This window comes from Methylosinus trichosporium OB3b, from assembly GCF_002752655.1.
Lineage (GTDB): Bacteria > Pseudomonadota > Alphaproteobacteria > Rhizobiales > Beijerinckiaceae > Methylosinus > Methylosinus trichosporium.
The window spans coordinates 3191175-3246910 of record NZ_CP023737.1 but is presented as its reverse complement, the minus strand read 5'-3'; the positions used below and the strand labels follow the sequence as shown (position 1 = coordinate 3246910).

Sequence of the window (55736 nt, the reverse complement as noted above, 5' to 3'; positions counted from 1 at the left end):
CAGCGCGCCTCCTGTCTGGATGCGCTCAAGATGCGCGCGAAAGACCACGCCGGCCAGTCTATCTCTCCCGTCGCGGCATGGGAAAAATTCCCGCGCTCAGAGCGGCGGCGCGTCGGCGGCGACGAGTCCGGCGCCGAGCGCGAGCCAGACGAGATGCGCGTCGGTGCGCGCGCCGACCTTGGATTTGATCTGATAATGGTAATTCTGCACCGTCTTGGGGCTGAGATGCAGAGCGTCGGCGATGTCCTCGGTGGTGTGGCCGGAAGCGACGAGGCGCAGAATCTCCGTCTCGCGCGGGCCGAGATCGGCGAGCGGCGAGCGCCCGTCGGCGAGACGCTCGGCGGCGATCTCGCGGGCGACATCGTCGCCGAGCGCGCGGCCGCCACGCGCGACCAAGCCCACAGCTCGCACCAATTCGCTCGCCTCGCCGCCCTTGGTGATGAAGCCGCTCGCGCCCGCCTCGAAGGCTTTGAGCGCATAGGCCGCGGCGCTGTGCATGGTGAACACGAGAATGCGCGCGCGCTTGTCCCATTGGCGGATGTGGCGCACGGCCTCGAGCCCGCCGGCGCCGCCGCGCAGCGACAGATCCATCACCACGACATCGGGCGAATGATCGCGATAGGCCTGATAGGCCGCGGCCGCGTCCTCTGCTTCCGCCACCACGGCGAAATTCTTCTGGCGCTCGAGCAGGCGGCGATAGCCCTCGCGCACCACCGGATGATCGTCGACGAGCAGGACCGAAACCGGCTTCATGCGGCCTTGCGCTCCAGCGCGCCGGCGTTGGCGGAAACGAGCGGAATGCGCGCGGCGACGCAGACGCCGCGCGCGGCGCGGCCGATCTCCAGGCTGCCGCCGAAAGCGGAGACGCGCTCGCGCATGCCGAGCAGGCCATGGCCCGCGGAAACATCGATGCGCGTCGGATCGCCGCCGCCGTCGTCCTCGACCGTCAGGGCGACAACGCCGTCATTGGAGGCGAGACGTTCGACACGCAGATAGACGTCATGCGGGCGCCCGTGGCGCATGGCGTTGGTGAGGCACTCCTGCGCGATGCGAAAGACGCTGGTGGAGACCGACGACGGCACGGCGGCGAGATCGCCCATCAGATCGAGATGCACGACCGCGCGCGGCGCCGTTTGCGCGTTCCACCCGGCGACGAGCTGCACGAGACAGGCCTCGAGCCCCAATTCCTCCAGATCTTGCGAGCGCAGCCGCGCCAGCGCTTCGCGCAGCGTCGCGGTCATGCGCCGCGCCGCCTTGCCGATCGAACGCGCATCGGCGGCGAGATCGGGACGATCCTGCGCGCCCGCCTCGATCGCCGCGGCGAAAGCCGTGGTCGCCGTGAGGCATTGGCCGAACTCGTCGTGCAGATCGCGCGCCAATGCGCGGCGCTCCTCCTCCTGCACCTCGAACAGGCGCTTCGTCAGCGCGACGCGCTCGGCGGTGGTCTGCGCGAGACGCTCGGCGAGATCATTGACGGCGCGGGCGATGAGGCCGAACTCGCCGCTGGTGAAGGCGCGAATCCTGTGGCGGTAATTGCCGCTCTCCAATCGGCGCAGCCCGTCGATGACGACGCGCGTCGGCGCCAGCGCGTGAATGATGACGAGCGCTGCGAGCAGCGACAGGCCGACGGCCATGAACACCGCGACGCTCGCGACCATGGAAATCTCGCGCCACGCCTGCCGCACCGCGGCTTCCGGATCGGCGCGCGCGACGACGGCTCCGGTCTCCGGCTGGCGCACGGTGAGCGGGCGCCGGATCGGCGCCGGCGGGCCGAACACAACATCGAACAGGCGCGCGAACCACGGCGGCGCCGGTGCGCCGACCCCCTCCGTCTGGCTGCATAACTCGCGCGGCGCCTCGGCGCCCGGCGCGAAGCCGATGCAGACGCCCGGCGACACGAGCTTCAACGTCGCCAGCGACTCCCAATTGGGGATCGGCAGGATTTTGTCGCGCCGCATGCTGCCGCGCCAGAGAATCTCGCGCCAGAACAAATTCTCCAATTCATGGGCGACGCGCTCGGCGGAGGCGGCGGTCTCGGCGTGGATGGTGCGATGCGCGTCGAGCATCACCCAGCCGATGGCCAGCGACAAACACAGCAGCACGACGCCGGCGAGGCGCAGAAGCAGGCGAACGATCAGCTGCATGTCACTCTAGCTCCCGAACGCTGGACCGGGGCGCTCCGTGCGCCGGCTCACGTCGGCAGCGTAATCGCAATCCCCATTTCCGCCAATGCGATCCGGCTCGCCGCCGGCGCCATCGGGAAATTTGCCCAGCGCGCCGGAGGCCGCGGACCCTGGCGGCGGCGCCCGCCGATGGGCAAGCTCCCGGCGAAATCGACAAGCGCTTGGCGAAACCGACAGGGAGGATGAAACATGAGCCTGCAGGCGATCAGGGCGCGCGCGCCGTCGCGCGTCACATTTCTGCTCGCATTCGCGACTTTCGAGCTCGCGGTCGCGCTCGTCATAGCCTGGGCGCTGGGCGTGACCTTGTTCTTCCCGCATAGCGCGCTCGCGAGCCTGATGGTGGAGCGCGCCGACATCATTCGCGGCCACATCGATTTTCTGATGATGTCGCAGTTCCTCTTTCTATTCGCGCTGCTGTTCCGCCAATATGCGATCGTTCCGCCTCTATGGGTCGTCGGCGCGAGCTGCTTCGGCGCCTTCGTCAATGCGTCCTCTTTCGTGAGGCGAGGCTTCAGCCCCAAGGTCGACCCCTCGACTGTCGTCGAGCATTTCCCGCCGCTCGCGGCCGTGAGCTTCACATTGACCACCGTCGGCTTTCTCGCCTCCGCCGTGCTCATTGTCGGCGCCGCCTGGCGCGCGCGCCGCGAAGCCGAGCGTCCGACGCTGCGAGCGCTCGAACCGCAGGACTGACGCGAGCGCCTCAGCCGTCGATCGTTGCGCCGAAGATCGTCTCGAAGGCGCGGCGCAGCTCCACGTCGACGCGCGCCATATCAGCGTCGACCCCAAGATCGGCGAGGCTCGTGACGCCAAGATGCGACTGGCGCACGCCGCAGGGCGCGATGCCGGAAAAATGCGTGAGGTCCGGCGCGACATTGAGCGCGACGCCGTGAAAGCTCACCCAGCGCCGGACGCGCACGCCAATGGCGGCGATCTTGTCCTCGGCCGGCTCGCCGCTAATCCCGGCGGGCTTGTCCGGGCGCGGCGTCCAGACGCCGACGCGCGCCTCGCGCCGCTCGCCGACGACGCCGAAAGCCGCGAGCGTCTCGATCAGCCACGCTTCGAGCGCGCACACGAAGGCGCGCACGTCGCGCCGGCGCCGCGAGAGGTCGAGCATCACATAAGCCACCCTCTGGCCCGGCCCGTGATAGGTGAATTGTCCGCCGCGTCCGGTGCGATGCACGGGAAAACGCGCGTCGAGCAGATCGGACTCCTTGGCCGAGGTTCCGGCCGTGTAGATCGGCGGATGCTCCACCAGCCAGCAGCGCTCGAGCGCGTCGCCTAGGGCGATGCGCTCGGCGAGCGTTTCCATCTCGGCGACAGCCTCCTCATAGCCGACGTGGCCAGGGGTGACGACCCATTGCGCCGGCGGCGAGCCGGGGCGCGGAAGAAAAGAGACGTCGCGAGCATCGCGGGACATGATGGCTCAGGCCGCCTTCGCCTCAGCGGCGTAGCGGCCATAGAAGCTCTCGCCCTTCTCCGCCATCTCGCGCAGCTGCAGCGGCGGCGTGAAGCGCTCGCCATATTTGCGCGTCAGCGCGTCGCAGATGGCGACGAAGGCCTTGGCGCCGACCCCGTCGATGTATGACAGCGTTCCGCCCGTGAAGGGCGCGAAGCCGAAGCCGAGGATGGAGCCGACATCGGCCTCGCGCGGATCGGTGACGACGCCCTCGAACAAAGTGCGCGCCGCCTCCGCCGCCTGCACGACGAGAAAACGCCGCTGCAGCTCCTCGACATCGATCGCATCGGGGTCGAGCGTCGTCTCGGCGAGCGCCGAGAGCCGCGGCCACAGGCTCTTCTTGCCCACAGCGGGATAGTCGTAAAACCCCTTGCCGTTCTTGCGGCCGAGGCGCCCTTCCTGCTCCACCATGAATTGCAGCACGCGCTCCTGCGTCGGATCGACGGCGGCCTCGCCGAGATCTTTCTTCGTCGCCTGATGAATCTTCCAGGCGAGATCGAGCGCGATCTCGTCATTGAGCGACAGCGGGCCGACCGGCATTCCGGCCATGCGCGCCGCCGTCTCGATCATCGCCGGCGGCACGCCTTCGCTCAGCATGATATGGCCTTCGCGCACATAGTTCAGCACGCAGCGATTGGCGTAGAAGCCGCGCGAATCATTGACGACGATCGGCGTCTTCTTGAGGATGCGCACGAAATCGAGCGCCGTCGCCACGGCGCGGTCGCTCGTCTTCTCGCCGCGAATCACTTCCACCAGCAGCATCTTCTCGACCGGCGAGAAGAAGTGGATGCCGACGAAATTCTCCGGCTTCAGCGAGGTCTCGGCGAGCGAGGTGATCGGCAGCGTCGAGGTATTCGACGCGAAGATCACCTCGGCGCCGACGACCGCTTGCGCCTTCTTTGTCGCCTCGGCCTTCACGCCGCGCTCCTCGAACACCGCCTCGACGACGAGATCGACGCCTTTCAGCGTCTCATAGTCCGGCGTCGCGGCGATGCGCGCGAGCAGCGCTTGCCTGTCCGCCGCCGTGGCGCGGCCGCGCGAGACTTGGCCGGAGACGAGCTTGTCGATGACCGCCTTGCCCTTGTCGGCGCTCTCCTGATCGCGGTCGATCAGCACCACCTCGAGCCCGGCGAGCGCGCTCACATAAGCGACGCCGGCGCCCATGAAGCCCGCGCCGAGCACGCCGATCTTCTTGAATTTCGCTTGCGGAATGTCCTTGGGCCGATGCGCGCCCTTCTCCAATTCGCTCTTTGACAGGAACAGCGTGCGGATCATCGCCGCCGCCTGTCGCGAGCGCAGAATATGCGCGAACCAGCGCGCCTCGACGCGCAGGCCGAGATCGAAGGGCAGCTGCAGCCCCTCGAACACGCTGTGCAGAATGGCCTTGGCTGCGGGGTAATTGTCGAAGGTCTCGCGACGATAGATGGCGTTGGCCGCCGGCCACACCATCATTCCGCCCGGCGAATAGACGCGGCCCGACGGCGGCTTGAAGCCCTCGACGTCCCAAGGCGCCTGCGCCTTGCCGCCATTCACGATCCAGTCTTTCGCGCGCGCGACGATCTCGTCCGCGGGAGCGAGCTCGTGCACGAGGCCGGCGGCTTTCGCTTTCGCAGGCTTCAGCTGCTCGCCCTTGAACAGCATCTGCAGAGCGTCGCCGGTCTGCATCAGCCGTGCGACGCGCTGCGTGCCGCCGGCGCCGGGGAAGAGTCCGACCTTGATCTCCGGCAGGCCGACGCGCGTCTTGTCGCTGTCGGCGAGCACGCGATAATGGCAGGCGAGCGCGAGCTCGAAGGCGCCGCCCAGACAGGTTCCGGCAATGGCGACGGCGAAAGGCTTTCCACAGGTCTCGAGCTTGCGATAGAGCAGCGACAGGCGCCGCGCGCCCTCGAAGAACTCCTTCATCGCCTCCTCTTCGCCGCGCTCGCGCACCGCCTTCGCATAATCGGCGGCGCTCTTCTGCAGCATGGAGAGATCGGCGCCGCCGGAGAAGGCAGGCTTGCCCGAAGTGATGACGCAGCCCTTGATCTCAAAATCGCCCGCCACCTTGTCGATCACCTGCTCGAGCTCGCTCATCACCTCGAAGGTGATGACGTTCATCGAGCGCTCGGGCATGTCCCAAATGAGCAGAGCGACGCCATCGGCGCCGGTCTCGAAACGGAAATTGACGAGGTTCATCGGATCACTCCCGGAAATCTAGAGGCGTCCCGTCATTGCGCGGAGCGAAGCGACGAAGCAATCCAGATCCGCGGGGCGGCCCCTGGATTGCTTCGCTTCGCTCGCAATGACGGCGCGGCTGCGCATGATCACACCCGCTCGATGATCGTCGCGGTTCCCATTCCGGCGCCGATGCACAAAGTCACCAGCGCCACGCCCTTGCCGCTGCGCTCCAATTCGTCGAGCGCCGTCCCCACCAGCATCGCGCCGGTGGCGCCGAGCGGATGGCCGAGCGCGATGGCGCCGCCATTCACATTCACTTTGGAATCGTCGAGCGAGAAGGCTTGCAGGAAGCGTAGCACCACCGCCGCGAAAGCCTCGTTCACCTCGACGAGATCGATGTCGCCAAAGGTCATGCCCGCTTTGGCGAGCAGTTTCTTCGTCACATCGACCGGGCCGGTCAGCATCAACGCCGGCTCCGAGCCGATGTTGGCGAAAGCGCGAATCCGCGCGCGCGGCGTCAGCCCCGCCTTCTCGCCCGCCTCCTTCGAGCCGAGCAGCACCGCCGCGGCGCCGTCGACGATGCCCGACGAATTGCCGGCGTGATGCACGTAATTGATCTTCTCGACATCCGGATGCGCCTGGATGGCGACCGCGTCGAATCCCGCCTGCTCGGCGAGAAAGGCGAAGGCGGGCTTCAGCGCGCCGAGCGACTGCATGTCGGTCGAGGGCCGCATATGCTCGTCGTGATCGAGGATGGTGAGGCCGTTGACATCCTTCACCGGCGTCACGGAGCGCGCGAAGCGCTGCTCCTCCCAGGCGCGGGCGGCGCGCTGCTGCGACTGCATCGCATAGGCGTCGACGTCATTGCGCGAGAAGCCGTATTTCGTCGCGATGAGATCCGCGGAGACGCCCTGCGGCATGAAATAAGAGGGGATGGCGATGGCCGGATCGGCCGGCCAGGCGCCGCCCGAGGCGCCGATGCCGACGCGGCTCATGCTCTCGACGCCGCCGCCGATCGTGAGCTCGTGCTGGCCAGACATGATCTGCGCCGCGGCGAAATTCACCGCGTCGAGACCCGAGGCGCAGAAGCGGTTGATCTGCACGCCGGGAACCTCATAGCCGAAGCCCGAAGCGATGGCTGCGGCGCGCGCGATGTCGCCGCCGGCCTCGCCCACAGGATCGACGCAGCCGAGAATGACGTCGTCGACCGGCGCGCCGTCGAGACGATTGCGTTGCTTCAGCGCCGAGAGCGCCGCGACGGCGAGGCCGAGGCTCGACACTTCATGCAGCGAGCCGTTGGGCTTGCCGCGCCCGCGCGGCGTGCGCACGGCGTCGTAGATATAGGCTTCGGGCATGAACGACTCCGCTCCGCTTGGCGACTAGTGAGTAACAAGTGCGAGCTCGGCGCGCAGCGCCCTGCTCACCACTCACTACTCGCCATTCGCTACTCACTTCTAAAACATCTCCGCCGGCAGGCTCATCATCGTCTCAGCGCCCGCCGTGACGCGCGCGAGACGATAGCCTGTCTCGGGCAGCATCTTCTCCATATAGAACTTCCCAGTCGTCAGCTTGGCGTCGAGCCATGCGGCGTCGCCCTTCGCCTTGGCGTCGAGCGCGGCGCGGGCGATGCGCGTCCACATATAGCCGAGCGCCACGCGGCCGAAGAGATGCATGTAGTCGTAGGAGACGCCGGCGCCATTATCGGGCTTGGCCAGCGCGTTCTGCACTAGCCAGGCCGTCGCCTTCTGCAGATCGCCGAGCGCTCCCTTCATCGGCTCGACATAGGGCTTCATCGCCGCATCGGCGCTCTCGCGCGTCAAGAATTCGTTCACCTCGGCGAAGAATGCCATTGCGGCGCGGCCATTGTCCTTGGGCAGCTTGCGGCCGACGAGATCGAGCGCCTGAATGCCGTTCGCGCCCTCATAGATCATGGCGATGCGGGCGTCGCGCACGAACTGCTCCATGCCGTTCTCGTTGATATAGCCATGCCCGCCCCAAATCTGCTGCGCCTTCACCGCATTGTCGAAGCCCATGTCGGTGAAGACGCCCTTCAGCACCGGCGTCAGCAGGCCGAGCCGATCCTCCGCCGCCTGCCGCGCCCTCGCGTCCTCGGCCCGATGAGCGACGTCGCTGTCGAGCGCGGCGAGGAGAGCGAGGCCGCGCGCCGCCTCATTGAAGGCGCGGATCTCGAGGAGATTGCGCCGCACATCCGGATGCACGATGATCGGATCGGCGCCGCCGCTCGGATTTTTCGCGCCGGAGAGCGAGCGGCCCTGCAGGCGCTCCTTGGCGTAGGAAAGCGCGTTCTGATAGGCGACCTCGGAGAGCGCGAGGCCCTGCACGGCGACGCCGAGCCGCGCCTCGTTCATCATCACGAACATCGCCGCCAGCCCGCGATTGGCCTCGCCGACGAGATGGCCGCGCGCGCCGTCATAGTTCATGACGCAGGTGGCGTTGCCATGAATGCCCATCTTATGCTCGATCGCGCCGCAGACCACCTTGTTGCGCACGCCGAGCGAGCCGTCGGCCGCGACCTCGAATTTCGGCACGATGAAGAGGGAGATGCCCTTCACGCCCGCCGGCGCGCCCTCGATGCGCGCGAGCACGAGATGAATGATGTTCTCGGAAAGGTCGTGCTCGCCGGCGGAAATGAAGATCTTCTGCCCGGTGATCGAATAGGAGCCGTCGCCCCGTGGCGTCGCCTTGGTGGTCAGCAGGCCGAGATCGGTGCCGCATTGCGGCTCGGTCAGATTCATCGTGCCGGTCCAGCGGCCGGCCGCCATGGGCGGAACGAAGAGGCGCTTCTGCTCCTCGTCGCCATGGCGCAGCAGAGCGGCGAGCGCCCCTTGCGTGAGGCCCATATACATGGCGAGCGCCATATTGGCGGAGGAGCCATATTCGCTCATCGCCAGAGCGAGAGCGTAAGGCAGGCCCTGTCCGTCATATTCCGGCGGGACCGCGAGCCCGACCCAGCCGCCGGCGACGAAAGCGTCGAAAGCCTCCTTGAACCCGCCCGGCGTCGCGACATCGCCCGCGGCGTCGCGCCGGCAGCCCTCCTCGTCGCCGCGGCGATTGAGCGGCGCCAGCGTCTCCTCGCAGATTTTCGCGCCCTCGCCGAGGATTTGCGCGACGAGATCGGGCGTCGCCTCGGAAAAACCCGGCACATTGCCGAAGCGCTCGATGTGGAGAACATCGGTCAGAAGGAACAGCGTATCGTCCACGGGGGCTTTATAGAGCGGCATGAACGGCCTCCATGCGGGGGGCGACGGCCTCCGGACCGGCCCGGAGGCTAAGGCTGAGCGCGCATGATCGAGGGACGCGCCGCAGCCCGCGGCGGCCCGCGCAAGCCTCTGGCGACTCTCGTCGAATCGCGGCCGCGAGCGGGCGGCCTGCGCAGCAATAGGTAGAGAGCGGGACAGGGCCGCGCAATAGGGGCCGATGCGGCGAGGATGGCCCCGCGCAAGCATTAACCTCTTATTTACCTCGATCGAAGGAAAGTCCCCCAGCGGCGCCGTGGCGCCGCGCGTTCCAGCGCGATTCGCGCTCCGCGTGTCTCTCTCAAGTCCTCTCCCACCTGACCGGGTCACGCCCGCCGGAACCGCCATGACCGAAGCATATGCCTGGAGCTTCAAGGGACTGGATCATGAGACGCGGGATGTCGCCCGCGCCGCCGCCCGCCGATCGGGAAAAAGCCTCACCGACTGGCTCGACGATGTGATCCTCGAAAAGGCCGACACGGATTTGCGCCCGGCTCCCCGCCGGGACGAGGAGGACGACGGCGCCGAGATTTCGGCGCGCCGACGGCCGCTGCGCTCGGCGCGCGTGCTCGGCCGGCCGGAGCGCGAGCGACGCTCGCGCAGCGACGCGCCGCTGCGCGCCGACCCCGTCGAGACGCCGCGGCCGCGCCCTGCGGAAGACCGCCTGCGCGAGAGCGAGCACGGCGTCCGCGCCCCGCGCCGCGACGACGAGCGCCGCGAGGCCAGGGCCATCGTCGACGACGCCGTCGCCCTGTTCGAGCGCCGCGCCGCCGAGAGCGAGCGCAAGACCGCCAAAGCGCTCGAGAATCTCGCCGATCTGATCGAGACCAATCACAAGACCAGAGCGCGGCTCGGCGACGATCTCGGCGCGGTGATCGACCGTCTCGGCCGCATCGAGCACAAGATCGCGCGTCGCGCCGAGGAGGACAATGCGCGGCCGATTCGCGAGGCTCTGTCGCGGCTCGAGACGCGCATGGAGGAGTTGGCGAAGGAGGAGCGGTCGGTCGAGCTCGAAACGGCGATCGAAACCTTCGACCGCCGCCTCGCCGATATTTCCGACCGGCTCGACGCCGAGACCGAGGCTCGCGCCCGCGCCGCCGAGGCCGCGCGTCAGGGAGCCGCTCGCCAAGACGCCACCCGCCAGGAGGCCGTCGAAGCGGCGCGCCGCGAATCCCGCGAGCGTCTGCGCCGGCCGGCGCCGGCCGCCGCCGCGCCGAAACGTCCGCTGGCCGACGCCGTCGCCGAGATCTCCGAGCGCCAGCGCGTGCTCGACGCCCGCGCCGAGGCGCCCGCGCCACGCGAGCCGCAGCAGGCGCCGCAGGACACGGCCGCGCGTTTCGCCGATCTCGCCGGTTCGATCGACACGCTGTCGCAGCAGATCGCCTCGACCCGCTTCGACCAGAATACGCAGGACGAGCGCCGCCAGGCCGCCGTCGCGGCGCAGATCGATCAGCTGCGCCGCGAGCTCGACGGAGTCGGCCGCGTGCTCGTCGATCTCGCGCCCCGCGCCTCGGTCACGGCGATCGAAGCGGCGCTGCGCGATCTCTCCGAGCGCGTCGAGGCGCAACGCCATTACGGCGTCGAGGACAATATTCTGGCGCCGGTCGAGAGGCTGACCGCCGATCTTCATGCGATGATCCGCGATCTCGATCCGAGCCGCATGGTCCGCAGCCTCTATGACGAGGTGCGGACGCTCGGCGCGCGCCTCGCCGAGCGCCGCTCCGAAGGCGGAGCGGATCGCGAGACGCTGGAGGAGGTCGCCTCCGAGACGCGCGAGATCCGCGATCTCTTGAAAACGGTGGCGCAGCGTCCGCTGCCCTTCGACCGGCTGGAGGCCGGGCTCGCCGCGCTCACGCGGCGCGTCGACGAGCTGAGCTCGGCCGGCGCCGACACGGCGGGGGCCTGCGATCTCGGCGAGCTGGTCTCGGCGATCCGCTCCACCGTCGCCACGGAGACCTACGGCTATTTCCAGACGCTCGAGCGCCGGCTCGAGGAGGTGGCGGCCAAGATCGACGCCGTCTCGACCAAATCGGGCGGCGGCAAGCGCTTCGACGAGATCAACGAGCGCATCGAGCGCGTTCACAAATCGCTGGCCGCGCGCATCGACCGCAGCGGCGGCGCCGGCGCCGGCCAGCTCGAGGGAATGGTCACAGAGCTCGCCAAGAAGATCGACGCGGCGATCGACGCGCGGACGACGCAGCCCGCCTTCGACGAGCTCGGCCGCAAGATCGAGCGGCTCGAGGAGCGGCTGCAGCCCAAGCCCGAGAAAGCCGCCGAGGACGAGCAGTTCCGCGAGCTCGCCAAGCGCATCGACCTGCTGCACGAGCAGCTCGCCGCGCGCCGCGACGACGATTCGCGCCGCCGCGTGGACGGCGCCGCGCAGCTGACCGACCTCGTCGGCCAGCTCGCCAAGAAGATGGACGCCGCGCTGGAGCGCCGCGCGGTCGCCGATAAGACCAATGGAATCGAGCAGTTCCGCGAGCTGACCGAGCGCATGGACCGGCTCCACGAGCAGGTCTCCACCCGCGTCGAGGAGGAGACGCGCCGCCGCGTCGACGGCGCGACGGCGCATATGACCGATCTCGTCGCCCAGCTCGCCCAGAAGATGGACGCCGCGCTCGATCCCACCGCAGACCGGGCCGCCTTCTCGGCGCTGGAACGGCAGATCGGCCGGCTCGCCGAGCGCATCGACCATACCGACCAGACCGTCTCCTCCTTCTCCACTCTGGAGACGGCGATCGGCCAGCTGATGGCCCGCGTCGAGGAGACCCGCGGCGCGGCCGCGCGCGGCGCCGAGACCGCCGCGCGCGAGGCGGCTCAGGTCGCCGTGCAGGAAGCGCTGCGCGCGGCCAATGCGCCGACCGCTCTGCAGAAGGCTCTGGAAAAAGAGCTCGTCGATCTGCGTCAGATGCAGGACGAGACCGGCCATCGCACCAATGAGACGCTGTCCGCTGTGCATGAGACGCTGCAGCGCGTCGTCGATCGGCTGGCGGTGTTCGAGGACGAATTGACCGACATTCGCAAGTCGCGCGTCGCGCCGCAGCCGGCTCCGACCCCGGCTCCGCGCGCCGAGCCGCGTGTGGAGCAGAAGCGCAAGCGCGAGCCGGCGGAGATAGAGGACGTGCTGGTCGAGCCGAGCGATCGCCGCCAGCGCCGCGCCGCGCGTCGCGAGGGCGAGCCGGCGAGCTCGGTGCAGGCGGATTTCATCGCCGCCGCGCGCCGCGCCGCCCAGCTGGCCGCCGCCGACGCCGAGACCGCCGCCGCCAAGGAGCGCGTCGGCCGCAAGAGCGCCGCGCCGCTGTCGGAGCGTGAGCCGGCGCGCGCGGCGACCGCCGGCGCCATGGGCGCGGTGGGCGCCGTCCTGCAGACGCGCCGGCGGCCGATCCTGCTCGGGCTCGGCGCGCTGGTGCTGCTCTATGGCGCCTATCAGATCGCCCGCGTCAGCCTCGACGCGCCGGCTTCGCATCAGTCCTCGGCGGTGCGCATGGAGCCGAGCGCCGCCACGACCTCCGAGCCGGCGGCGAAGGAAGAGGCGCCGCGGGACACCGCCGCCTCTGTGGCTCCGGCGCCCGTCGATGCCGAGCCCGCGCCGGCCCCGGCCGCCTCCTCCGCCGCGCCCGCCGCCAAATTTCCGCTGACGCCCGGGACGCCGGCGACCGGCGTCTTCGTCGCGCCGCCGGGCAAGCTCGGCGCCGGCGCGGTCGATCCGACGCCGACCGGGACCATCGGCGCGGCCTCGGCCGGAGCAGCTCTGCTGCCGATGCGCGACGCGCTGGCGACCATCCGCGATCTCGCCTCGAGCGGCGACGCCGCGGCGCAATTCGAGCTCGGCTCCCGCTATGCGGATGGCCGGGGCGTCGGCCGCGACGCCAAAGCGGCCTTCCAATGGATCCAGAAGTCCGCCGAGCAAGGCCTCGCGCCGGCGCAATATCGGCTCGGCTCCTTCTATGAGAAGGGTCTCGGCGTCGATCGCGATTATGTGCAGGCGCGCGGCTGGTATCAGCGCGCCGCGCAGGCCGGCAACGCGCGGGCGATGCATAATCTCGCCGTGCTCCACGCCGAGGGCGGCGACGGCAAGCCCGATTTCGCCCAGGCCGCCGAATGGTTCCAGAAAGCCGCCGAATATGGCGTGCGCGACAGCCAGTTCAATCTGGCCATTCTCTACGCGCGCGGTCTCGGCGTCGCGCAGAGCCTCGAGCAATCCTATGTCTGGTTCGCCGCCGCCGCCGCCCAGGGCGACGAGGACGCCGCCAAGAAGCGCGACGAGGTCAAGGCGAAGCTCGACGCCAAGAGCTTCGCCGCCGCCAAGGCGAAGGCGGAGAGCTTCACGCCGAAGCAGCCGGACAAGGCCGCCAATGACGTGCCGCCGCCGCCGGGCGGCTGGGAGAACGTCAAGCCCGCGAAACCCGACGTGAAGCCGGCCAAGGCGAAAGTCTCGGCCCGCTGACGCCGCCTGAACGCGCGGGGCCTCTCGGCCTCGACCACATTCGCCCGATCGTCCCCCGACGATCGGGCTTTGCTTCGTCATCCCCCCGTCAAGAGACTCTCACGATAGCCTCACATGCCTTCGCTAAAAGAGGCGGCGTGGTGCGGCGAGACGAGCTTCTCTCGAGGAGTGGCGCAAATGGCCGAGAATATCGCGGACGAGACCAAGGCGGCCGAGAAGAAGGCCGAGTCCAACAATGGAAAGTTCATCGCCGGCGGCGTCGCGGCGGTGATGGGCGGCGTCGTGGGCTATGGGCTGGTGGGCGGCCCGGCCATCATCGCCGGAGCCGTCGTCTTCGGGCTGATCGGAGCGGCGCTCGGCTCCGTCTTCGACCGGGCTTGAAAATTTTAGATCGCCGCGACGCGCCATCGCCGCGGCGGCATTGATTGACACTGATCATTCCCTTTTCTTCCCGCTTCGGCGGCTCCGTCTCGACGCGGGGCCGCCGTTTTTCTTTGGCGGCGCCGCGGCTTCTGGCGCGATCCGTCGACATCGGCTAAGGAACGGCGTCGAACGCCGTCTCCGCTCCTGCGGTCCGCGGCGGCGCCATTCTTGATTTGCGATAGTCTTGCGCGATACGGCGCGGCCGAACGATGGGGAGAGCGAGACGGCGTGGACGATCGACGACAAGGCTATGGCGCGGCGGCGCTGATCTTTCTCGCCGGCGCGGGACTCTTGGCCTCTCCTTGGCTCTGCGGCCGGGTGACCATCCCCTGGGACGCCAAGGCCCATTTCTATCCGCAATTCGTCTTTCTCGCCCATGCGCTGCACAATGGGCAGTCGCCGTTCTGGACGCCCAATGTCTTCGCCGGCTCGCCGCAGCTCGCCGATCCGCAATCGCTGATCTTCGCGCCCTTCTTCCTCGCCGCCGCCGCGCTGGTCGCCGAGCCCTCCTTCATCCTCGAGGACGCCATCACTTTCGCCATGCTGGCGATGGGCGGCCTCGCGCTGATGGCCTATTTCCGCGACCGCGGCTATGCCGCGAGCGGCGCGCTCATCGCGGCCCTGGCCTTCGCCTTCGGCGGCTCGGCGGCCTGGCGCATCCAGCACACGGGCCAGGTGATGAGCCTCGCCTTCTTCCCGGTGACGCTGTTCCTGCTCGCCCGCGCGCTCGACCGCCGCTCGGCCGCCTATGGCGCGGCGGCGGGGATCGTCGCCGCCTTTCTGGTGCTCGGGCGCGATCAGGTCGCCTTTCTCGAGGTGCTGATCCTCTCCGCCTATGCGCTCTTCCGCGTCGTCTCGGACGAGCGCGACGCCGCGAGCGCCCTCGCGCCGCTGGTCGCCGGCGCGCTCTGCGGGATCGCCATCATCGCCGTTCCGCTGGCGCTGACCCTCGAGCTCGCCGCCGCCTCCAACCGGCCGGCCATCGATCTCGACGGGGCGCTGAAGGGCTCGCTGCATCCGGGCGCGCTGCTCACCCTCGTCTCCGCCAATCTCTTTGGAACCGACGGCCCGCTGAAGGATTATTGGGGCCCGCCGTCGGCCGCCTTCGGCGTGAAGGACCTCTTCCTCGCCCGCAACATGTGCGACATCTACATGGGCGCGCTGCCGCTGCTCGCGCTCGTCGCCGCCCTCGCCGGCCGCGCGCGGACGGATCGGGAAATGCGCTTCTTCGCCGGCGCGGCGGTGGCGCTCACACTCTATGCGATCGGGCGTTTTTCCCCGGCCTTCGCGGTGATGTTCCACTTCCCCGGCGTCGATCTGTTCCGCCGCCCGGCCGACGCCACTTTCCCGCTCGGCGCTGTTCTGGCGATCCTCGGCGGCTATGGCTTTCACCTCGTCGTGAGCACGCGCGCGCCGCCGCTGCGCGCGCTCGCCCTCGCGGTCGTGGCGCTGTTCGGCCTCGCCGTCCTCGTCGCCGTCTCCAGGGAGCGTCTCGCCGCCGCGGCCATTCCTCTCGCCGAGAGCGCGGGGCTGGCGGCGCTGGCCTTCGGCGTGATCGCCGCCGCGCGCCGGCTCGCTCCGCGCCCGCTGGCGCTGCTGCTGGTCGTCGGCGCGACGATGAGCTTCGATCTCGCCGTGAGCAACGGCCCGAACGAATCGACCGCTCTGCCGCCCGCCATGTTCGACGCGCTGCGCCCCGACACGCGCAATGAAACCATCGCGCTGCTGCGCGAAAAGCTGGCGGCGACGGCGGCGCCCGACCGCCGCGACCGCGTCGAGCTCGCCGCCCTCGGCTTCCATTGGCCGAACGCCTCGCTCGTCCACGGCTTCGATCACGACCTCGGCTATAATCCGATCCGCCTCGCTCTGTTCGAGGCGGCGACCGGCGCCGGCGACCATGTCGCTCTGCCCGAGCAGCGCGTGTTCTCGCCACTTTTTCCGGCCTATCGATCGACGCTCGCCGATCTCATGGGACTGCGCTTCATCGCAGTCGGCGTTCCGATCGAGGAGATCGACAAATCTTTCAAGCCCGGCGACCTGGAGCTCGTCGCCCGCACCGCCGACGCATATATCTATGAGAACAAGTCGGCGCTCCCGCGCGTGCTGCTCGCCACCTGCGCGGCGCGGGCCGATTTCGCGCAAATGACGAAGGACGGCGTCTGGCCGGAGATCGACTACCGGACGACCGTGCTGCTCGAGGAATCGCCCATCTGTCACAACACCCGCGCCGAATCGGGCGCCGGCGGCGGCGTTCGTCTCGTCTCCTACACGCCGACAGAGATTGTCGTCGATGTCGACGCGCCGCGCGGCGGCGGCCATGTGGTGCTGAACGACGTCTATCATCCGGCCTGGACGGCGACGCTCGACGGCGCGCCGGTCCCGGTGCTGCGCGCCAATGTGATGTTCCGCGCGGTCGCCACGCCCGAGGGCCGGCACGAGCTGCGTTTCGTCTATCGCCCCTTCGACGCGCTATGGGCGCGGGTCCGCGCGACGCTGCGGCTCTGAAGCCTTCGTCCGCCAGCGGGCTATATCTCTGGAAGAGCGAGCCTGAAGGCTCGCGGTCCAGGGCTCGCTCTCTTCGGACCCCTATCCGACCTTCGCCGCCGCATAGTCGCGCTCGCTCTCCTCGGCCGGCTCGGCGGGACGTAGCGCCGCGAAGGGCTCGAAGCCGGCGAGCTTCACCACTGTGGCCGGCGGCGCCGGCGGGGCGACGGTGACGCCGGCCTCGGCGAGACGGCGGAAAATATCGAAATGCAGATCGCTCTTGATGCGTGTCGACTGCTCGACATCCTCCACATAGCACCAGAGCTCGAAGCGGAAGGCGGTCTGCTCCATGCCGAGGAACATCACCGAGGGGGCGGGAATGCGCAGCACGCCCTCATGCGCCTTGGCGGCGGCGAAGAGGATCGCCCGAATCTGCTCCGGATCGACGCCGGCGTGCGGCGCCAGCGGGATCTTGATGCGGCCGATGCGATCGTTGCGCACCCAGTTCTTGACGACGCCGGCGACGAGATTGGAATTGGGCACGATCATGGTCGCACGGTCGAAGGTCTCGATCTCGGTGGAGCGCACATTGATGCGCTTCACATAGCCTTGCTCGTCGCCGACGACGACCCAGTCGCCGACGCGGATCGCTCGCTCCCAGAGGAGAATGAGGCCCGAGACGAAATTGCCGACGATCGATTGCAGGCCGAAGCCGATGCCGACCGAGAGCGCGCCGGCGACGATGGCGAGCCGCTCGAGGCTAAGGCCGAGCTCCGAGAGCGCGACCGAGAAGGCGACGATGAAGCCGGCGTAGCCGATGCTCGCGCCGATCGAATGGCGCAGCCCCTTGTCGAGCCGCGTCAGCGGCAGAAAGCGCTGATCCAGCCAGCGCCGCAGCGCCCGCGTCGCGCCATAGGTGAGCGCGAACAGAGCCAGCGCGGTCGCTATGCCCGAAGGCGAGACGACCACCTCGCCGATCTTGAAGCCGGAATAGGCGGATTGGAGATTGCCGAGAATATCGTCCGACTGGAAGCCGTAAGGCACGAGCGCGACGAATAGAGCGAGGGCGTAGAGCGCGAGCGACGCGACGCCGGCGACGAGCACCGCGAAGGGGCCGAGCGATTCGGGGCGCGCGCCGAAGCCGGACACGAGCACGCGGCCGAGCGGCGCCGATGGCTGGAACGCCTGCTCGGCGCCGGCCTCGACGAAAGCGAGCAGCAGAGTGAGGCCGGCGCCGACGGCGGCGAGCCAGGCCATTTGCATCAGCAGGAAATTCGCGAAAGCGACATAGCCAGCCGCAAGCGCGCCGGTGATGACGACGATTTCCGTCCAGGCCAGGAGGCGCAGCGGCGCGGTCCAGTCGCGCGCGTCCGGAGGCGCGCCGGAATCGTCGGCGAGGCTCTCATGGCGTGTCGCGACATTGACGATCAGAAACACGAGCGCGATGACCAGCGCGCCGACGCCGCGCGTCAGCACGACGACCGGCAGCCCAGCCTGCACCAGCTCGGCGATCTGCTCGAGCACGCGCGTCGCGGCGGCCACGGAGCCGACCAGCACGGCGAGATAGAGCATCCGCCGCGCCAGCCGTTCGCCGACGCGCAGCAGGCGCCATTGCGGCAGGCCGGGCGCCAGCAGGCCTCGCGCCAGGGCCTGCGACACGGCGACGAAGGCCACCGCCTCGGCGAGGCGCCGCCCGAGCGGCGCGAGCACCGGATCCTCGAGATCGAAAGCGTCGAGCGCCAGCGTCAGCGCCGCGACCGCCCCGATCGGAATCGCCGCGCCGATGACGACCGCCCAGAGGCTGCCCGCCGCCTTGCGGAAACGACTCGGCTCCGCCGCCTCCGCGGCGCGCGCGGCGATGCGCCGGGCGAGCAGCTTCGCGGCGACGGCGGCGAGCAGGATGGCGAAGGCGACGGCGAGGAAGCCGGCGAGCTGGCCGTCGCGCAACCGCGCCGAGACGGCGCCGGCGCGCTCGCCGAGCGCCATGGCGAAGACCTTGGCGTCATAGGGCGCCTCCTGCAGAGCCGCGCTCCACAGCGACGGCGAGAACAATCCGCTGGTGCGCAGGAACAATGTGCCGGCGAAGAGCGCGCGCTGGCGCGCCCTGATCGACAGCGCCGTCTGCCGCGCCTCCAGCGCCAGGGCGCGAGCGCGCTTCAGCGTCGCGTCGGTTTCGTCGAACAGCTTCTTCTGCTCGGCCCATTCGGCGTTGACGCTGGCGGCGGCGAGCGATGCGCCGTCGGCGGGAGGGGTCGAAACCGGAGCCGGCTTCGGCTCCACCACCGTCGCTTTCGCCGCCATGATCTTGCCGATCGCCGGCCCCTGCGCGCCTTTGCCCGTCGGGACGTCTTGCTTGGGCGGCGGCGCCGGCGTCTCGGGCGGCTTCTCCTTCGTCTCGGTCGCGGGCTTGGCCGGGCCGGCGAGCTCGTCGAGCCGCGCCTTCAGGCTGGCGAGGCGCGGCGCCAACCCCTCGATCACATCCTCGAGCTCTGCCGGCAGCGGGTCGATCCGGTCGCGCAGGCTGCGCAAGGTCGCGTCATTCAGCGACGGATCGGCGAGCGCTTTCTCGACATCGTCGATCGTCGCCCGCGCGGCGTCGAGCCGCTCGTTGAAGCGCTCGAGCGTGGTCGTCTGCTCGGCGGCGAAGGCCACGCTGCAGAAAAGAGCGAAGAGGGCGAGGACGATGGAGAGCGTAAATCGACGCAAGGCGAGGCTTTCGGTGCGCAAGAGAGAACGGGAATGGCGTAGAGGCTCTACAAATCCGTCATTCTCGCGGCGCGGCCCGCGCCTTCGCCCGGATAGGCGTGGGCGCGGCCCGCGCGGTCGCGGACGAGCCAGTCCCCGGCCGGATTTCGCTCGATATGTGGAGACTGCAGCGGAACCTTACCGTAGCCGCCGGGAATGTCGAGGACATAGGCGGGCAGCGCAATGCCGGAGATGCGCCGCGCCAGCTCGCCATGCAGCGCGCGCCCTTCCTCGATGGAGAGACGGAAATGCGCGGTGCCGGGCGCGAGATCGGGATGATGCAGATAATAGGGTTTTACCCGCAACGCCGTCAGCGCGCGCATCAGCGTCTCGAGCGTGTCGGCGTCGTCGTTGACGCCGCGCAGCAGCACCGTTTGCGCCAGCGTCGCGACGCCGGCGGCCTGGATGCGCGCGATCGCCTCGCGCGCCCGCGGCGTCAGCTCGCGCGCATGATTGACATGCAGCGCCATATAGACGGCCTTGCCGCTCGCGGTCAGCGCCGCGAGCCGTTCCGGCGTGACGAGATCGGGAGACACGGTCGGGGCGCGCGTGTGGATGCGCAGCACGGCGACATGCGCGATCTCGCGCAGCCGTTCTGCCAGGAGGCCGAGGCGCCGCGCCGACAGCGCCAGCGGATCGCCGCCGGTGAGGATGACTTCGAAAATCCGAGGCCGCTCGGCGATATAGTCGAGCGCGCGCGTCAGCGCCGTCTCCGAGAGCGAGCCGCCTTTGCCGAGCCCGACGCTCTCGCGGCGAAAGCAGAAACGGCAATAGATCGGACAGACCGACAGCAGCTTCAGCAGCACGCGGTCGGAATAGCGATGAACGAGGCCCTCGACCGGGCTGAAAGCGTCGTCGCCGATGGGATCGGCCAGCTCCTCGGGGAGCGTGTCGAGCTCGCGCGCGTCGGGCAGGAACTGGCGGGCGATCGGATCGCGCGGATCGGCTCGGTCGAGGAGCGCCGCCGTTTCCGCCGTCACCGCGACGCTGTAGCGCGCCTCGACCGCGCGCAACGCCGGCGCCGCCTCCGGCGCGACGAGGCCGGCGGCGACGAGATCGGCGACGGATTTCAGCGTCGGCGCGAAAGCGACGGGGTCGTCGCCACGCTCATCGGCGCGACGGGCGGATTCTACTGTCATCGAGCGGCTTATAGGGTCTTATCGGCGTGCGCTCAAACCGCTTGAAGAAGGCGCCTCACTTATAGAGAAACACCGTGCCGCAGCCGGTGAGCCCCTTCGGGCAATTGGCGCTGCGGTCGCCGCCGGTCAGCGTCGTTCCATAGATGACGCCCTTGTTCAGCAGAAGCACGCCATAGGGAGAGTCTCCCGCGGCGTCCATCGCCTTGAAGGAGCGCAGAACCTTCACCTTCCACGCCGAGCCGGAGGTCGGTGGGTCGAGCCGGTAGAGCGTGCCGCCGCCGCTCGCGCCGCCGCCGGCGCTGGTCCCGTAGAGAGAGCCCGAGGAATCGCGCACGAAGCCGGAGTGCGGCAGATTGGGCGCGCCGAGCGCCGAGCCGTAGATATAGAGCTGCTTATAGGTCCAGGCGCCGGTGGTCGTCGCCGGCGGCTTCAGCGAATAAGCGGTTCCGTAGCCGGACGCATTGCCGCCGGTGGTCGTCGTTCCATAGATCGTTCCGTCGGGGCCGAGCGCGAGGCGCCCTTCCGGATTGGCGCCGTCATGCGACGGGGGAAACTGATAGATCCCCTTGAAATTATAGAGGACGGAATAGGCGCCCGCCTTGGTGATGCGGAACACCACGCCCTGATTATACTTGCCGCCGCCGAAGGTCGCGCCGTAGATCGCGCTGCCCTTGCCGATCATCAGCTCGCCCTGCGGGCCCGAGCCGAACCCGCCCGTGAAGCTGTGCATCACGCTGAAAGCGCCGCCCGGGGTGATCTTGTAGATGACGCCGGCCTGATTCGCGCCCCCGCCCGTCGTCGCTCCATAGATCGTGCCGTCGGACGCCACCAGCACGCCGCCGATCGGCGCCGTTCCGTGGGTGCGGTCGAAACGGTGGATCACCTGATAGACATAGCTCGATCCGGACGGAGTGAGCTTGAACACCTCGCCACATCCGCAAGAGGTATCGGCGCCGGCGGAAGTCGTTCCGTAAATCTTGCCGTTGAAGACTGTCAGCGGGCCGGTGGGGGCGATGCCGTCCGGTCCGAGCACGAATTTGTGCAGAACCTTGAAGGTCCAGGCCGTGCCCGTCGTTGGCTTGGTCAGCTTGTAGATGACGCCGCAGGCCGAGCAATTGCCGCCATAGAGCGTCGTGCCGAAGATATTGCCGGCGGCGTCGACGGCGACGCCGCCGCGCGGCCAATTGCCGTCTTTGGAGAATTTGTGGATCGTCGAGAACACATTGGCGAATTGCGGCTCCGCCTCCTGCGCGAACGCGCGAGGCGCTACGCCGAACGCCGCGAGGATCAGCAAAAGCGCCGCAAGGAACTGTCGCGCCGAATGCATCGGTCTCTCCGTCACTTGAAAAACCCAGTCCAAACTCGGTCTATTGTGAACGCGGGCGCGCGCGAACGCAATGGCCACGTCGCAGGCGCCACGGCAATCCGGTGAAGGATAATCCCAACCCTCGTCCTGAGGAGCCGCCGTAGGCGGCGTCTCGAAGGACGGCCACGGTCAGAAATCTCAGGTTTCTCCCCGTTGCCGTCCTTCGAGACGCCCGCTTCGCGGGCTCCTTGCTCAGGACGAGGGTGATGGGGCTGTCGTCCTTCACCCGATTGCCTCGCGCGAGGCGCCGGCCTTCAGGCCCGCTCGTGCAGCAAAGGAGGAACCAGCGCGGCGAGGCGGCGCGCATAAGAGGACAGCGAGAAATTCTCCTCATAGAAGCGCCGCGTCGCGCTCGCCGCTCGCTCCTCCTGCGACGGGATGCGCGAATCGCTCGCCGCGGCGCGCAGGGCGGCGGCGAAATCCTCCGCCCGATCGGCGATCACGACATTTGCAAAACCCGCGGCGTCTGCGCGCATGCCGCGAAAGGCGTGAGCCGTCGCGATCATCGGCAGGCCGCTCGCCATCGCCTCCACCGTCTTGATCGAGAGGCCGTGGCCGCTGATCGTCGGCAGCAATGCGAGACGCGCCGCGGCATAGACTGCGGCAGGGTCCTCGACGCGCCCGACGAAGCAGGATCGCGCCGACTGATAGAGCGCGGGCTCGCGCGCCTTCACGCCCGCATCGACATTGCCGACGATCTTCACCGATGGCGCGCCGGCGCGCCCGAGAACCTCGCGCAGGAACCAGATCACGCTTTCGACATTGGCGCTATTGTTGCTCGCGACCAGCACGATGTCGGCCCCGCCGGGCCCGAGCGGCGCATCCGGCGCGCCCGGATAATGCAGCGCATGGCGCTTTTCCGGCAGCAGCGCGCGAAAATCCTCGTATTCCTCCGCATTGAGATGCAGCAGCAGATCGGCGCCGCGCATCAGCTCGAGCTCGCGGGCGAGCATTTCGTCGTAGCCGACGCGGGGCGAGAGCAGAAAGGCGCGTTCGTTCATCAGCGCGAATTGCCGCGCCTGCAGATCATGGGTGTCGAGCAGGATCGGCGCACCCGCGTGCGCGAGCCGCTGCGCCACCGGCATCAGGAAGAAATGATTGCAATGGACGAGATCGAAACGGCGCGTCGTCAATTTGGAGGAGAACCGCGCACGCTCGGCGATTCCGGCGCGGATGATCGCCTGATCGCCGTGCAGATAGGGCCACAGCACCTCGCGCAGGAAGCGTGGCGCGAGATAGGCGCAAAACGAGGGGCCGGCGAACCAGCGCTCGCCTTGCGAAAGCTCCGGCGTCGCCGCGACGAAGCAGCGCCAGCGCCAAGCGCGGTCCGGCGCGAAACCCGGAAGATCGCTGACGGCGATCGGCGCGACGCGGGCGCCGAGCGCGCGATAGGCGGCGATCTGCCCGAGCACGACGCGATAAGTGCCGCAGGAGTGCCACGCCGGATGCACCAGAGCGACGTCGCGACCGGCCAGCGGCCCCGGCTCATTCTCGCTCATGGCCGAAGGAGCGGCGCCGCCGCCTCCTCGAGCGCGCGCGCATAGGCGCCGAAGCTGAACTTCTCGTCATAGAGACGACGCGTATCGGAATCGACGCGCGCCGTCGCCTCCGGGCTGTTCCCGATGTCGCGCAGCGCGGCGGCGAAGCTCTGCGCGTCGTCGGCGAGCGTCACATTGCGCAGTCTCGAGGGATCGAAGCCCATGCCGCGAAAGGCGCGCCGCGTCGCGATCAGCGGCGCGCCGCTCGACATCGCCTCGACGGTTTTGATCGAGAGGCCGTGCCCCTCGACCGTCGGCAGCAACACCGCGGCCGATTGGGCATAGACGGCGTTCAAATCCTCGACCCGGCCTCTCAGCACATCGCGATGGGCTTCATACAGAGCAGGGTCGCGCTTCTTCAGTCCGGAATCGATATTGCCATAGACCTCGATGCGAACCTGCGGGGCCAGCGGCGTCACCTCGGCGAGCAGCCAGCGCAGGCTGTCGCGATTGGGGAAATTATCGCTGGCGACGAATATGACGCGCGCGCCGCCGGGGCCGCAGGCGACGGGCGCGATCGCCGGATAGATGAGACGATGCGACGCGTCGGGCAGCAGCCGCGAGAAGTCGTCGTTCTCTTCGGCGTTGAGATGGATGCAGCGATCGGCCTTGCGCATCCATTCGAGCTCGACCGCGAGCATGCTCTCATAGCGCGCGACTGGCGGAACGCAAAAGCGCGTCTCGTTGCGCAGGACGAATTGACGCGCCTGAATGTCCTGCGTCTCGAGCAGCGTCGGAATGTCGCGTCCGGCGCGCAGGCGCGCGGCCAGCGGCAGAGTGAAGAAATGGTTGGCGTGGATGAGATCGATCTGCTCGCGCGCGATCCCGTCCGGAAGCTCGACGCGCTTCATCATCTCGATGAGATAGCCCGCCTCGTCGCCATGGATCACGCGCAGCCATGCGGACAGGCCCATGCGGCGCGGGCCACAGAAATAGCGCGCGTCGGCGGGCAATTCGGATGTCGCGGCGAGATAGGCCGGCCAGCGCCCGCCCTGCGGCGGAGGCGGCGACGGAACGTCCATCACGGCGACCGAGATCGTCCGCGCGCCGAGCGCGCGATAGGCGAGGATCTGGCTCACATTGAGCTGATAGCTGCCGCAGGAGTGCCAAGCGGCATGGACCACCGCGACCGTCCGTCCGGCCAGCGGCCGGCGAGCGTCGATAGCGCTCAAACCTGCGGCGCTGATTGTGACCTCCCCCGCAACCTCCGAGACACAAAGGAGAAATCCGTTTTCCGGCATTCACTTGCTCGGAGGCGTAATTTCCAAGTAGAAGGCTTATATGAGCATCGGTTCTGCAAATCCACCCCTTTCCGTTTCCGTCGCCGAGCCTCTCGCCGCCGCGGCGGCCGAGCGCTACGGGATCGCCATCGTCGGCAATGACAAGATCATCGACTGGCTGCTGCCCTTCCTCGAGAGCTATGTCGCCACCAATGCGCATCTACCGCTCTATCTCATCCCCTATGACGAGAATGTCGCGCTGACGCGCCGCGCCGCCGAAATCTATGGCGCGCATTTCGTCGAGGAGACGCCGACCGAGATCGACAGACTCGCGCTCGAGCTCTATCCCGGCTTCTTCAACAGCCATCGCCGGCGCCTGCGCAAGCTCCATGCGCTCGCTCTGCCGCTGGACGAGGTCGCCTATGTCGATGTCGACGTCGTGCTGTTTCGCGATTTGGCGCCGCTCTTCGGGCGGCTCGAAGCCGGCAAGCGCGAGTTCATCGTCGCCTCGGCGAGCCTCGAATATGTCTATAACGAGAAGAAGGCCAATTACGACTTTCTGCGCGACGCCTTTCTCTTCAACGACGGGTTCTGGATCACCTCGCGAAAATATCTGACGCTCTCGCATTTCATCGAGACGATCGCGCAGGACGCGGAGATTTTCCACGCGGTGCGCAAACGCGGGCAATTATTCGCGCAGCCGCTCGTGAATTTCGTGACGCATCGGCGCCGGCTCGCCATTTCCGCTCTGCCCGATTGCATCGAGAAGGCGTCGGCCGAGAGCTTCTACAAGGCCAAGGGAATCACTTTCGAGGACGGCAAGCCGCTCGACCCCTATGGCGCTGAAATCTATTTCGCCCATTGGGCCGGCGCGACGCTGCTGCCGTCGACGCGGGCGTTCGACGCCGCCTGGAAGGACTATTCCCGCCGCGCCTGGGAGCGATTTCGCAAATAGGCCGAATTCCGCTATTCATATGCGTGGATGCGGCGATAGCGCTCTCGATCGGAGCGTCGCGCGGCGCCGCGCGCCGGAACGGGATCCATGCCTCGCCTCTTGTTCACCTATCTCGCCCGGCGCATCCTGTTCAGCATGGCGGTCGTGCAATTCGCGCTCAGCGTGCCGGTCGTTCTGTCCTATCTGCTCTACACGCTGACGCCCGCGGCGATTCGCGCCGGACTGCTGGCGCCGGCGCTGATCGGCACCACGCCGACCGTCGTCTATATCACCCTCCCCATGGCGATCGGCGTCGCGACGGCGCTCGAATTCGCGCGCATGTCCAGCGAGGGCATGATCGCGGTGCTCTATGCGCTGCGGCTCTCGGTCTGGTCCGTGTGCCGCCCGGCGATCGTCTGCGCCGGCGCGATGGTGCTCATCGGCTACGGCCTCGCCAATCTCATCGCCCCGCATTACGCCGGCGCGCTGCAGGACGTCATCAATGTGGTGCGCAACACGCTGAACCACCGCATGCTGGAGCCCGCGCGCTTCTACACATTCGACAATGGGCTGAAGACGCTCTACCTCGAGCGCTGGGAGACGCCCGACATCGCCGTCAATCTGTTCGTGCGGCAGCTGTCGCTGGCGAAAAACCAGGAAGAGACCATCACCGCCGCGCGCGCCGAATTTCGTCGCACGCCCTCCGGCGTCATCCTGGCGCTGTCCCACGGCAGCATTCAGACGCGTCCCTTCGACAGCACCGAGGTGCGCATCGCCGGCTTCGACGAATATGCGATGGCGCTGCCGATGCAGGGCAGCGAATCGCTGCCGGCGCGCAGCTGGCGCGGCGTCTATGAGATGGGCCCGCTCGAGTTTCTCGGCAATTGGAGCGTCGCCCGGCTCGACCGCCGCCTCTCCGGCGAATGGGCGGCGGAGGCGGCCAAGCGCTTCGGCATGCCCGCCCTCTCCTTCGCGCATACGCTGCTGGCGATGGCGCTGGTGCTGACCTTCGGCAATGTCACCGGCCGGCGCGGCGCCTCGAGCAGCTTCGTCATGATCGCCGTTCCGGCGACGCATATCTTCTTTCTGGTGGCGCTCGAGACCCTGCTGCGCGCGGATCCGCGCTACGCTATTCTGCTCGCGGCGCTGATCTGCGTGGAGATCGCGACCGCGGCCACACTGATCTCGCGTCGGAACAGAGCCACGCGCCCGATGCGCCGTCTGTCGGATTATGAGCAGGTCGAGCGGGAGCGCGAGAGCATCGCGGCTTAGGGCGCGACTCCCTTCTCCCGCCCTGCGCACGGCTGTCCGGGGAATGAGTCGATAAGTCGCGGGCGCATGCCTGGTACTTCCGAAGGTTTCGGGGTATTTTCCGGTTGTCGAGACTGGAAAATAAAGGACCAGACATGCGCTTCCAGAATAGCGTTTTTGTCGACTTGCTCAAGCCGATCGATCGTCGCGCGTTCGGCCAAATCGTCGCGCGCCACAAGGGCGACGCCTACGACAAATCCTTCAAGAGCTGGGATCATCTCGTCGTCCTGATCGCCGCTCAGCTCGGCGGCGAAACGAGCCTGCGCAGCCTCGAGGCCGCCTTCAACGCCAACAGCGGCTCCCATTATCACCTCGGCGTCCGCAGGATCGCCCGCTCCACCCTCGCCGAAGCCAACGCACGCCGGCCCGTCGGCGTCTTCGCCGATCTTTTCGCGCGCCTCTCCTGCGAACTCGACCGCAGAACGCGCCGCGACGGCGCCGAGCTGCTGCGCCTCATCGATTCGACGCCTATCCCGTTGAGCAAGTTCCACGACTTCGCCCGCTCGAACGGCCGCATCCACGGCATGAAGATGCATGTCGTCTACGATCCCGGGGTCGACCGCCCCTTCTGCGTCGAGGTCACGCCCGCCAATGTCAACGATGTCGAGATCGGCAAGAAGACGCCGATCGAGGCCGGCGCGACCTATGTCTTCGACAAGGGCTATTATGATTTCAAATGGTGGAGGGACATTCACGAGGCCCGAGCCTTGTTCGTCACGCGCCCCAAGAGCAACACCCGCCTCGCCGACCTCGCGGATCGGGAGATGCCGCAGACGCGCGGCGAAGGCTACACCGTGCTCAGGGATTGCGAGGTCGAGCTCGCCAGCAAGGGCGACTCGAAACTGCCCATGCCGCTGCGTCGCCTTCATATTCAACGCGATGCGCTGAAGGACGGCAAGCCGCAGCTGATCGTCGTGATCACCAACGACATGACGCGTTCGGCGGTCGAGATCGCCGCGCTCTACAAGGCGCGCTGGGCCATAGAGCTGCTGTTCCGCTGGATCAAGCAGCATCTCAACATCCGCAAGTTTCTCGGCGAAAACGAGAACGCCGTGCGGCTGCAGCTGATCGCGGCGATGATCGCTTTCGTGCTGCTGCGCATCGCCGCCCACCGCCACGATATCGAACTCGCGCATCTGCGGTTCTCGGAGCTCGCCGGCAGGTTTCTGTTCGAGCGGCGACCGATCGACAGACTCGAACGGCCGCCGCCCAAATATCAGGCCGCGCGGCGGCGCATATCGCCGAGGCAGCTGGAGCTCGCCTATGCCTGATTTTCCCCGGACAGCCGTGCGCGAGCGGGAGAAGGGAGTGCGCCAGTCGCTACTCGATCACCGAGCCGTTCAGCGCCAGCACGCCGGCGGCGAGATAGAGCGAGCCGGCGATCAATATGCGCGGCGGCGCTTCGTAGGAGCCGCGCGCAATGATCGACAGCGCCTCCTCGACGCTTCCGGCGCCGGCGGCGCGCATCCCCTCGGCGCAGGCGAGCGCGGCGATCTCCTCGGGCGGCCAGCTCTTGTGCTCGCCCTCCACCGGAACCGCCACCACCTCGCGGGCGAGGCCGGCGAAATGCTTCAGCAGCGCGCCGATGTCTTTGGTCACCTGCGCGCCGCAGACGAAGACGAGCGGCCGCGCGGATTTCTCCTCGAACTCCGCCATCGCCTCGGCCAGCACGCGGCCGCCGTCGTCATTGTGTCCGCCGTCGAGCCAGACCTCGGAGCCCGGCGGAACCAGCTCGGCGACGCGGCCGCGCGAGAGCAGCTGCAGCCGCGCCGGCCATTCGGCGCGCAGCAGCCCGGCCTCGATATGCTCGGCGCCGATCTCCGGCGCGACGGCGCGCAGCGCGGCGATGGCGCCGGCGGCGTTGGCCTGCTGATGCCGTCCCGGCAGGCGCGGCAGCGGCAGATCGAGCAGGCCCTTCTCGTCCTCATAGACGAGCCGGCCGTTCTCCTCGCGAATATGGAAATCCTCGCCGGCGATGAAGGTCGGCGCACCGACGCGCCGCGCCTCTCGCTCCAGCACATTGCGGGCGGCGTCCTGCTGAAAGCCGATGATCGCCGGAACGCCGCGCTTGAAGATGCCGGCCTTCTCATAGGCGATCTTCTCGATCGTATCGCCTAGGAACTCGTGATGGTCGTGCGAGATCGAGGTGATGATGGTCGCCTTCGGCGCCTCGATCACATTGGTCGAATCATAGCGACCGCCGAGCCCGGTCTCGAGCAGCAGCCAATCGGCCGGCTCCTCGGCGAAGAGCGCGAAAGCGGCGACTGTGGTGATCTCGAAGAAGGTGACGGGCTGCGCGCCATTGGCCCGCTCGCAGTCCTCGAGCATGCGGCGCAGGCGATCGTCGTCGACCAGCGTCCCGGCGAGGCGGATGCGCTCGTTGAAGCGCAGCAGATGCGGCGATGTGTAGACATGCGCGCGGAGGCCCGCCGACTCCAGCATGGCGCGCAGAAACGCCAGCGTCGAGCCTTTGCCATTGGTGCCGGCGACATGAATGATCGGCGGCAGGCGCCGCTCGGGATGGCCCATGGCGGCGAGCAGCCGCTCGGTGCGGCCGAGCGACAGATCGATCTTCTTTGGATGGAGGTCCAGCAGCCGCGTCAGAATCGCGTCGCGCTGATCCATGATGCGCCCTACGCTCCCGTCAGGCGGCGCGCCGAGGCGCTTTGGTCAGCAGAGCGCAGAGCCGCGCCAATGTCGCGCGCATCTCGGGGCGCGGCACGACCATGTCGACCATGCCATGGTCGCGCAGATATTCGGCGCGCTGAAAACCCTGCGGCAGCTTCTCGCGAATCGTCTGCTCGATGACGCGCGCGCCGGCGAAGCCGATGATCGCGCCGGGCTCGGCGATGTGAATGTCGCCCAGCATCGCATAGGAGGCGGTGACGCCGCCCGTGGTCGGATTGGTGAGCACGACGATATAAGGCAAGCGCGCCTCGCGCAGCCGGCGCACCGCGACCGTGGTGCGCGGCATCTGCATCAGCGAGAACATGCCCTCCTGCATGCGCGCGCCGCCCGAGGCGGTGAAGATGATGAATGGCGTGCGCTTCTCCAGCGCATGGGTCATGCCGGTGACGATCGCCTCGCCCGCCGCCATGCCGAGCGAGCCGCCCATGAAGTCGAAATCCTGCACCGCGACCGTGACCGGCGCGTCCTCGAGCTTGCCGAAGGCCAGCGTCACCGCGTCGATATGGCCGGTCTTCAACCGATACTCTTTGATCTTGTCGACATAGCGCTTGATGTCGCGGAATTTCAGCGGATCGGCCGGAACCTCCGGCGTCGGCAGCAATTCGTGCTCGCCCTCGTCGAAGAGGCTGGCGAGCCGCGCCTCGACGGGGATGCGCATGTGATAGCCCGAGCCCGGAATGACATAGAGATTGTCCTCTATGTCCTTGTGGAACACGAGCTGGCCGCTCTCCGGGCATTTGACCCAGGCGTTCTCGGGCGCCTCGCGCTTGATGAGGGCTTTGATCTTCGGCGGAACGACATTCGAATACCAGTTCATGACCAGAGCCTCGCGAGCGCTCCGAAGGTCGCTTTCAGAGAGAAGGGCGATTCTTTCTTCACCGGCGCGAGGGGGACGCGCGCTCCGCGCACCCCTCGGGCGAGCTCGGCGACGAGTTCCGTCACCGCCGGCGCCGTTTGCTCGCTCGCGCGCTTTTCGGCGTCGAGCGAGCGGGCGAGCGCATCGACCAGCGCCGAGCCGACCACGACGCCATCGGCATATTGCGCGATGGCGACGGCGTTCTCGGCCGTCTTGACGCCGAAGCCGACCGCGATCGGCAGCGGCGTATGGCGCTTCAGCCGGGCGACCGCCTCGGCGACGCCCGCATAATCGACGAGCGCCGCTCCGGTGATCCCGGTCAGCGAGACATAATAGACGAAGCCGCTGGAATTTTCGAGCACCTTGGGCAGGCGCGCGTCATCGGTGGTCGGCGTCGCGAGGCGGATGAAGCTCAGCCCGATGGCCCGGGCCGGCAGGCACAGCTCCTGGTCCTCCTCGGCCGGCAGATCGACGACGATCAGCCCGTCGACGCCGGCGGCCTTGGCCTCCGCCAGGAAATTCTCCGGGCCGCGCACATAGATCGGGTTGTAATAGCCCATCAGCACGATCGGCGTCGCATTGTCTTCCTCGCGGAAGCGCCGCACGAGGTCGAGCGTCTTCGTGACCGTCATTCCGGCATGCAGGGCGCGCAGGCCCGCCGCCTGGATCGAGGGGCCGTCGGCCATCGGATCGGTGAAGGGCATGCCGAGCTCGATGAGATCGGCGCCGGCCTTCGGCAGGCTCCTCATAATCTGAAACGAGGTCTCGAGGTCCGGATCGCCGGCCATGACGAAGGTCACGAGGGCGGCGCGGCCCTCGGCGCGCAGGGCTTCGAAGCGGGCGTCGATGCGTGTGCTCATGGCGGGAGGCGATAGCATAGGGCCGGGCGAAGGGGAACGCGGTTTCGCGGTGGGGGATGGTGCCGTGACTTCATCCGCTGTTTGACGGCCTATGCCTGTCATAGTATGTTTTATGTATGATACGCTCCGTCAAAGGCACGGTGACTCGGCAGTTCGTCGAGACCGGCAAGTCGAAGTTTTCCGGCCTCGACGAAGCGCTCGCGCGGCAACGTCTGGCGGAGCTCGACAGCGCCGCCTCGCTCGATGACCTTCCACCGCTTCGTAGCGTCGGACTTCACCGGCTCTCGGGTGACCGCAAGGGCCAATGGGCGATCAAAGTGAATGGCCCCTGGCGGATCGCCTTTCGATTCGAGGACGGCGATGCGTTCGAGGTGGAGATCGTCGACTATCATTGAGATGAAGGCGCGGCCGCAGTGGCGTAGAACCGCACGACTTGCTTTTAAAGCGCCATCACAGGGTCCCGGCTCGCCGGGGATGGCGAGACATCCGGGCGAAATCGCCCTGGCTTCAGTGAGGTTGGCCATGACGACGAAAAGCGCGGACATCTTCGAGGCCCCGCCCGGCGGCTTCCGTTTCGGCCCGATCCATCCGGGCCGCACCCTCGCCGCCGAGCTGAAAGCGCGCGGAATCAGCGCTCACGCGCTGGCGCTGAGCTTGCGGGTGCCCGCCAACCGGATCAGCGAGATCGTCGCTGGAAAGCGCGGCGTCACCGCGGAGACCGCGCTGCGCCTCGCCCGCTATCTCGGCACGAGCGCGGCCTTCTGGATGAATCTGCAGTCGAAATATGATCTCGAGATCGCCGAGCGCGATTTCGGCGAGCGGATCAGGGCGGAAGTCGAAGCGGCCTGACGCCCCCTTCACCGCGCGCTCGCGGCGAAATGGTCGCGGATGCGGGCGGCGAGGCGCAGCGCCGCCGGGGTGGCGCGGCCATCCGGCGCGCTGAGGAGGCAGATGGTGCGCAGCGGCGGCGCCGGCGCGAGCCGGGCGAAATGCAGCGTCGCGACGCCCGAGACATGGCGCACGTCGGCGGGGACGATCGACACATATTCGCCGGTGGCGACGACATTGAGGATCGCCGCGAACGTGTTGAAGGCGAGGATGCGCAGCGGCGTCACCTTCGCCTCGGCGAGATAATCGTCGGCCGCCGCCCGCGTGCGAAAGCCATGGCCGAGCAGCGCTAGGCTCTCCTGCGCGATGTAGCTCGCGGGGACCTCCTCGGCCTCGCCGAGCCGGCTCTCGCGCGCGCAGACCAGCATCAGCGTGTCGGCGTAGAGCGGCTCGGCGCGGCTCTTCGTATGCGCGCGGGGCAGGCCGACGCCCAGATGCAGCGTGCCCGCCTCGACGCCGGCGTCGATCTCGTCATTGGCGAGCTCCAATATCTCGAGGTCGATGGCCGGATAGTCACGCGCGAAATCGGTGACGATGCGCGGCAGATAGAGCGCGTTGAAGGTCTGCGTCACGCCGATGCGCAGCCGGCCGCGCTTCAGCCCACGATGCTCCAGCACCGCCTCGCGCAGCCCCTCGACCTCGGCCAGCACCCGGCGCGCGCAGTCGATCGTCAGCAGGCCGGCCTCGGTCGGCTCGACCTTGTGCGCGCTGCGGATGAACAGGGTCACGCCGAGCTCGGCCTCGAGGTCCTGGATCTGCTGCGAGAGCGTCGGCTGCGACACATTGAGCGACCGCGCCGCGCGCGTAAAACTGCGCGCCTCCCCGACCTGGATCAGATAGCGAAGCCGACGGAAGTCCATGGCGGAACTCTATCATAGGCAATCCCTATTTTCAGTATCGAAAACAAGTCTTGGACCTATTCTCGTCTTTGCCTGATGAAAAAAGCGTCACAACGAGACGGGAGGTAGCCATGTCCGCCCAGCAGACTTTCCACTCCGCCGATTTCGACAAGACGCCGCCTTCGTTCGAGGTTCGGCTGCCCGAACGGCTCGCCCATCGCGGCGTCGAGAAGGACGACGCGCGCGCCGCTTATTCGGCCGAGCGCAAGCATCCGGTGCATTTCATCGACCTGCCCTCCCATGCCATCAGCCTCACCGTGGGCGGGCTGACGCCGGGCGGGCGCTCGAACCGCCATCGCCACACCTATGAGACCATTCTTTATGTGCTGGAGGGGCGCGGCTATTCGCTGATCGAGGATCGCCGCATCGACTGGGAGGTCGGCGACGCCGTCTATATCCCCGTCTGGGCCTGGCACCATCACGTCAACGCCGATCCCGACAAGCCCGCGCGTTATCTCGCCTGCGAGAACGCGCCCATGCTGCAGAACGCCGGCCGTTTGGCGATCCGCGAAGAATCGAAGTGAGGACCGCCATGACCGACACGATCAGAGGAATCGTCGCCTATCCCGTCACGCCCTTTTCCGATGAAGGCGGCATAGACGAGCGGGCCTTTCGGCGCGTGACCGAGAATCTGCTGCGCTCGAAACCGGCGGCGGTCGCCTTTCTCGGCAGCGCCGGCGAGAGCGCCTATCTCACCGAGGAGGAGTGGCGGCATGGCGCCCGTCTCGGCGTCGAGACCGTCGCCGGCCGCACGCCGGTGATCGTCGGCGTCGCCGAGCTGACCACGGCGGCGGCCGTCGCCAAGGCGCGCTATGCGAGCGAAATCGGCGCGAACATGCTGATGGTCATTCCGGTGTCCTATTGGAAGCTGACCGAGGCAGAGATCTTCGATCATTACGCCGCCATAGCGACGGCGACCGATCTGCCGATCATGGCCTACAATAATCCCGGGACCAGCGGCGTCGACATGTCGCCGGAATTCCTGGTGCGGCTCGTCCGCGAGCTTCCCACCGTGCGCTTCATCAAGGAGAGCAGCGGCGACCTCAACCGGATGCACGCGATCTACAAATTGTCGAACGGGACGATCCCTTTCTACAATGGCGCCAACCACATGGCGCTGGAGGCGATCGCCGCGGGCGCCGCGGGCTGGTGCACGGCCGCGCCCAATCTGCTCGACGACCGTCCGGCGCGGCTGTTCGAGCTGGTGCAGGCGGGCGACATCGCCCGCGCCCGCGCGCTTTTCTACGAAATCCTGCCGGTGCTGCGCTTCATCGTCTTCGGCGGCCTGCCGACCACGGTGAAAGCCGGTCTCGCGCTGCGCGGCCTTCCCGCCGGCGCGCCGCGGCCGCCCTTGAAACCGCTCGTCGAGGCCGAACTTCGAAAACTCGCCGAATATCTCGCCGAGCTGAAGGTGGGGCCGATCCCGGCGTGACCGCTCCCGACCGCGCCGCGCCCGCGCGGGAGGGAAGGGAGGCGGCGATGCGTCGCCGCCTCCTCGTCGCGCCGGCGACTTGATTTCCTCCGCCCGAGCTGGGAAAACCGGGCGATGCTGCTGATCCTGCTCTTTTTCGTCGCCATGTGGGCCGGCGCGCAGAATGCGCTCGCCGGCGGCGGCTCCTTCCTCACTCTGCCGACGCTGATGCTGACCGGCATGGACGCGCGCGCCGCCAATATCACCTCCTGCGTTGCTCTGTTCCCGGCGCAGGTGGCGACGGGCTGGGCCGGGCGCAAGTTCTCGGCCGGGGCCGGCGGGCTGTCGATGCGAGCGCTGTTCGCCATCAGCGTCGTCGGCGGCGCGATCGGCGCGGCCATTCTGCTGGTGACGCCGCCGGCCTTCTTCGCCAAGCTCGTGCCCTGGCTCGTGCTGTTCGCGACCGTGGTCTTCACCTATGGGAGCTTCTTCCGCCGGCCGGGCGAGGCGCAGGCGCAGCTTCCGGCTCCGGCGGCCGGCGTCGCGCAATTCCTCATCTCGGTCTATGGCGGCTATTTCGGCGGCGGCATCGGCTTTCTGATGGTGGCGGCGCTGACCATGGCCGGCCAGAATGTGCGCATCGCCAGCGCCACCAAGAATGTGCTGGCCGGGGTGATGAACGCCTCCGCCGTCGGCATCTTCCTGTTCTCTCCCGATCTGCACTGGTCGCAGGCGCTCGTCACCGCGGCGGGGGCGACGATCGGCGGCGTCGCCGGCGCGAAGCTCCTGCATCGCATTCCGGAGAACAGGCTGCGCCTCGTCGTGGTCGTCGTCGGCGTGCTGCTCACCATCGGCCTGTTCCAGCGCGCGCCGTGAGGCGTTCTTTCGGTCGAGCGAATTCTCGGAAAGCGCTCTCTTATTCTTTTCAGTGGGAAAAAACCAATATCTCCGCTACATATTTGCCGTTCCAGCCGTCGGAGGAGGGGCGCATGGTCGAACGAAAATCTCTCGGTTTTTCTCCGCCGGATCGAGCGGCGCAGCGCGCCAGAGTCGCGGCTTCCATAGCGAAGGGGATGACAGAAGAAGAGCTCGCCGAGCAGAAAGCAAGCTTCATCTTCGGCAACGCTCCGCAGCGTTCAGGGATAACGAAAGCATCGGCGAGACATGCAGCTAAGCATCTCAACCTCGTCTTGCCCCGGTAGCATTTTCCCCATGGCGAAGCCCTGGGGGCTTTCTTGGTGAAGTTATCATGTTTGTCTCAGAAGAGGATGGGGGCTGCCTCTACGATCGGGTCCAAGAGCGAAACCTCGCTCGGCAATATGACCTTTTGATAGACTGCATCCAAATTGGCATAGACCAAGGCGTGCGCGCCTTCGATAAATACATGCTTTGGTCGCTGAATGCGGCTGCGGTTTCAAATATAAGTCAGTTCGGCGGGCGATTCAGAGAGGAACCGATATACCTCGAGGGTCATATCCCGCCGCATTTTTCGCAGGTGCCGCATTTGATGGATCAGTTTGTTTGCACAGTGCAAGAGAATTGGCACATATGGAGCGAATATGTGCTGGCGTCATATGTTTTATGGCGCTTGAATTGGATCCATCCCTTCATAGAAGGAAACGGAAGAACTGCGCGTGCCGCGTGCTATTATATTTTATGCGTCAAAAACAAAGGGCTGCCTGGTGGAAGGGTAATTGTTCCGGAACGAATCAGGTATGAAAGAGGGCCGTATTACGAAGCGCTCGCCGAAGCAGACCGAGCTTGGAGCAATGGGGAGCTGAAGTTCCCGAAGATGGAAGCCTATCTGGTCCGCCTTCTAGATGAGCAAATTCTCGACTATCCGGCGCCGGAAAACGGCGAGTCGAAAACGCCCCCATTCGAACCGTCGAATCAGAACTGACGCCTCGTGCGGCTCTCGTGATGCCCCTCGCGCTGGAAAATCGCGCCGATATCGGCTAAGCAACCGCTTATGCGCATTCTCCTCGCTTTCGCCGTTTCTCTCTGTCTCGCTCCCGCGGCGCAGGCCGCCGTGGCGCGCGGGGCCGTGCTCGCCTGCCGCGATCCGGCCGACATCAAGCGCGCCTTCAAGCCCATCAACGAGAAGACCGCCAAGGACGACGCCGCTTATTTCAAGTCGAGGCTCTCCGCCGGCGAATGCGTGCAGCTCGTGCGCGATCAAAAGGTTCTGGTCGATCAGCGCGACGGCCCGCTCTGGTGCGTGCGGCCCTCGGGCGCGCTCGACTGCTATTGGACGCTCGAGAAGGCGATCGACCTCTATCCGGCCCCGCCCGCCGGCCCCGGCGACCCCGGAAAGAAAAAGTCCTGAACGAAAAAGCCCTGAACGACCGCCCGCGCCGCGGCTCGCGCGAGTTGGTCTTGCCCCCGGCCCCTGCTAGAACTTCGAGTCCATACGTAATGATTCTCGCTCGAGGGAGTCGTGAGCGCGATGATGCAGCCGGGCAAATGGTGGATCGGCCTGCTTCCGCTGGCCATACTCGTCACGATCGCCGCAATCATGAACGGCGAGAAGATCGAGGCCGATATAGCGGGCCGCGCCCGCTCGGCTCTGACTCGGGCCGCGACGCCGCAGAGCCTCGCCGACGCTGCCGTCACGGTCGACGGCCGCGACGTGACTCTGTCCGGGACCGCCCTGTCGCGCGAGGCCGCGGCTCCGGTCGTCGCGGAAATTGCGAAAGAGGACGGCGTTCGCGCAGTCATCGACATGACCGCCGCTCCGGGCCTCGCCAAGCCCTTCGTCCTCACGCTGGCGCGCCACAGCAAGACGCTCGCCCTCTCCGGCCATGTGCCGCCGAACGCGCGTGAGACGCTGCGCGCGGCCGCGGCGGCCGAGGGCCTCACGCTCACCGACGAGACCGCCTACGCCTTCGGCGCCCCGGCGAATTTCGACGCGCTCGCGGCCTACGCCGTCGCCGTGCTCGACGCGCTCGGCGATGGCGAGGCGGTCCTCTCCGACGCCACTCTGACCGCGAGCGGCGCGGCGGCGAGCTTCGACGCCTATGACCGCGCGCTGGCGACGCTGCGATCGCCGCCCGCCGGCGTCGAGGTGAAGATGATCGAAGTTGCGGCGCCGCGCGTCGCGCCCTTCGTCTGGAGCGCTACGAAGAGCGGCGCGTCGGTGTCGCTGTTCGGCTATGCGCCGACGCCGGCCGTCCATGAGGCGCTGGCGAGCGAGGCAGCCGCCCTCGCCGGCGCGGCGACGCTCGCCGATCAGAGCCGCGTCGCGAGCGGAGCCCCAAGCGAATTCGCCGCCGCCGCGCGCGCGGCTCTCACAACGCTCGACGGACTCGAAAGCGGCAAGGTCGCGCTCGCCGACGATCGCGTCTCGATCACGGGCGTCGGCAAGCCGAATATGACCTCCGCCGCCGTCGAGACGCGGCTGCGCGCCGCTCTGCCGAAAGGCTTCACGCTGGGCGCAGTCGAGATCGCGGCGGGAATCGTCTCGCCCTATGTGTTGACCGCGCGCAAGGATGACGGCGTGCTGGCCCTATCCGGCTTCGCCCCCGACAGTGCGGCGCGCGAGCGGCTCGTCGCGCTGGTCCGGCGGCGCTTCGGCGGCGAGATCGCCGGTGAGATCGGCGTCGCGGCCGGCGCGCCCGCGGGTTTCGACCGCGCGGCCGCCGCCGCTCTGCGGGCCGTGACGAGGTTGCGCACGGGCGCTGCGGCGATCTCCGACCGGCGCATCGCCGTCGAGGGCGCCGCCTTCACCGCGCGGGCGGCGGAGGACATCAAAGCCCGCCTCGCCAAAGAGACGCCGGAGGGTTTCGAGAGCTCGGCGCTGCTCGGACTCGCCTCGCCCGAGGACGAGATCGCGCCGGCCGAGCTCCATGCGGCGATCGCGCGGACCGTCGCGCCGGGCTTTTCCTTCAGCGCCGATCATTCCGCGCTGGCCGAGGAGGCGGAGCCGGTCGCCGACGCGCTCGCCTTTGTGCTGCTGCGCGCTCCCCGCGCCAAGGTCGCCATCATCGGCCGTTTCGACGGGGCGGGCTCGGAGGCGGAGAACGAGACGATCGGACGGCGACGCGCCGAGGCATTGCGTGACTATCTCGTGGCGGCGGGAGTGGATGCGACGCGGCTGAAGGCGGCCGCGAGCGGCGCATCCGGCGACGACGCGCCGGGGCGGCGCATCGAGCTCATGGTCGATTGAGCAGGCCCAGCGGAGAAGGAGAACGCGCATGCTCTATCTGCTCGCCGTGTCGTGGGAGTGGCTCGCGGGCGCCGCCGCCCTCGGCTTGGCCGTCGGCCTCTACGCTTTCACCAATGACAGGGCTGCTCGATTTTCCGGCAATGGCCTGATTTTGACCGCGGCGCTGCTGCTGCTCGGCGGTTTCTTCTGCTGCAATTTGCAGATCGTTCCGGGACGCGCCGGGCTCTATCTCGATCTCGGCCTGCTGCTCGCGACCGCCTATTCGCTCGCTCTGCCGCTCGGCGGCGCCGTTCGGCTGCTGACCGCCGGCCCAGCCCCCGCGCCCGCGAAGAAGAAGCCGCCCCATGTCGTCGTGCGCGGCGCGCCGAAGCAGCCCGCCGAGCCCGCGCCGGAAGCCGCGCCGCCCGAGCTCGAATCTCGCCCCGAGCTGCCGCCGGTCGAAGAAACGCCGCCTGCGCCGCCCGCGCCCAAGGCCGCGCCGATCGAGACGCCGAAGAAACATCCCGGCGTTCAGCCGCCCGGCCTGCCCGGCCCGCGCGATGGAAAGCCGGACGATCTTTCCAAGATCAAGGGCGTCGGCCCCAAGAGCGTCGAGAAGCTGCATGGGCTCGGCGTCTATCATTTCGACCAGATCGCCGCCTGGACGCCGGAGCATGTCAAATGGGTGAGCGCCTCCTTCGCCGTTCCCGGCCGCCTCGAGAAAGGACGCTGGGTCGCCCAGGCCAAGGATCTCGCCGAGGCCGCCGAGGCGAAGACGGGAGATACGCCGTGAGCTTCGTCCGCGCCGCCGCGCTCTCCTGCGCCGTCGCCGCGCTCTCCTGCGTCTCGGGACCGGCGCGCGCGCAGGACATGCTGCGCAATGTCGATTTGTCGCAGCCGGCCTATTCACAGGCGGAATTCTCGCGCGCGGAAATCGAGAGCAAGATCGCCGGCGGCGCGAATGGCGTCGATCTCTCGTCGAAGAGCCTCAACGGCCTCGACCTTTCGGGTCTCGACCTCTCGGGCGTCAATCTGCGGGCGGCGCGGCTCGTGAAGGCGAAGCTTTCGGGCGCGAAGCTCGACCGCGCCATTCTCGATCAGGCATGGCTGCTCGAGGCCGACCTCGGCGGCGCCTCGCTGCGCGGCGCGCATGTGTTCGCCGCGCAGATGCAGCGCGCCAAGGCCGCGAAGGCGGACTTCTCGGGAAGCCGCATCGCCGCCGATATGACCGGCGCGGATCTCTCCGGCGCCATTTTCGACAAGGCCGATCTCTCGGCCGATATGAAGAACCAGTCCATGGGGCTGATGCGCGCGGTGCTGCGTTCGGCGCGGCTCGAGGGTGCGAGCTTCGCCGGCGCCGATCTCGCACGCGCCGATCTGCGGTTCGCGCGCGCCGCCGGGGCCGATTTCACCGGCGCCTCGCTGAAGGACGCCGACGCGGCCGGCGCCGATCTCACCCGCGCCCGCCTCGACGGCGCCCGGGCGGAGGGGCTCGACCTCGATTCGGCGCAGATCGACAAGAGCGCGGCCGAAGCATTGAAGGGCGCGCTCATGGACCGGGCCCGGCTGCACTGACGAAGGGAGCGCGGGAAGAGCGAGCCTGAAGGCTCGCCGTCCAGCACCGCGCGTGGATCGCGCTTCAGGCTCGCTCTTCCAGCCCGGTCAAATCGGCATACCGCTAGGCGGAATCGCGATTGCCGACTGCCGACAGCCGATGGCCGCTCTAGATGGACGAAGGGCGATGACACAGCAACCCTTCCGAATCGGCGTCGATCTCGGCGGCACCAAGATCGAGGCCATCGCCATGGATGCGAGCGGCGAGACGCTCGCGCGCCGGCGCGCGCCGACTCCGGCGCATGATTATGTCGCGATCCTGCAGACGATCACGGCGCTGGTGCGCGACCTCGAGAGCGAGATCGGCGGGCGCGGCAGCGTCGGCCTCGGCACGCCCGGCGTGATCTCGCCGCGCACCGGCCTCGTCAAGAACTCGAACACGACCGGGCTCAACGGCAAGCCGCTGGACAAGGATCTCGCGGCCCTGCTCGGCCGACCGGTGCGCATCGAGAACGACGCCAATTGCTTCGCGCTCTCGGAGGCCGTGGACGGCGCCGGCGCCGGCGGACGCGTGGTGTTCGGCGTCATTCTCGGAACCGGCGTCGGCGGCGGCCTCGTCGTCGAGGGGAAGGCGCTGCAGGGCGTCAACAAGGTCGCCGGCGAATGGGGCCACACGCCTCTGCCCTGGATGACGCCGGACGAATTCCCCGGGCGCCTTTGCTATTGCGGCCATTACGGCTGCGTCGAGACCTTTCTGTCCGGCCCCGCTCTCGCCTATGATTATGGCGTCCGCAGCGGCCAACGGCTCTGCGGCGAGGAGATCGCCGTGCGCGCCGCGGGCGGCGAGGCCGCGGCGATCGATTGCCTCGACGTCTATCGCGACCGGCTGTCGCGCGCGCTCGCCGCCATCATCAATCTCATCGACCCGGATGTGATCGTGCTCGGCGGCGGCGTGTCCAACATCGATCGCATCTATGATGGGCTCTTCGACCTCGTCGAGCGGCAGGCCTTCTCGGACGCCATCGACACGAAGATCGTCCGCAACCGCCATGGCGACGCCAGCGGCGTGCGCGGCGCGGCCTGGCTCTGGGGCGGCCCCGGCGCGGCGGCGCGCGGCGATTGACCGGGCAGCGGCCCTGAGACAGAATCGGCCGTCGCGGCGTTTGCGGAGGAGCCTATGAACCGGGGTCTGCTGCTGGCGGCCATCGCCGCGATTCTCGGCTATGAGGCCTGGTCGTTCTTCGTCGCCAGCCGCTATCAGGCGCTTTGCGGCATTTCCTACTGGACCGCGACCGAGGCGCAATTGCGCGCCTGCGACGAGATGGGAACCGCGCTCCCTCGCAACTGATTCGCGGCCTTCGGGCCGCCCGCTGCGTCGCTCAGTGCGGCTCTTCGCTCGCATCGGCCGGCGCATGGCCGGACAGCCGCTCCGAAACGGCGAAAACGAGGGTCGACAGCACGAAGGTGAGATGGATGCCGACGAGGAACAGCAGCTCGCGGTCGTCGACATGCTTCACATCCATGAAGGCTTCGAGCAGCTTGATCGCCGAGATGGCGACGATGGTGGACAAGAGCTTGAGCTTCAGCTGTGAAAAATCGATCGCGCCCATCCAGATCGGCCAGCCGGCATGGGCGGCGGCGTCGACCTTGGAGACGAAATTCTCATAGACCGACAGCATGACGATCACCACCAGCGCGCCGGTGAGCGTCGTGTCGATGAGATCGAGCACGAGCAGCGTCGTATTGGCTTGGTCGGAGGCGAAGAGATGCACGGTCGCCTCCCAAAGATGGGAGCCGGCCTTGATCAGCAGCTCGATCAGCCCGACGGCCAGCATGAGGAAGAAAGGCGCGAGCAGCCAACGCGAGAGGAACAGGGACGATTCGAAAATGCGCTTGAACATGGCTGCGTCTCGGCTGCGGGGCGCTGGCTCGCTACACGAAAACGGGGCCCTCGCGCAAGGCGCCGGAAGCGAAGGAAGACTGTTGCAAAGGCGTTTCGTTTACGGCATAAGGGCGCACGGTCGAGCCACGGAGCTGGGCCGCGGATGCGGGTGTAGCTCAGGGGTAGAGCACAACCTTGCCAAGGTTGGGGTCGAGGGTTCGAATCCCTTCGCCCGCTCCAAAATAACTCAAGAAAATTAGAGCGTTATGAACGGGCCGCCGAAAGGCGGCCCTTCGCTTATTTGGCTTGGTGTCCACATGGTGTCCACGACGTCGATCCCCATCTCCCATCCCAGTCACTGCATCGCCTCGCGTTCAGAACCCTCGGCCGCTCTCAAGGGGCATCTGGGTATATCCCCGCCCGCCGCCCGCCCGCTCTTCTAAAAACCATCGCGACCTCGCAGGTTCCGTCATTCAGAATGTCGCGCGATACGCTAAGATAAAATTTGCGCTCGCTCACGGTGGCGGGCAAGCCGGCGACGATGCTCGTCCGTGAGCGGAATCGGTGATTCCCAGCGAAGTTCGAAACGCGCTTTCTCGCTGAGACTGGGCGAGAATTCGGGCCTGCCCTGGTCGTCGAAGGTCACGAGCGCCCGATCGAATGCGGCGTCCCAGAGCGCAGAAAGGAGGAGCCCGTTGTGCACGTCGAGCCGCTCGGCATCGCTTTGGCAATCTGCCCAGGGAATGATGTGGGAGGCGCGGAGCAGGGCCGGGTCGGAGATTCCGGTCAGGGGACATCGCCCTCGCCAATAATCCATCAGGCGGTCGCGAAAGATGTCCTGCCCGATCCGCTGCAGCACGAGTCGTTCAGCCTCTGTCGCGCGAGGCAGCGCCGCCACGCGAAGCTCAAACTCCCGTAGCGGCGCATCCGGTAGGCAGACCCCCAGTTCATAGACACGACGCAACACCGCATAGAGCGCGCCGAGCGTATCGAAGACGAAACGGGCTCGTCCGGGGCCCGGAAGATTCGTTTCGGGGATGTTGAGTTCTTGGATGACGCCGTGGTGGTCGAGGGCCAGGCACCACGGCCCGGACGGCCCCGTGGCCGCCAGAAAGATTGTACCTTTTGCTGTGGTCGATCCGAAGGCCCTCCAGCCCGCCTCTTCCCCCATGGTGCGGCGGAAGCCGTTCTGTGAGGCGGCCTTCTGGCATTCCTCGCGGACCACAAAGGATTGGGGCGATTCGATCGTCATCGAAGCCGGGCTCAAATTTCCATTGCAAACAGGCGCTTCTCCGCTGGCGTCGAACTCATCAAGAGGCGGACATAGTGATCGCCCCGGAGTTCGGTCGGCGGAGCCGTCGTGGTGGTGATGATGTATTGGAAGCACGGCGTTTCTACCTGCTCCTCCCATTGATGCACGAGTCTGAACAGGCCGTCGTAGAGCTGACCATCCAAGTCCGTTTCGCGCGGACTATCGTGTAGAAGGAAGGCGGGCAGATCCGCCTTCTCCTCGACGGCCATATGCAACGCAGCAAGGTCGAACGCGACGATCTTCAAGGACTCCAAGGCAGCCGTCGATACCTCGCCTCGGCCTGAGAATTCGGCGTCGACCTTCAAACCGTGGCCATCGAGCTTGATAGAGCCCGCCACTCCGTCGGGAAGCCAAGCAGCCATGATCCCTTGATACCTCTCCTCCAGCGTGTCAATCGGCATCCAAAATTGACCCCCGATCGGCGTTCAAAATTGACCCCCATTTGGCGTAGGGCGGAACGCGAGCGCTCGCCCCGGCGGAGCTGGCGGGATTGCGCAGCCGGGGCGAGTGCGTTTCGGTTCGCGATGTGATCGGGAGGATCAGGCGCGGTTCTTGAAGCGCCAGCTTTCGTTGCCGGTTTCGACGATGTCGCAATGGTGGGTGAGGCGATCGAGCAGCGCGCTGGTCATTTTCGCATCGCCGAACACGCTCGGCCATTCGCCGAAAGCGAGATTGGTGGTGACGATGATCGAGGTTCGTTCGTAGAGCCGACTGATCAGATGGAAGAGCAATTGTCCGCCCGACTGCGCGAACGGCAAGTAGCCGAGCTCATCGAGTATGATGAAGTCCATTCTCGTGAGATAGTCCGCAAAGCGTCCCTGACGACCGCCTCGCGCTTCGCTCTCGAGCCGGTTGACGAGCTCGACGGTGTTGAAGAATCGGCCACGTTTTCCAGCGCGAATACAGCTTCTGGCGATCGCTATCGAAAGATGAGTCTTCCCCGTGCCGGTTCCGCCGACGAGAACGCAATTACGTTGTTGGTCGAGGAAGCCGCCGCCTGCGAGATCGCGCGCCAGAGCTTCATTGATCGGCGCGCCCTCGAACTGGAAGTCCTCGACGTCCTTCGCCAATGGCAGCTTCGCGACCGTCATCTGATATTTGATCGAGCGCGCATGTTTTTCGGCGATTTCCGCCTGGAGAAGATCGCCGACGATGCGCGGCGGCTCATGCTGCCTTTTTATGCCGCTCGACATCACCTCGTCATAGGCGCTCCTCATGCCGAAGAGCTTGAGCTCTCCCATGAGATCGAAGAACTGTGTGCGTTCCATCAGGCCGTTCTCCTCAATTGATCATAGCGGGCGCAGTCGGCGAGCGGCATGTGCAGCAGCGTCAACGACTGGGGTGTGGGAATCGCCGGCGGTGGCGGCGGCTCGCGCCGGCCCGCGAGAATGTTGAGAATGACGTCGGCGGAATGAACGCCTTGGGCGAGCGCCTCCGCGCAGGCTGCCTCCACGGCGGTCAATCCATCATCGACGACGGCGGCGAGAATCTTGACCATTTGTCGATCGCCATCGTCGCCGGTGAGCTTGCGTCGCACGCGTTCGATCGCGCCCGGCAGCACCCAATCCTTGAAAGGCGCGCCGTTCCGCAGCGCGCCGGGCTTGCGCGCGAGAACCGGTATATAATGCCAGGGATCGAAGATCGTCGCGCCACGCCCGAAAGCGCGCGCATGTTCGGCGACGACGCGTCCTTTTTGCCGGAACACGATGCGGTCAGCGTAGGCGTGAATCTCGACCGGGGCGCCGACAGCGCTCGCATTGACCGAATATTTATTGTTGTCGAAGCGCATAGCAGTTGCGCTTGCGCAAGCTGCGTACACTTGCTTGCGCGGCAGGTCTTCGACACCGACGCCGTCAGCTCGTGGAATCCGTCGAACCGCCCGCGCAGCGGGACGAGCTTCGGCCGCTCTTCCTCGAAAACCTGCCAAATCGTCTTGTCCGGCATCTCGGGATGCGGATGCGCCTTGGCGTAGCCGACGCATTTATCGAGAAGCCACGCGTTCATATCGTCATAGGTCTTGAACCGCAGGCGCGGCGTGAAGAACCGCTCCCGCGCCAGGCCGACCTGATTTTCGACCTGGCCTTTCTCCCAGCCGGACGCCGGCGTGCAGGCGACCGGCTCGACGAGATGGTGGCTGCACATTTGCGCGAAGCGACGATTGAACTTGCGTTCCTTGCCGACGAAGATCGTCTCCACCGCCGTCTTCATATTGTCGTAGATTCCGCGCGTGCAGGCGCCCCTGAAGAAGGTAAAGGCGCGCTGATGCGCGTCGAAAACCATCTCCTGCGTCTCGCGCGGATAGGCGCGAACGAACAGCATGCGGCTGTGGCACAGGCGCATGTGCGCGACCTTCACCGTCGTCGTCACGCCGTCGAGCAGAACGATCTCGTGGCTCCAGTCGAACTGGTAGGCTTCGCCCGGCGCAAAGCTCAGCGGCACATAGGCGGCGGCCGTCGCCGCGCCTTGCTCGCTGCGCCATTTGCGCGCGTAGCGACGCACGGCGTCATAACCGCCTGCATAGCCCAGCCCGCTCAGATCTTCGAAAACGCGGATCAGGGTCAGCCGCTCGCGCGCCGCCTTCTTCTCATTCTCCGCCAGCAGCCCGTCGAGCTTCTCCGACCAAGGTCCGAGCTTGGGCAAAGGCTGATTGTCGCGCTCATAGGCGAAGGAGGTCGCCTCCGAGCGCAACGCCTTGCGGACCGTGTTCCGTGAAATGCCCAGATCGCGGACGATCTCCTTGATCGTCTTGCCCTTGAAGAAATGCTCGCGACGGATTCGCCCGATCGTCTCCACAATCAACATCCCCCACCACCCGCCCTTGCAACCAAAGCGGGCGGACTGTCCGGCCTTCACCAGAGGGGGTCAATTTTCAACGCCGATTCCCCTCGTATGGGGGTCAAACTTGCACGCCGAATAACAGCTCGCAACTCGCCAGCCTGCCGCTCTCGACGCTGAGCCAGCTCCGGACGACTATCCAGAAGACGCAATCGCTGCTCGCGCAGGCGCAGCATATCGCCTTCGATGTCCAGGAGATCGAGACTGCCTTCGCGACGACCTATGGTTCGGCGTCGACCAGCGGCTCCAGCTCTGGATTGATCGCCACGGCGCAGACCCGCTGGCGGAATTCCGTCGCCGCCTTCGAGGATTCCTTGAAGGTGCAGGCCGGCGTCGTCGGCAACATCTCGAGCAACGGCTCCGCCATGTCGTCACTGACCTCCGCCAGCCAGACGGCGACCGGCGCGCTGCAAGGTAAGCATTCGCCGTGGGCCGCAGGACCGTCGCGTCAGCGCTCTCGAGGCAACTTCATCTCTTTGTGGATTTTGATGAGTTCGACGAGGTTTTCGATGCCGAAGTCGGTGAATGCCAGGATCTCGAGGTCGCCGAGGCCATAGACCCAGATCACGCCATCCTCGGGCTCCATTTCATTGGCGACGTCATGGAGGAAGTCGACGCTTTCGCTGAGCTGCGCAGCGATACGATCGATGGTCGTGACGTGAGAGACCTTGTTGACGTGCATGGTCAGGCCGCCAGCGCCGGCGCAGCTTTATCCTTCTGGCGCCAGTTCCACGGCAGCAATTCATCGAGCCGATGCGCCGGATGCGCGGCGATGCGCGCGAGGACGTCGGCGAGCCAGGCCTGCGGATCGACGCCGTTCATCTTCGCTGTGACGATGAGCCCATACATAGCGGCGGCGCGCTCGCCTCCACGGTCAGACCCGCAGAACTGCCATGATTTTCGTCCCAGAGCAATTCCCCGCAGTCCACGCTCGGCTGCATTGTTCGAGACGCAAACGCGCCCGTCGTCGAGGAACAGCGTGAAGGCCGGCCATCGCTTCAGCATATATTGCATCGCTTTGGCAAGATCATGTCCACGCGAGAGCTTGGCGACCTGTTCGCGCATATAGCTCTCGAGCGCGTCGACGAGAGGTCGGCTCGACGCTCGGCGAACGGCGAGGCGTTCTTGCGCGCTCTTGCCGTTGATCGACCTCTCGATCTCGAACAGCGCATCGATGCGGCGCACGATCTCTATCGCGATCGGCGACAAAGGAATCTCCTTTTTCCCCGCCGCCTTGCGACGGACGTTCGCATCGATGTCGGCCATGACGAAGAACGGGCGCCGCGCGTGCGCCCAACACGCCGCTTCGAGAATCGGACCAGGCTTGCGCTCCGCTGCATACAGCTTGTTGTAGCCGTCATAGGCGTCCGCTTGCAGAATGCCGGAGTAGTTCGCCAAATGGGTCTGCGGATGTTCGCCTTTGCGATCACGCGAGTAATAGAAAATCGCAGCGGGCGGTCCGGCGCCGTCGAAGGGCGCATCGTCGCGCACATAGACCCAGCAGCGGCCGGTGTCGGTTTTGCCCTTCGCCAGCACGGGCACGATCGTATCGTCGCCATGCAGGCGCTCGGCAGAGAGAACATGCTCTTCTATGAGAAGGCGCAGTGGCTCGAGCGCGGCGCAAATGGAGCCGATCGCATCGGCCATGGTCGACAAAGCGATCGGCGCGCCTTCGAGCGCATAACGATCCGCCTGACGGTTCAGCGGCTGATGCTGGCCGAACTTCTCGAAAGCGATCATCGCCAAAAGGCTCGGCCCCGCCCAGCCGCGCGGAACGACATGGAATGGCGCCGGCGGCTGCGTGATCTTCTCGCAGTCCCGGCAGGAGAACTTTTCCCGCACGGTCTCGATCACTTTCCACTGACGCGGCGTCGTCTCCAATGTCTGCGTCACATCCTCGCCGAGCTTGCGCAGGCGCTGGCCGCCACAGCAGGCGCAGCTCGTCGGCGCCTCGATCACGACGCGCTCGCGCGGCAGGTGTTCCGGGAAGGTGTTGCGCTCCGGCCGTTTGCGCGCGAAGCCGGCGACCGCCGTCGTCTTCGCGACCGCCTGTTCCGCGGCGATCTCGTCTTCCGTCGCGCTCGCTTCCAGCTCTTCGAACATGAGCGCCAATTGCTCGAGAAGACGCGCCGACCGCTCCGATTTCTGCCCGTATATCTGGCGCTCCAGCTTGGCGATCTGAAGCTTCTGCGCGGCGATCAGCGCCATGTCTTCCGACGCCTTCGCGCGCGCGACGGCGAGCTCGGCTCTCAGCGCGGCGTTTTCGTCCAACAGGGCTTTGCCGATGGCGTCCATATAGCGAGTGAATCACAAATCTTTCGATTTGTGGCGCCCCAAAATGCGTCCGACCCCAGCTTTTTCGCTCATCCCGCGCTTGCTGGACGCCATGTCGATTGCGGATTTCGGCCAATTTCGTGATCGTCGGCAGGCGGCTTATTCCCCGCGAGCATATCGCATTTGTCGAATCTTACGATGCCAGCGCCAATCCGCGCTTCCAGACCTCGCGGGACTTCCAGGGCCGCGTGGTGATGGTCAACCGCGACAGCATTTTGATCGAGGAAACCCCGCAGGCCTTCGCCGAGGCAAGCGGCTTCCGCATGCTGCCGATCGACAAGGTGGCGACCAACCCACTCGTGCATTTTCGTGTGGAGACGTTCGTGCCAGCGGAAGGCTTCACGCCCGCCAAGGCCTACGCGACGCGTCTCTTGTGGCGCGACCTCGATGGCAACGACCAAAGTCGGCTGCTGCTTAGCGACCCGGAAACGGTTCTCGCCATCGCCGTGACCGGAGAGGCTCCGGCACCGCCCTCGCAGACGACTCGGCGCGGCACCCCGCGCAAGCGCGCGCGGCAATCCGGTCAACGCGCGCCAAATCCGTGAAGCGTGGCGGGATGGGCGGCCGGAGACGCACCGCGCCTCCGGCCTTGCCTCTGCTTCCATGTTGATGGCACCGTTCCGATCACAGCCGATGGCGGGTCTTTTATTCCTCGAGAAAGCGCTCCCGTCAGGATAATCTCTCCGTCACCGCTTCAGCCGGTCGCGCCAGAACTTCTTCAAGCTGCCTCACCAAACCCTCGCGTTTCTCGGCGCTCAAACTATCGAGATTCTGTTGCCGCCATCGCACGGCAGGTAGATTTACAGCGTTGCCCAGGCCGATGGCGGACCAGTCGGGCTCGCCCCGTTCGAACGCCAGCAGGAACGTACGGTGAGAATTGGGCATCGAGCCGACAATTTCGCTGATCAAGGCTTCACGCGTTGCCAGAAGGTCGTCGAGTTCGATCGGTTCCCGCGTCATGCCGACGAAGCCACGCTCGAATTCGCCGGTGATGTCCTTGCGTCGTACCGCCAGCACCTCGGCCATGGGGCGGTCGTGGCTGATGAGGTAGACGAGAAAGGCTTGGCGCAGCGCCGTGTCGATGCCTTCGTTCGCCAGCAGATCGCGCACGTCGAACAGGTCACGCGGATGCTGCCGGTCGAGCGCGGCGACGATTTTCCCGGCATAGAGATCGGGGAAGGAGACGACCCGCATTTCCGCGAAGCCAAACGCGTCTTCCACGCGGGGTGAGACCGGGCGCATCTCTGGCTCGAACACACAGCCCCGCAGGACCGGCGTGACCTCGATCTTGATCTGCGCGCCGTCGCTGCGAACCACGAGCTTGGTAACAAAATTCTCGCGCGAGCGAGAAGGCGTGACGCGCGCGTTGCGGACAGATTCAGAGATGCGCGAGGCGATGCGAAGCATCGCTTTGTCGATCGCAGCCAGTGATGTCACGCGATCCTGAACCGGCAGATAGGTGAGATCGATATCGACCGAGAGTCGCGGCAGGTCGCGGATAAAGAGATTGATGGCCGTGCCGCCCTTTATCGCGAAACAAGCTTCCATCGCGACGGAAGGCAGCGCGCGGATCAGGAGTGCGACCTGATGTCGATAGGCGTCTGCAAAAGCCATCAGCGCGCCTCGTCCGGTTGTTTCGGCAGATCTTTCGGCACGGTGATCTGGTAGGCGGGATCGAACCGCCCGTCTTTGACCAACATACGCTTGCCCGAGCCCAGATCGATCGCTGCCCGCTCGATGTGCTTAAGCCATGCGTGGCGATGCCGATCGGCAAAGAAGAAGAAGAGGCGCTTCACCTTCACATTGCGGCAGCGGACAAGCATCGTGTGCAACCGCCGTGGCGCAAGGTTGCTCAGTCCCTCCATCAGCATGTCGACCTGATGGAAGCTTTCATGATCCGGCAGTTCGTTGAGAAGCTCGAGGATCGCCCGTTCGGGCGCCGATGCCGTCAGCGGCCAATCCCATTGTCCCCAGGAAAGCGCGCGCAATCCGGCCTCCTGGAAAGACGGATCGTCCTGCGTGCGGGCGCGATCCCGAACGAGGGGAGGAAAGGCAACGGCGTCCAGGTCGCTCCCAAAGAGCGGCACGCTGTTACGATAGACGAACCGCTCCTTGAGTGGCAGCAAGGTGAGCCAACCCGGCGGCTTCGTCGATCCGTGAATATGGATTTCAGGACTGTTTTGGGTGAGGTAATGGGCATAGCCTTGCAGTTCGAGCGCGGTTCGACCGCCGACGACGAGCCGATGACCAAGAAGTGTCTGCAGCGAGATGACGGCCTGTTGCCAGCCAAGCTGCCCGCGAGGCCGCCGATAGACCCGGCGAGCAGGCTGCTCGAGCCAGCCCGAGGCGACATACTTGGCGCGCAAAGAGGTGGAGTAGCCGCGCGCGGTAAGCCAAGCGGAATCGACGAGCAGGCCCTCCGGTAGAAGGCGCTCGAGCTGGTTTAGTTTGCCTGCATTTTGCTCGCTCATGGTGAGTAAACTAGCACAAAATCAAACCGGTTGCCAGTTTAAAAATACGGGGGTTAGCGTCGCTCAGGTTGGTGAAATGGAACAAGAGCAAACCGTCCTCCGCTTGAAATAATCCTCAATCGAGCTGAGTTCTCGTCGGCCGCAGATCGAGCGTGGACACGAACCCCCGCAGAAATCGAACGAGGGATGAGGCAGGCAGCCAACATCGCCGGTTCGCCCACTGGCTCAGCAAAAGCAGTCGTCGCCGCGCGGAGAAGGTCACACGCCGCGAGGCCAGCGAGCCTGCGACGTGATCTCTTCGGCTTCAACAAAGTCAGGTGCGGCGGCGGATGTGAAGGCGGCGGCGCGCTGCTCGCTCGTTCTGCCCTTCGCAACGGCGCTCGACGCGCTGCGGCAGGATAATTAGCAACTTGCTGGAGGTGTGGCCGTTCATCGAGACGCGGGCAAAGCCGCACATCACGCTTCACACCAATTCAAGCCGCAATTGACGCCCGACGACCTTCGCCGCCCTCATGAGAGTTTCGAGCGTGGCGCTGTTGTTCGTCGGGTCGAGCAAGCGATCGATCTGGGCTCGGCTGGTTTCCATCATCTCGGCCATGCGCACTTTGGTGATGCCCTTCTTTTTCATCTCGGCGGCAAGCTGCTCCGCAATCACCTCCTTGATGGCGGCGGCGGTGACTTCCTCCCGGATGCCCTCCGCGTCGAGCCAGCTCTCGAAGGTCGAGCCGACATGCGGATTCTTTTTCTTCGTCATGATGTAGCCTCCTTCAATCGTTGCCGCGCAAGCGCCAGTTCCTCCGGCGGGGTGCGCTGCGTCTTCTTGACGAAGGCATGCAGCGCGATCAGCTCGCCAGCGTGAAAACCAAACAGCACCCGCGCTTCCCGCTTGCTGGGAAGCGACGAGCGGACTTCCCAAAGGCCGCCACTCAACGGGCGACATAAGGGGAGGCCAATAGGCCAGCCAAATTGCACCTTCGCCATGTCGCGCCCGATGACGCGGCGATCATCGAGAGGCAATTCGGTCAACCACTCGCGCACGGGTTCTCGACCGGAAGTAGAGCGCCAGAAGCGGAGCGGGATAGGTTCAAAGCCGTCGGTCATTCAATCCGGGTAATGTATCAAAAAAGATACATTCTTGCAAGGCCTTTTCGTGGGTGGGTAGCCCGCGATTTTGTAACAAACTTTTGTACGCGCCAAGTCATTGCTGCTCAATGGTTACTTCTGGAACAATCCTAACTTTTGCAACAATTGCAGGGCGCAGGCAGGCCACCAAAATCGGCAGGTCTCACCATCGCTATGGCGACTCGCAAAGCTGAACGCTGGACAGATTGCTTGCCTAACAGCGAGCAGCGAACGGCGACTCGGTGAGGAAGTTAAACGCCGCGAGGCCAGCGAGCCTGTGGCGTGATTTCCTCGGCTTCAAAGAAGTCGGGTTCAGCGGCGGACGTGAAGGCGGCGGCGCGCTGCGCGCGCGTGAGGGCCGCGAGGGCGGACGCGGCTTTATCGATCGCGTGATCCTCGTGGTCCGCTTCCATGATGAGGGAATAGCAGGTCATTTGCTGAACGGCGACGCGGTAGGTTTTTGTCATGGCTGGGATCTCCTTGGGTTGTAATGAAGGGGCCGCGCTGCCCGGCGGCTACTCGCCTCCACCCACAGCTGTTGCGCAAAGGCGCGCTCCTCGGGGCCGCTGGCGTCGGCGTAAATGGCGGTGGTCGCCAGCCGCGCATGTCCCATCCATTTTTGCAGAAGGGTGAGCGGGACAGCGTGGCGCAGCGCGTCGATGGCAAAGCCGTGACGTAAGCCCCGTGGCGAGGCGGCGGGGCCTGAAAGGCGAGCGGCGTCCATGACGCCGCGAATGATCCGCCAGCCCGTGGTGCGGCACCACGGCCAAAGCAGGGCATCCCCGAGCGCAGCAAGATTGAAGCGGCGATCAAGGGCAATGACGAGCGAAGGCGGAACGGGGAGCTCGCGGATGGCGCGCCGCCTGCGTTTGAGCGTGTGAATGGCGACAACGCCGCGCGAGGGCTGGAAGGAGAGGCCGCGCAAGGCCAGCACCTCGCTGATGCGCGCCCCCGTCCAGAAGAGGGTCAGCGCGAAGAGCCGACGGTCAAGGGGAAGCGTGTCGATCTCATCGAGGACCGCGCGGCGCTCGTCAGCGTTGAGGTATTTGCGCGCGCCGGAGAGCGCGTAGAGCGCTGTCGCCTCAGGCGCGGGATGGACGTGCGCTTTCATGGCGGCATCACCGGGCGCTGTTGAACATTTCTGCGTATTCTGTTTCACGATAATTCTTGTTGAAATTTCAATGCGATATGTCTCGGCTGGCGAATTTCCTCTCACGCGCCCCTGCTGGAACGCCTTGAGAAACCGCGCCGGGCAACAATATACGCAGTATTGTTTCACCGCAACTGGAATTATTTTCCTATATCGACAAAAATTGGCGCGCCGATATACGGTTATTTTTCTGCACCGTGCGACAGCTGAAACGGATAGTAAATTATACGATTGAGTCTATGTTTATAATATTGATCCTATAATGTCTTTTTGCGCTTTTATGAGGGGTTGCCGAGGATGTTGGCGGCAACGCCGTCGCGCGCCTTGCCATTCGATGACTCAATCTGATCTTTATGGTCACAGGGCTTTCAGCCAGGGCTGAGGCGCGCGAGTTCGCGGAGGTCAGCCCGGAGCGAAGCACGACCCCTCGGCATCGTCTCACCGGCCTTTTCGTTATTCATGCGGAAGCCCGTTGGATTAATGACCCCTCCGGTGCTTTTCCGTCCGATCCCAACCTTGCCAATTGTGCAGTTGGCTGTGCTTGTTGCTTAATGTCCAGGTAAGCAGCCACGGCAGTTCCACCATGACCAATGATCCGTCCGATACCCCCAATGCGGAGCCGTCCCTTGCCGAACGGATGGAACGCGCGCTCCTGCTGATCGCCTGGCTCATCGAGATCGACGGCGACATCCACATCGCGCTTTTCGAGCGTATGGAGGCGGAATTGCGCGACGCGCAACGCAAGGCCGGTGTCAAGGAACGCGCCCGCCGTCTTCTCGCCGATTACAGCGGTCGGTCGGGCGCGTCGAAGGCGATTTGCGACAGGAATTTGAGCTTCAGTTCCAGCGATGGCCCACGCCCATATTTGGGCTTGTAGGTCTTATGGCCCATCAGGCTGTCGATCAGGCTGTCCGGCGCCTCGACCGCCACGAGCCGGTCCTTGAAGCTGTGGCGCAATGAATAGACGGTGTGATCCTGCGTCGGGCGCAGACTCTTCTCGGTCAGATATTTGTTGACTGTGGCCGACAGCGCCGTCGCTTTGTCGCGGTATTTCGGAAATCCATGCGGACGCTTACGCAGCGCCGCCAGCGCGACGCCGACCAGCGGGATGTCGCGGGCTGAGTCCTCGGTTTTCAGGCGGCGGCCGTCGGCGGCGACACGCACGTAAGGAATGGGCGCGTCGAGAAAGATGGTGCCGTCGCGGAGATTGACGACTTCGGATGGGCGCAGGCCGGTTTCCATCATCACATAGAGCACAAGCCGCGCATCCTCGTTCAGCCCGAAAAGCCCATTGTCGGTGAGCAGACGATTCTGAATGAAGGACGCGTCGAAGGGTTGGCGCGACTTTTCGATTTCACCGCGCAGCCGCAAGCCTTTGAAAATATCCGGCAGATTGAGCCGGCGGCGAATGCTCATGTCTTTGAGCATGCGGCTCAGCTGGCCGATATCCTTGTTGGCGCTCTTCACGGCGACGTCGTCCTCGCGAACGCGCTCGCGCCACCATTCCGTATAGTCGATGCCGTCGCCCTCATTGATCTCCGTCACCAACTTGTCGCCGGCGACTTTCACGAACTGGGCGACGGCGCGCATGCGGCTGTTGCGCCAGATCCGCAACTGATCCGGCGACATATCGCGCGTCTCGTCCTTCGTCGCGGCCTCATATTCCTCGAAGAGCCGCGACAGGCGGAAGGCGGTTGGCTTTTCGGTGCCGAGCAGGGCCGCGCGCGCCCCTGCGTCCTGAGTGACTCCCTTTGAAACAATCGCTTCCAGCCGCTCGAGGATGCGTTCGATCGGCAGGGCGATCAATTGGTCATTGGGCACATAGTCGAAGCCGAGCTCGCGGGCGCGGCGGCGGGCCTCGTCGTAGCGGGATGAGCCGGTGGGCGCGCCGTTCGCGGCCAGCGCCTTCCAATGCTGCTCCAGCGCCGCGTTCAGCCTTTCGGCGACGCGGGCGGCGCGGCGGCCGACGCGATCATCTGCGATTCGGATACGGGTGGAATGGCGGACGATGCCACGGCGATCCAGAGCCGCGAACTCGGCCGGAACGCGACGGACAAAGTGCCAGACGGAACCACGACGGGTGAGAAAATCAGGCATGGGGCGCGAGCGGTGTTGGACGAAATGTTGGACATTTTCGCTCAACGCTGTCGCGTCAGACACTGGAATGGCTTGTATGCCATTGAAAAGATGGACAAACCATCCAGCAAACTGGAGCGGGCGAAGGGATTCGAACCCTCGACCCCAACCTTGGCAAGGTGTCCCAGAGCCTTCGCCGCGCCGCGCCGCGCTTCGCCCGTCTACGAAATATGACAATAAAACAATCTATTATTGGAATGCTAGGCCGCCGTGTTTACGCCCGAGTGGCCTCCGACTTGCTCCGAACTGCTTGGAATTGGCTCCGATCAGGAGTATGATCCGGCCATTCTAAGCAGATTTGCAGCAGGCGATTGATATGGCTTCAGAAAAGCTCACAAAGCGGATTGTCGACGCCCTCAAGGCTCCCAAACCTTCGAAGGTTGGGGTCAAGGTTCGGGAGCATTTCGTCTGGGATCGGGAGCTGCGCGGCTTCGGCGTTCAGGTCATGCCGTCCGGCCTCAAGAGCTTCGTCATCCATTACCGCACGCCCGACGGCAGGCCGCGCCGCGCGGTCATCGGCCGGTTCGGCTTGAT

At 66.3% G+C, this 55736-nt stretch carries 52 protein-coding genes, 1 tRNA gene and 2 pseudogenes (2 of these 55 cut by a window edge); 25 read left to right on the top strand and 30 right to left on the bottom strand.

All coding sequences use genetic code 11. From position 1 onward, the window contains the following. From CQW49_RS15565 to CQW49_RS15555, 3 genes are all read right to left on the bottom strand, one after another. Position 1, bottom strand: partial view of a DUF3280 domain-containing protein gene (locus CQW49_RS15565; protein ID WP_003610180.1) — a 1-nt sliver only. It extends 536 nt beyond the left edge of the window; just 1 of its 537 coding nucleotides falls inside the window; the start codon is cut by the window's left edge — 1 of its three bases falls inside, at position 1; its stop codon lies beyond the left edge, outside the window. A gap of 95 nt (positions 2–96) precedes the next feature. Then, positions 97–753, bottom strand: a complete 657-nt coding sequence (locus CQW49_RS15560; protein WP_003610181.1) for a response regulator — start codon at positions 751–753, stop codon at positions 97–99. Next, complete coding sequence (locus tag CQW49_RS15555; protein ID WP_003610182.1) at positions 750–2144, bottom strand: sensor histidine kinase; 1395 nt, start codon at positions 2142–2144, stop codon at positions 750–752. Before CQW49_RS15555 ends, CQW49_RS15560 begins: the two co-directional genes overlap by 4 nt. A 228-nt stretch (positions 2145–2372) precedes the next feature. On the opposite strand from CQW49_RS15555, the gene CQW49_RS15545 reads away from it, so the two are divergent. Beyond that, the gene (locus tag CQW49_RS15545; RefSeq protein ID WP_003610183.1) at positions 2373–2873 is read left to right on the top strand and encodes a hypothetical protein; all 501 of its coding nucleotides are present in this window, start codon (positions 2373–2375) and stop codon (positions 2871–2873) included. 10 nt (positions 2874–2883) lie between these two features. Here the strand turns inward: CQW49_RS15545 and lipB are convergent, their stop codons facing one another. The 4 genes from lipB to CQW49_RS15525 all read right to left on the bottom strand — a co-directional run bounded on the left by lipB (position 2884) and on the right by CQW49_RS15525 (position 9038). Further along, positions 2884–3600, bottom strand: a complete 717-nt coding sequence (gene lipB / locus CQW49_RS15540) for a lipoyl(octanoyl) transferase LipB (protein ID WP_003610184.1) — start codon at positions 3598–3600, stop codon at positions 2884–2886. A gap of 6 nt (positions 3601–3606) precedes the next feature. Continuing rightward, positions 3607–5814, bottom strand: coding sequence for a 3-hydroxyacyl-CoA dehydrogenase NAD-binding domain-containing protein (locus CQW49_RS15535; protein WP_003610185.1), 2208 nt, complete (start codon positions 5812–5814; stop codon positions 3607–3609). A 128-nt stretch (positions 5815–5942) separates the two neighbouring features. Continuing rightward, positions 5943–7151, bottom strand: a complete 1209-nt coding sequence (locus tag CQW49_RS15530) for an acetyl-CoA C-acetyltransferase (protein ID WP_003610186.1) — start codon at positions 7149–7151, stop codon at positions 5943–5945. 99 nt (positions 7152–7250) lie between these two features. After that, positions 7251–9038, bottom strand: a complete 1788-nt coding sequence (locus CQW49_RS15525; protein ID WP_003610187.1) for an acyl-CoA dehydrogenase C-terminal domain-containing protein — start codon at positions 9036–9038, stop codon at positions 7251–7253. A gap of 361 nt (positions 9039–9399) precedes the next feature. Between CQW49_RS15525 and CQW49_RS15520 the strand changes: the two genes are divergently transcribed. From CQW49_RS15520 to CQW49_RS15510, 3 genes are all read left to right on the top strand, one after another. Beyond that, positions 9400–13500: an SEL1-like repeat protein gene (locus CQW49_RS15520; protein WP_099831803.1), complete on the top strand. Its 4101-nt coding sequence runs from the start codon at positions 9400–9402 to the stop codon at positions 13498–13500. Between the two features lie 177 nt (positions 13501–13677). Beyond that, on the top strand, positions 13678–13881 hold the full coding sequence (locus CQW49_RS15515; RefSeq protein WP_003615134.1) for a hypothetical protein: 204 nt from the start codon (positions 13678–13680) through the stop codon (positions 13879–13881). A 270-nt stretch (positions 13882–14151) separates the two neighbouring features. Further along, positions 14152–16428, top strand: a complete 2277-nt coding sequence (locus CQW49_RS15510) for a hypothetical protein (RefSeq protein WP_003615139.1) — start codon at positions 14152–14154, stop codon at positions 16426–16428. Between the two features lie 81 nt (positions 16429–16509). Here CQW49_RS15510 and CQW49_RS15505 read toward each other — a convergent pair whose 3' ends face one another. The 5 genes from CQW49_RS15505 to CQW49_RS15485 all read right to left on the bottom strand — a co-directional run bounded on the left by CQW49_RS15505 (position 16510) and on the right by CQW49_RS15485 (position 24319). Then, the gene (locus tag CQW49_RS15505; protein ID WP_040567075.1) at positions 16510–19113 is read right to left on the bottom strand and encodes a DUF3772 domain-containing protein; all 2604 of its coding nucleotides are present in this window, start codon (positions 19111–19113) and stop codon (positions 16510–16512) included. Between the two features lie 47 nt (positions 19114–19160). Beyond that, positions 19161–20291 carry a lysine-2,3-aminomutase-like protein gene (locus CQW49_RS15500; protein ID WP_003615143.1) on the bottom strand — a complete coding sequence of 377 codons (1131 nt, stop codon included), beginning with the start codon at positions 20289–20291 and terminating at the stop codon, positions 19161–19163. A 55-nt stretch (positions 20292–20346) separates the two neighbouring features. Then, positions 20347–21618 carry a choice-of-anchor tandem repeat GloVer-containing protein gene (locus CQW49_RS15495; protein WP_003615145.1) on the bottom strand — a complete coding sequence of 424 codons (1272 nt, stop codon included), beginning with the start codon at positions 21616–21618 and terminating at the stop codon, positions 20347–20349. 293 nt (positions 21619–21911) lie between these two features. Then, positions 21912–23156 carry a glycosyltransferase gene (locus tag CQW49_RS15490; RefSeq protein ID WP_003615147.1) on the bottom strand — a complete coding sequence of 415 codons (1245 nt, stop codon included), beginning with the start codon at positions 23154–23156 and terminating at the stop codon, positions 21912–21914. Then, a complete protein-coding gene (locus CQW49_RS15485; protein WP_024749618.1) occupies positions 23153–24319 on the bottom strand; it encodes a glycosyltransferase in 1167 nt (388 codons plus the stop codon). The genes CQW49_RS15490 and CQW49_RS15485 overlap by 4 nt, the downstream gene beginning before the upstream one ends. 157 nt (positions 24320–24476) lie before the next feature. Here CQW49_RS15485 and CQW49_RS15480 point away from each other — a divergent pair, with 157 nt between their 5' ends. The 3 genes from CQW49_RS15480 to CQW49_RS15470 all read left to right on the top strand — a co-directional run bounded on the left by CQW49_RS15480 (position 24477) and on the right by CQW49_RS15470 (position 27931). Then, positions 24477–25370 (top strand): hypothetical protein, encoded by an 894-nt coding sequence (locus CQW49_RS15480; protein WP_003615150.1) that lies wholly within the window; start codon positions 24477–24479, stop codon positions 25368–25370. 87 nt (positions 25371–25457) lie between these two features. Continuing rightward, the gene (locus CQW49_RS15475; RefSeq protein ID WP_003615153.1) at positions 25458–26621 is read left to right on the top strand and encodes an LptF/LptG family permease; all 1164 of its coding nucleotides are present in this window, start codon (positions 25458–25460) and stop codon (positions 26619–26621) included. Between the two features lie 134 nt (positions 26622–26755). Further along, entirely contained in the window at positions 26756–27931 is a 1176-nt protein-coding gene (locus CQW49_RS15470) for an IS4 family transposase (protein ID WP_024749364.1), read from the top strand. 49 nt (positions 27932–27980) lie between these two features. Here the strand turns inward: CQW49_RS15470 and CQW49_RS15465 are convergent, their stop codons facing one another. The 3 genes from CQW49_RS15465 to trpA are packed head-to-tail and all read right to left on the bottom strand — an operon-like array spanning position 27981 to position 31064. Further along, positions 27981–29285 carry a bifunctional folylpolyglutamate synthase/dihydrofolate synthase gene (locus CQW49_RS15465; protein WP_003615029.1) on the bottom strand — a complete coding sequence of 435 codons (1305 nt, stop codon included), beginning with the start codon at positions 29283–29285 and terminating at the stop codon, positions 27981–27983. Between the two features lie 19 nt (positions 29286–29304). Next, positions 29305–30165 carry an acetyl-CoA carboxylase, carboxyltransferase subunit beta gene (gene accD, locus CQW49_RS15460; protein ID WP_003615033.1) on the bottom strand — a complete coding sequence of 287 codons (861 nt, stop codon included), beginning with the start codon at positions 30163–30165 and terminating at the stop codon, positions 29305–29307. Next, positions 30162–31064 carry a tryptophan synthase subunit alpha gene (gene trpA / locus CQW49_RS15455; RefSeq protein ID WP_003615034.1) on the bottom strand — a complete coding sequence of 301 codons (903 nt, stop codon included), beginning with the start codon at positions 31062–31064 and terminating at the stop codon, positions 30162–30164. Before trpA ends, accD begins: the two co-directional genes overlap by 4 nt. A gap of 116 nt (positions 31065–31180) precedes the next feature. Between trpA and CQW49_RS15450 the strand changes: the two genes are divergently transcribed. Together CQW49_RS15450 and CQW49_RS15445 are read left to right on the top strand one after the other, a co-directional pair. Continuing rightward, positions 31181–31459, top strand: a complete 279-nt coding sequence (locus CQW49_RS15450) for a type II toxin-antitoxin system RelE/ParE family toxin (protein WP_003615036.1) — start codon at positions 31181–31183, stop codon at positions 31457–31459. A 127-nt stretch (positions 31460–31586) separates the two neighbouring features. Beyond that, positions 31587–31913, top strand: coding sequence for a HigA family addiction module antitoxin (locus CQW49_RS15445; protein ID WP_003615038.1), 327 nt, complete (start codon positions 31587–31589; stop codon positions 31911–31913). An 8-nt stretch (positions 31914–31921) separates the two neighbouring features. Here CQW49_RS15445 and CQW49_RS15440 read toward each other — a convergent pair whose 3' ends face one another. After that, positions 31922–32812, bottom strand: coding sequence for a LysR substrate-binding domain-containing protein (locus CQW49_RS15440; RefSeq protein ID WP_003615039.1), 891 nt, complete (start codon positions 32810–32812; stop codon positions 31922–31924). 110 nt (positions 32813–32922) lie between these two features. Between CQW49_RS15440 and CQW49_RS15435 the strand changes: the two genes are divergently transcribed. The 11 genes from CQW49_RS15435 (at position 32923) to CQW49_RS24670 (ending at position 41308) form a co-directional block, all read left to right on the top strand. Further along, entirely contained in the window at positions 32923–33375 is a 453-nt protein-coding gene (locus CQW49_RS15435) for a cupin domain-containing protein (RefSeq protein ID WP_003615041.1), read from the top strand. Positions 33376–33383: 8 nt separating this feature from the next. Then, complete coding sequence (locus CQW49_RS15430) at positions 33384–34283, top strand: dihydrodipicolinate synthase family protein (RefSeq protein WP_003615043.1); 900 nt, start codon at positions 33384–33386, stop codon at positions 34281–34283. A 114-nt stretch (positions 34284–34397) separates the two neighbouring features. Continuing rightward, positions 34398–35138: a sulfite exporter TauE/SafE family protein gene (locus CQW49_RS15425; protein WP_003615045.1), complete on the top strand. Its 741-nt coding sequence runs from the start codon at positions 34398–34400 to the stop codon at positions 35136–35138. Between the two features lie 113 nt (positions 35139–35251). Next, positions 35252–35464, top strand: a complete 213-nt coding sequence (locus tag CQW49_RS24675) for a hypothetical protein (protein ID WP_155931257.1) — start codon at positions 35252–35254, stop codon at positions 35462–35464. A 47-nt stretch (positions 35465–35511) separates the two neighbouring features. Continuing rightward, positions 35512–36162: a Fic family protein gene (locus CQW49_RS15420; protein ID WP_003615048.1), complete on the top strand. Its 651-nt coding sequence runs from the start codon at positions 35512–35514 to the stop codon at positions 36160–36162. 69 nt (positions 36163–36231) lie between these two features. Beyond that, positions 36232–36588 carry a hypothetical protein gene (locus CQW49_RS15415; protein WP_003615049.1) on the top strand — a complete coding sequence of 119 codons (357 nt, stop codon included), beginning with the start codon at positions 36232–36234 and terminating at the stop codon, positions 36586–36588. A gap of 120 nt (positions 36589–36708) precedes the next feature. Then, the gene (locus CQW49_RS15410; RefSeq protein WP_040567080.1) at positions 36709–38427 is read left to right on the top strand and encodes an OmpA family protein; all 1719 of its coding nucleotides are present in this window, start codon (positions 36709–36711) and stop codon (positions 38425–38427) included. Positions 38428–38455: 28 nt separating this feature from the next. After that, positions 38456–39199, top strand: a complete 744-nt coding sequence (locus tag CQW49_RS15405; RefSeq protein WP_003615053.1) for a hypothetical protein — start codon at positions 38456–38458, stop codon at positions 39197–39199. Then, entirely contained in the window at positions 39196–39981 is a 786-nt protein-coding gene (locus tag CQW49_RS15400; RefSeq protein ID WP_003615054.1) for a pentapeptide repeat-containing protein, read from the top strand. The genes CQW49_RS15405 and CQW49_RS15400 overlap by 4 nt, the downstream gene beginning before the upstream one ends. A gap of 166 nt (positions 39982–40147) precedes the next feature. After that, entirely contained in the window at positions 40148–41083 is a 936-nt protein-coding gene (locus CQW49_RS15395) for an ROK family protein (RefSeq protein WP_003615055.1), read from the top strand. A gap of 54 nt (positions 41084–41137) precedes the next feature. Continuing rightward, positions 41138–41308, top strand: coding sequence for a hypothetical protein (locus tag CQW49_RS24670; protein ID WP_003615056.1), 171 nt, complete (start codon positions 41138–41140; stop codon positions 41306–41308). A 31-nt stretch (positions 41309–41339) separates the two neighbouring features. Here the strand turns inward: CQW49_RS24670 and CQW49_RS15390 are convergent, their stop codons facing one another. Further along, positions 41340–41861, bottom strand: a complete 522-nt coding sequence (locus tag CQW49_RS15390) for a YqhA family protein (RefSeq protein ID WP_003615058.1) — start codon at positions 41859–41861, stop codon at positions 41340–41342. A gap of 146 nt (positions 41862–42007) precedes the next feature. On the opposite strand from CQW49_RS15390, the gene CQW49_RS15385 reads away from it, so the two are divergent. After that, a tRNA-Gly gene (locus tag CQW49_RS15385) sits at positions 42008–42082 on the top strand. A gap of 253 nt (positions 42083–42335) precedes the next feature. Here the strand turns inward: CQW49_RS15385 and CQW49_RS15380 are convergent. From CQW49_RS15380 to istA, 4 genes and pseudogenes are all read right to left on the bottom strand, one after another. Beyond that, a complete protein-coding gene (locus CQW49_RS15380; RefSeq protein ID WP_003615061.1) occupies positions 42336–43094 on the bottom strand; it encodes an HNH endonuclease in 759 nt (252 codons plus the stop codon). An 11-nt stretch (positions 43095–43105) separates the two neighbouring features. Beyond that, on the bottom strand, positions 43106–43555 hold the full coding sequence (locus tag CQW49_RS15375) for a DUF2326 domain-containing protein (RefSeq protein ID WP_024749622.1): 450 nt from the start codon (positions 43553–43555) through the stop codon (positions 43106–43108). A gap of 138 nt (positions 43556–43693) precedes the next feature. Continuing rightward, positions 43694–44422 (bottom strand): IS21-like element helper ATPase IstB, encoded by a 729-nt coding sequence (gene istB / locus CQW49_RS15370; protein ID WP_024749623.1) that lies wholly within the window; start codon positions 44420–44422, stop codon positions 43694–43696. Beyond that, positions 44355–45956: pseudogene (gene istA / locus CQW49_RS15365) on the bottom strand (IS21 family transposase). The gene istB and the pseudogene istA overlap by 68 nt, the downstream one beginning before the upstream one ends. Positions 45957–46066: 110 nt before the next feature. Between istA and CQW49_RS25655 the strand changes: the two are divergent. Next, a pseudogene (locus CQW49_RS25655) lies at positions 46067–46402 on the top strand (TrbJ/VirB5 family protein); the annotation flags it as partial. Positions 46403–46437: 35 nt separating this feature from the next. Here the strand turns inward: CQW49_RS25655 and CQW49_RS15355 are convergent. Continuing rightward, positions 46438–46671, bottom strand: coding sequence for a hypothetical protein (locus CQW49_RS15355; RefSeq protein ID WP_003616132.1), 234 nt, complete (start codon positions 46669–46671; stop codon positions 46438–46440). 2 nt (positions 46672–46673) lie between these two features. Further along, positions 46674–48284, bottom strand: coding sequence for an IS66 family transposase (tnpC, locus tag CQW49_RS15350; RefSeq protein WP_003616133.1), 1611 nt, complete (start codon positions 48282–48284; stop codon positions 46674–46676). Positions 48285–48382: 98 nt separating this feature from the next. Here tnpC and CQW49_RS15345 point away from each other — a divergent pair, with 98 nt between their 5' ends. Next, the gene (locus tag CQW49_RS15345) at positions 48383–48868 is read left to right on the top strand and encodes a hypothetical protein (RefSeq protein ID WP_024749624.1); all 486 of its coding nucleotides are present in this window, start codon (positions 48383–48385) and stop codon (positions 48866–48868) included. Positions 48869–48992: 124 nt separating this feature from the next. Here the strand turns inward: CQW49_RS15345 and CQW49_RS15340 are convergent, their stop codons facing one another. From CQW49_RS15340 to CQW49_RS15315, 6 genes are all read right to left on the bottom strand, one after another. After that, positions 48993–49937 (bottom strand): nucleotidyl transferase AbiEii/AbiGii toxin family protein, encoded by a 945-nt coding sequence (locus CQW49_RS15340; RefSeq protein WP_003611758.1) that lies wholly within the window; start codon positions 49935–49937, stop codon positions 48993–48995. Next, positions 49937–50794 carry a type IV toxin-antitoxin system AbiEi family antitoxin domain-containing protein gene (locus CQW49_RS15335; protein WP_003611759.1) on the bottom strand — a complete coding sequence of 286 codons (858 nt, stop codon included), beginning with the start codon at positions 50792–50794 and terminating at the stop codon, positions 49937–49939. The genes CQW49_RS15340 and CQW49_RS15335 overlap by 1 nt, the downstream gene beginning before the upstream one ends. Positions 50795–51257: 463 nt before the next feature. Then, positions 51258–51548 (bottom strand): helix-turn-helix domain-containing protein, encoded by a 291-nt coding sequence (locus CQW49_RS15330; protein WP_003611760.1) that lies wholly within the window; start codon positions 51546–51548, stop codon positions 51258–51260. Further along, complete coding sequence (locus tag CQW49_RS15325; RefSeq protein WP_024749625.1) at positions 51545–51895, bottom strand: type II toxin-antitoxin system RelE/ParE family toxin; 351 nt, start codon at positions 51893–51895, stop codon at positions 51545–51547. Before CQW49_RS15325 ends, CQW49_RS15330 begins: the two co-directional genes overlap by 4 nt. A gap of 272 nt (positions 51896–52167) precedes the next feature. After that, positions 52168–52383 carry a hypothetical protein gene (locus tag CQW49_RS15320; RefSeq protein WP_003611762.1) on the bottom strand — a complete coding sequence of 72 codons (216 nt, stop codon included), beginning with the start codon at positions 52381–52383 and terminating at the stop codon, positions 52168–52170. Continuing rightward, positions 52380–53075: a tyrosine-type recombinase/integrase gene (locus tag CQW49_RS15315; RefSeq protein WP_198586446.1), complete on the bottom strand. Its 696-nt coding sequence runs from the start codon at positions 53073–53075 to the stop codon at positions 52380–52382. The genes CQW49_RS15320 and CQW49_RS15315 overlap by 4 nt, the downstream gene beginning before the upstream one ends. Before the next feature lie 574 nt (positions 53076–53649). Here CQW49_RS15315 and CQW49_RS24660 point away from each other — a divergent pair. Beyond that, complete coding sequence (locus tag CQW49_RS24660; RefSeq protein ID WP_003611764.1) at positions 53650–53943, top strand: hypothetical protein; 294 nt, start codon at positions 53650–53652, stop codon at positions 53941–53943. Here the strand turns inward: CQW49_RS24660 and CQW49_RS15310 are convergent. After that, positions 53850–55163 (bottom strand): site-specific integrase, encoded by a 1314-nt coding sequence (locus tag CQW49_RS15310; RefSeq protein WP_003611765.1) that lies wholly within the window; start codon positions 55161–55163, stop codon positions 53850–53852. The genes CQW49_RS24660 and CQW49_RS15310 overlap by 94 nt on opposite strands. A 355-nt stretch (positions 55164–55518) precedes the next feature. Here CQW49_RS15310 and CQW49_RS15300 point away from each other — a divergent pair, with 355 nt between their 5' ends. After that, on the top strand, positions 55519–55736 hold the 5' portion of the coding sequence (locus tag CQW49_RS15300; protein WP_244593387.1) for a tyrosine-type recombinase/integrase. The gene runs 907 nt beyond the window's last position; only the first 218 of its 1125 coding nucleotides appear in the window; it begins with the start codon at positions 55519–55521; its stop codon lies off the right edge, out of view.

What these genes read in the sequence shown, in the direction of transcription:
- CQW49_RS15560 (WP_003610181.1), bottom strand. Translation starts at nt 753, where the DNA reads ATGAAGCCGGTTTCGGTCCTGCTCGTCGACGATCATCCGGTGGTGCGC.
- CQW49_RS15555 (WP_003610182.1), bottom strand. Translation starts at nt 2,144, where the DNA reads ATGCAGCTGATCGTTCGCCTGCTTCTGCGCCTCGCCGGCGTCGTGCTG.
- CQW49_RS15545 (WP_003610183.1), top strand. Translation starts at nt 2,373, where the DNA reads ATGAGCCTGCAGGCGATCAGGGCGCGCGCGCCGTCGCGCGTCACATTT.
- lipB (WP_003610184.1), bottom strand. Translation starts at nt 3,600, where the DNA reads ATGTCCCGCGATGCTCGCGACGTCTCTTTTCTTCCGCGCCCCGGCTCG.
- CQW49_RS15535 (WP_003610185.1), bottom strand. Translation starts at nt 5,814, where the DNA reads ATGAACCTCGTCAATTTCCGTTTCGAGACCGGCGCCGATGGCGTCGCT.
- CQW49_RS15530 (WP_003610186.1), bottom strand. Translation starts at nt 7,151, where the DNA reads ATGCCCGAAGCCTATATCTACGACGCCGTGCGCACGCCGCGCGGGCGC.
- CQW49_RS15525 (WP_003610187.1), bottom strand. Translation starts at nt 9,038, where the DNA reads ATGCCGCTCTATAAAGCCCCCGTGGACGATACGCTGTTCCTTCTGACC.
- CQW49_RS15520 (WP_099831803.1), top strand. Translation starts at nt 9,400, where the DNA reads ATGACCGAAGCATATGCCTGGAGCTTCAAGGGACTGGATCATGAGACG.
- CQW49_RS15515 (WP_003615134.1), top strand. Translation starts at nt 13,678, where the DNA reads ATGGCCGAGAATATCGCGGACGAGACCAAGGCGGCCGAGAAGAAGGCC.
- CQW49_RS15500 (WP_003615143.1), bottom strand. Translation starts at nt 20,291, where the DNA reads ATGACAGTAGAATCCGCCCGTCGCGCCGATGAGCGTGGCGACGACCCC.
- CQW49_RS15495 (WP_003615145.1), bottom strand. Translation starts at nt 21,618, where the DNA reads ATGCATTCGGCGCGACAGTTCCTTGCGGCGCTTTTGCTGATCCTCGCG.
- CQW49_RS15490 (WP_003615147.1), bottom strand. Translation starts at nt 23,156, where the DNA reads ATGAGCGAGAATGAGCCGGGGCCGCTGGCCGGTCGCGACGTCGCTCTG.
- CQW49_RS15480 (WP_003615150.1), top strand. Translation starts at nt 24,477, where the DNA reads ATGAGCATCGGTTCTGCAAATCCACCCCTTTCCGTTTCCGTCGCCGAG.
- CQW49_RS15475 (WP_003615153.1), top strand. Translation starts at nt 25,458, where the DNA reads ATGCCTCGCCTCTTGTTCACCTATCTCGCCCGGCGCATCCTGTTCAGC.
- CQW49_RS15470 (WP_024749364.1), top strand. Translation starts at nt 26,756, where the DNA reads ATGCGCTTCCAGAATAGCGTTTTTGTCGACTTGCTCAAGCCGATCGAT.
- CQW49_RS15465 (WP_003615029.1), bottom strand. Translation starts at nt 29,285, where the DNA reads ATGGATCAGCGCGACGCGATTCTGACGCGGCTGCTGGACCTCCATCCA.
- accD (WP_003615033.1), bottom strand. Translation starts at nt 30,165, where the DNA reads ATGAACTGGTATTCGAATGTCGTTCCGCCGAAGATCAAAGCCCTCATC.
- trpA (WP_003615034.1), bottom strand. Translation starts at nt 31,064, where the DNA reads ATGAGCACACGCATCGACGCCCGCTTCGAAGCCCTGCGCGCCGAGGGC.
- CQW49_RS15450 (WP_003615036.1), top strand. Translation starts at nt 31,181, where the DNA reads ATGATACGCTCCGTCAAAGGCACGGTGACTCGGCAGTTCGTCGAGACC.
- CQW49_RS15445 (WP_003615038.1), top strand. Translation starts at nt 31,587, where the DNA reads ATGACGACGAAAAGCGCGGACATCTTCGAGGCCCCGCCCGGCGGCTTC.
- CQW49_RS15440 (WP_003615039.1), bottom strand. Translation starts at nt 32,812, where the DNA reads ATGGACTTCCGTCGGCTTCGCTATCTGATCCAGGTCGGGGAGGCGCGC.
- CQW49_RS15435 (WP_003615041.1), top strand. Translation starts at nt 32,923, where the DNA reads ATGTCCGCCCAGCAGACTTTCCACTCCGCCGATTTCGACAAGACGCCG.
- CQW49_RS15430 (WP_003615043.1), top strand. Translation starts at nt 33,384, where the DNA reads ATGACCGACACGATCAGAGGAATCGTCGCCTATCCCGTCACGCCCTTT.
- CQW49_RS15425 (WP_003615045.1), top strand. Translation starts at nt 34,398, where the DNA reads ATGCTGCTGATCCTGCTCTTTTTCGTCGCCATGTGGGCCGGCGCGCAG.
- CQW49_RS24675 (WP_155931257.1), top strand. Translation starts at nt 35,252, where the DNA reads ATGGTCGAACGAAAATCTCTCGGTTTTTCTCCGCCGGATCGAGCGGCG.
- CQW49_RS15420 (WP_003615048.1), top strand. Translation starts at nt 35,512, where the DNA reads ATGTTTGTCTCAGAAGAGGATGGGGGCTGCCTCTACGATCGGGTCCAA.
- CQW49_RS15415 (WP_003615049.1), top strand. Translation starts at nt 36,232, where the DNA reads ATGCGCATTCTCCTCGCTTTCGCCGTTTCTCTCTGTCTCGCTCCCGCG.
- CQW49_RS15410 (WP_040567080.1), top strand. Translation starts at nt 36,709, where the DNA reads ATGATGCAGCCGGGCAAATGGTGGATCGGCCTGCTTCCGCTGGCCATA.
- CQW49_RS15405 (WP_003615053.1), top strand. Translation starts at nt 38,456, where the DNA reads ATGCTCTATCTGCTCGCCGTGTCGTGGGAGTGGCTCGCGGGCGCCGCC.
- CQW49_RS15395 (WP_003615055.1), top strand. Translation starts at nt 40,148, where the DNA reads ATGACACAGCAACCCTTCCGAATCGGCGTCGATCTCGGCGGCACCAAG.
- CQW49_RS24670 (WP_003615056.1), top strand. Translation starts at nt 41,138, where the DNA reads ATGAACCGGGGTCTGCTGCTGGCGGCCATCGCCGCGATTCTCGGCTAT.
- CQW49_RS15390 (WP_003615058.1), bottom strand. Translation starts at nt 41,861, where the DNA reads ATGTTCAAGCGCATTTTCGAATCGTCCCTGTTCCTCTCGCGTTGGCTG.
- CQW49_RS15380 (WP_003615061.1), bottom strand. Translation starts at nt 43,094, where the DNA reads ATGACGATCGAATCGCCCCAATCCTTTGTGGTCCGCGAGGAATGCCAG.
- CQW49_RS15375 (WP_024749622.1), bottom strand. Translation starts at nt 43,555, where the DNA reads ATGCCGATTGACACGCTGGAGGAGAGGTATCAAGGGATCATGGCTGCT.
- istB (WP_024749623.1), bottom strand. Translation starts at nt 44,422, where the DNA reads ATGGAACGCACACAGTTCTTCGATCTCATGGGAGAGCTCAAGCTCTTC.
- CQW49_RS15355 (WP_003616132.1), bottom strand. Translation starts at nt 46,671, where the DNA reads ATGCACGTCAACAAGGTCTCTCACGTCACGACCATCGATCGTATCGCT.
- tnpC (WP_003616133.1), bottom strand. Translation starts at nt 48,284, where the DNA reads ATGGACGCCATCGGCAAAGCCCTGTTGGACGAAAACGCCGCGCTGAGA.
- CQW49_RS15340 (WP_003611758.1), bottom strand. Translation starts at nt 49,937, where the DNA reads ATGGCTTTTGCAGACGCCTATCGACATCAGGTCGCACTCCTGATCCGC.
- CQW49_RS15335 (WP_003611759.1), bottom strand. Translation starts at nt 50,794, where the DNA reads ATGAGCGAGCAAAATGCAGGCAAACTAAACCAGCTCGAGCGCCTTCTA.
- CQW49_RS15330 (WP_003611760.1), bottom strand. Translation starts at nt 51,548, where the DNA reads ATGACGAAGAAAAAGAATCCGCATGTCGGCTCGACCTTCGAGAGCTGG.
- CQW49_RS15325 (WP_024749625.1), bottom strand. Translation starts at nt 51,895, where the DNA reads ATGACCGACGGCTTTGAACCTATCCCGCTCCGCTTCTGGCGCTCTACT.
- CQW49_RS15320 (WP_003611762.1), bottom strand. Translation starts at nt 52,383, where the DNA reads ATGACAAAAACCTACCGCGTCGCCGTTCAGCAAATGACCTGCTATTCC.
- CQW49_RS24660 (WP_003611764.1), top strand. Translation starts at nt 53,650, where the DNA reads ATGACCAATGATCCGTCCGATACCCCCAATGCGGAGCCGTCCCTTGCC.
- CQW49_RS15310 (WP_003611765.1), bottom strand. Translation starts at nt 55,163, where the DNA reads ATGCCTGATTTTCTCACCCGTCGTGGTTCCGTCTGGCACTTTGTCCGT.